Here is a 54701-nt window from a genome sequence, read left to right as displayed (position 1 = left end):
GCACCAGCAACACCTAGGGCCATCAACAGCGCGGCCATATCGTCGATCTTGTCTGCCGAACGCTTCTTGTCCGGCGCCATATTCATGTTGTCGTCACGCCTAGCGATCAGGTTCGATGCGCACCAGTTGAGGATCATGTCGCCGCCGTGGGCCAGGTTGCCCGCGATGTAGGCAAGCTCAAGCGCTTGCATGGCGGGGTGGTACGACTTCGGCCCCTGGATAAACTCGATCATGGGCAACTCGGCGGCCACTAAACGGTTAACCAGGTCACTGGCGTTCCACTTGTCGTAGGCGATAGCCTGGACATTGAAGCGTTCACAGACCGCCTTAACATCTGCCTCGATCACGGCGTAGTCAGTGACGTCGCCTTCAGTTTGTTTCAGCAGGCCCGACTCAACCCAGGACGCATACGGCACAGTGCCCCGCTCAGTGCGGAACGCCACCGCGCTCTCCGGCGCCCAACGCCAGCCGTAGGTGTAAAGCACACCGTCAACATTCCAGACCAGGCGGAACGATGTGAGGTCAGTCGTTGAAGCCAGATCGAGCCCGCCCCAGCACGGGTACGCCGCCAGCCACTCAAGGTCGACCTCACCAGAGCACAGTTGCCACTTGTTGAGATCAACCCAGCCGTCGGCAGTGGAGGCCGGCCGGTTCAGCCGCTTGATTCGAAACTCGGCCATCTTGGATGGCATTTGCTTCGCTTCTACCGCCTCCTTGCGGATGGCTGCCATCAGGTGCGGGTTCACATCCATCAGCGGGTTGGCTTTGATCCAACAGCTTTCGTCGAACTCTTCATCTGCCTTGATGCCGAGGTTCTTGTCCTCGTCATCGACCGCGTAGAAAACCACCAGGTAATGGTCAGCGGTGTGGCCGAACAGGCCGGACAACAGCTTTTTCGCGAACATCCTGATTTCGGCCCACGGCCCAGGGTTCGTGTATCCCTCCGTGGTCGTGAACAACCACAGCGGGTTGCCTCGGGCGCCGGCGGCGGATTGCAGTACGTTGAGCAGGTCCGCTGTTTTGTGCGCGTGGATCTCGTCGAGACCGACATGCGAAGGGTTGAGACCGTCCTGGGTCGAGGCCTTGGCGTGAATCGGCTTGAAGCTTGCCCCGGTCTCTATCCGACTGACTGACTTGGCCCAAACCTCTAGCCCGAAATGCTCCCGAAGGTCGGCGTTCTTCTCGACCATGCGCTTGGCAGCATTGAAGATGATCGCGGCCTGGCCAAAGGTAGTGGCGGCGCTGACGATCTGGGCGCCCTCTTCCGGCTCGCAGCACTCGCAGTACAGAAGGATCGCCGACGACAATGTGCTCTTGGCGTTCTTCCGGGCTACAGCGAACAGCGCCGAGGTGAACCGGCGCGGATGGAACATCCCATCACCACCCCAGCCCTCCGTGTAAACCGCCTCGCGCTTGCGAAATCCGAACAGCTGAACAACAAAGAAGATGTGCGACGGGTGCATCACGATCGTCGGCTTTTCCCACTTGCCTTCGACGTGGTGCAGCTTCTCGATGAAGTCGCACGGGTCATTGGCGTGCCATGGGTCGAAGATGAACGGGCAGTCTTTTTTTCGGGCGCGCTTGAGATCATCAAGGAACCGTTGTGCCGCCTGCCGAATCAGCTTGCCGTGCTTCTTTCTCTTCTTGTCGGCCACCGCTGCCCTGGCGTAGTCGGTCGCGATCCTGACGAAATCACGCATTCCCACTCCAGACTGGACAGCCAGATCATTCGATTATTTAGCACCCTGCTTGCGGCCATTGCCGGAGAACGCGTTGCCTTTGTTGTCGCCATCACCGGAGGATTTGACCTTGCCCTGAGCGACTGGCGTCAGGCCGAAGTCGTTCTGCAGGTTGCGCAATGTCCCGGACATACTTGCGGTCGGCGCTTCTCCGGCGGCGTATAGCTGCACGATTTTCCCGTGCAGGGCACACATGTGAGCCAACGGACTGAGCGCGGCATCGGTTAATAATTTGTTGGCCATCAGGATCGGCACCAGCCGATTCCACTCTTTTATGGCGTGCGCGTTTGGCATCCAATCGGGAACGGCGGGCGCCTCATCAACAAGAGGCAGTTCAACCTCGACCGGTACGTCACGATCTTTCCGCGAGGTGCCGGCGACGGCCTTGAGCTGTGCGGGCTTTCGCGGGTTTGCCATGGTGAATACTCAATAAATACGGCCTATCGGCGGTGTGTGCGTGTGCTGAAAAACGGTTTTCCCCAACTGACTGCGCGATAAAACGTCTCGGGCGCGGTCTAGAAGCGAAAAGCCCCAGACTATTGACCCACCCCCACCCATTGAGCCTGACTATCTGCACTATTTCGGTGCATTCAAATGAGATTTCCTCTCATTTGAGACATTTTGCCCAGGGCACGGGTGATGCCCAAGCAGCCGATCAGGCCCGCCTAGCATTACCGAAACCCCCGTCTTCCTTGGCTGTCTTGGCTGAGTGGCAGGGGTGACACAGGCCCTGCCAGTTGGTCCGATCCCAGAACAGCAACATGTCGCCGCGGTGCGGAACGATGTGGTCAACGTCAGTGGCCACCGTCACGCGGCCCAGCTGCTCGCAGTGCACACACAGCGGATGCTTGGCCAGGTATCCCTTGCTCGACTGCTGCCAGCGATAGGTGTAGCCGCGCTCGTTGCTGCTGCCCCGCTGTTGCTCTGGCGTCGTGTGCTTGGGTGTGGATGGGGAGACCGGCTTGTGTCGCTGTGGCCTGACCGGCATATCGCTTACTCGGTGGTTGGCTCGCTCTTGGCGGGCTGGTTGGTGGGTGACTCAGCAGCTGGCGTCGCGGGTACCAGGCCTGCACGCTCTGCTGCGATCCTCAGCCACTTGACCGCCCTGGCGCGGCGGGCTACACATCCTGAGCAAGCCATCAATAGAGCTCGATCTTGAGGCCATGGCGCACGACCCAATCAATGAAGCCGGGCGGGATGTCATCTCGCCCTGTGAGCCACCACCAAACCACCGTGCAGTTGAGCAGCGGCATCACCCACCAGCTGAGCGTGGTCTTCAGTTTGAATTCAATACTGGCCATCATTCCACCTTCTCGACGGTTACCACGCCAGTAAGGCGACGGGTGTAAACCTCGTCTGATCCAGGCCGCTTCAGCCGAAGCGGGAGGGGGCAGTAGATGGCAATACCCTTGCCTGTGTCGCACCACCTCACATGCGATACCTCGTACCCGTTGACGTACACACGCCGGCGGCCTCGGCCATCATTGAAGTGGTGGAAGTTTTCTGTTCCAGGCATCACCAACCTCCCGCCATCTTGGCGCCAACCGCTACACCAGCGAAGAAGACCAGCACCACCAGCATCGAGCCAGTGGTTGGGATGATCGATGAAGGCAGTGGGCTGCGCATCGGTGGTGGTGCAGGCGGCTTCAGTCGCTCGCACATGCCGCACAATGGCGTGGGCTGGTCAGTGATCATCGATGCATCACATCCAGTGCACCGCGTGCAGATGGTCGGCCTCACGGGTTGCGACTCGGCAGCTTGAAATCGGTGACACGGTCAGCTATCGACCGGATCTTCTCCACACCCAGGAAGCCGACCCAGCCACCAACGAAGGTGGCCATACTCTGGGGCAGTCCGAAGAACTCAAGGCCGCTGATGATGGTCAGGGTCAGGCCACCGCACAGCACACCTTCCACCAGCATCTGGCGGCGCGAGCCACCACCGTAGGTGATGCGCAACACAGCCATGGCGAAGGACAGCCCGGCCGGGTAAAGGATCGGCGCATGCTGGCTCAGCCACGCAAGCATCAATGCCCAGGTGTCTGGCTTATCTGGCATGTTCGGCATCTCAAGTTCCTCCCTTTCGGGGAGTGAATAGATCCGGCTCCAGCAGCACTCCCAGCTCGGAGCAATGGGTGTGGTGGAGCCGAAAACGAAAAAGCCCCGGCATATGCCAGGGCTTTGATTGTTTGGAACAGTCTCGCTATTTAGCCGAGCTGATTAGCCGGCTCTACGGTGTATCGCCGGTATTCTGTTTGATCCGGACTGAGAAGTACCGACCCTTTATGATCCTCTAAGGACTCCCGATGAAAGTCAGCCCACTCCATTTCTCTGGCTGCTTCCCGAGCGCTAGATTCGTTGCTGAACCAGCCAACAACATCACGCGAGCCATGAGCAAACTCGTCGTCACGAAATAGAATAAATATTGTATTCATGGAATGCCTCAAATCAAAAAGCCCAACTCTAGGGTCGGGCTTTGCTCGCGGAAAAACCGCAAAGTAACTGAAATCTATATACAGGGACCGGGCCTGTCAAGCAGCCTGGCGACGAATATCTAAAGCCCCGTCAATCCAGGCAATGCCCGCCTTCCAAAGACCGCGCGTCTTCTCCTCGCCGAAGCCCATTTTCTTGCCGACTTCCATCAACGAGCTGTCGCGGGTGGTGTAGTACTTCATCAGCACCTGGCCGCATTCCGGGTACCGCTTTAGCAGGCGACCCATCAGCCCGTCGATCAGCAGCGCGTCGTCATCAGTGATCATCGGTGACAGGATAGTGTTCTCGCGTGACGCGCAGCACGACACGCCAGAGCCAAGCACAACCCAGCGGCCCCAATGCTCCAGCAGATCCTCGGCGGTGCGCTCTTTAAATGTCGGTGTGAAGGCCATGGCTCAATCCCCTGTGAAGTTGGTGGCGCCTGGGCCACGGCGGTTGTTGTGTTCGTACTGCGCGGAAGCCCCGGAAGGGGCCAACTTGCGAAATTGCGCAAGCTGATGATCTGCAGCTTGGAGGCGAATGCTCAGTTGCGTCACCAGCACCTCCATCGGCAGCGCCTCGCCGGTTTCGGCAGTGACCCAGCCGGAGGCGTTGCACTGCACGCAGGCCAGTTCGTGGAAGACGCCCTTGATCACTGCGCGACCACAGCAGGCCGGGCACTTGGCCAGGTCAAGTTGAGCGGCGCGGAAAGCTGGGCCGTGGGACTTCTTCATTTGGCCTCCTGCAGCTGACGCTCGAGCTCGAAAACATCGTTGCGTGGGGGGAAGTGTTCAATGCGGTGAAACTCACCATTCCGCATGAATACATCCAAGTAAATGTTAGGACCCATGTAGATAATCATCGTCGTGCTGACCATGGACGGATCGATTTTTGGCGCCGGCTCGACGTGGTGCAAGGTCGCGCCTTGAGCGATGATTGCCATTTTTAAACCTCGCCCTTAACAAATTGTGGTTCTGGCTCGCAGGCCCCGCCGTTCAAGGCGTCTACGAGGTTTTGCGAATCTTCATATCTAACGCCTGTCTGCGCGTGAATCGCCTTGAAGCCACGCGCATCTAACCAGTCGTGCCACTTCACCAACGCCAGGCGACGCTGCTCTTTGGCCTGGGTGTTGATATAGGTGGAAGCGATCTTGCCCAGGGAGTGGTTGAGCAGCATCTCGCCGATGTGGCCGTCGACGCCGAGGTCAGTCCAGGCGGTACGGGCCACCTTGCGCAGGTCGTGACTGGTCCAAGCGCCCTGCCCTAACCGAGTGAAGACAGCGCTCGCCTGGTTGTCGCTCAATGGCTTGCCACGGCGGGACGGGAACAGGAACGCACCCTCATATCCCAGGGCAATCTGGCACTCGCGGTAACGGCGCAGCAGTGCACACACCTGATCGGTCAACGGCACACGCAGTTCGGTTTTGGTCTTGGTGTGTTCCGCCGGCAGAAACCATTCACGCTCAGGCAGAGCAATGTCAGCCCACCGCGCTTGGCGGGTCTCCCCGATCCGCGTGCCGTGGCAAAGCATCATCAAGGCCAGCATGGCGTCACAGGGCGCGCTATCGAAACGCTCGGCTAACAGCATCACCAGTTCAGGCACCTGCACGTCGCGCAGACGGGCGGCCTTAGGCTGGATGCGCGCGGTAGTGAAGTGGCTGAACTTGAGCTCGGCCATCGCATTGAACGAGATCAGGTCCAACTTGCGAGCCTGGCGGAAGGCCATGGCGACCAGACGAAACAACTGCTGCACGTAGGACAGCGACAGTTCTTCCTGCGCCGGCCACATCAGCAGCTTGTCGAGGGTCTGGGCATTCAGGTCACCGATCAACAACTGATCCAGGCGCGGCTTGAGCTGGCAACTGATCGCCGACTTGATCGCCTTCCGGCGCTTGTCGGACAGCGCTCGCGACTTGGCCATGCGCTCGCCGAACCAGTCGAGCAGCTCGCCTACGGTCACCCATCCGGAAACACTGGCCGCGCCTTCGGCAGCGACACGCAGGCGCACCGCCGGCAATGCAGCGATCACCTGCTTGGTGTTCAGGTCGGGAAAGCCGCCGATGCGGTGCCATTGGCGCTTGTTGAGCAGGTACCAGGAACCGCGCGCGCGATTCATGGCGAAACGGAAGTGCAGTGCCGGGTGGCTGGCGTCACGCAGATCGCGCACGTGCTCAAGCTTCGCATTGCGGGCAATCTCGGCATCGGTCAGCTTCACCGTCAGGGTTTTGATTTGGGTGCTCAAACGCTCACCTTCCCTTCTTTGATCAAAATGGCCTGAGTGCGCATTACGCCCTCAGCGAGATACAACCGGACCTCTTTACGGGTGAGCTGTACTGGCGCCCTGAGTCGACCATCGGCGATGTCGTGGCAGTAACCGCAAGCCCAGGCACCCTGGAAGTCGTTGGGCTTCATGCCCATGCCGCAGGTGCCGGCCAATCGGTAGTGCGCCAGAACCGTGGTGGTGGATTCGCAGCCACAACCCGGGAACCGGACCTGACAGTTGCGATCGCGCGCGGCATTTGTGAGCTTGCTCATTGGGCACCGCCAACGCGGCGGGCACGCAGATCGGCCAAGGCCTTTTTCCCCACCTCAGGCGTTATCTTCGGCTCAAGAGCCAGTTCTGCCACTGGTACCGGCGCCAATTGCTCGCCCTGCCAGATGCGCCGGCACTGGATCAAGTACTGCTTTTCGAAGCTAGCCATACCGATTTCGCGGGACAGCAAAGGCAGGCCGTGAAAGCCCGCGGCCGCCGTCGCGTGATACACAGCGGGGTGGTACCACTTCGAGCAGCTACGCATTGCGGGATGACAATTGCGGAGCGCCTGGGCGTAGGCAGATTCAACGCTGGGCAGGCCCAGGCCCTCGGGAGCAAAGCACCAACTGACGAACACGCCAGGGGCAGGCACGAAAGCCGATTTGCTTGCGCTAACCACGCGCATCCCGTGGTCGATCTGTTCCATCTTGGTGATACCCGAGCGCATGAACTCACCCAGCCACTCCAACTTTGAAGCGTTCATGACCGCTTCGGTCGGCCAGGACTGACGCCATGCGCCGCACGCGCCCCGAAGACGCAGAAACAGGTCATCGATCACTGCCTGGGTTGAAGGATCAACAGCTACCACGACCGGAGATTGCTCAGGGCCCTGATAGGTTGGATCAGTTCGGCGACGAGCGACCAGATCACCTACGGCGACAGGCTTGTTTGATCGATTCACAGGCGTACTCCTTTCGCGGCCCAGTCATCACCGGGCGAGCCTTCCTCGCTGCTTGGCGTGCCGGCGGCCTGGGCGCGCTCTCGCTTGATCCACCCGGCCAGCTTGAAACACCAGCCAGCGGCAGTATCCAGAACGGATGTTTTGGCAACGAAGAAACCCTTGAAGCCGGACAGCAGTTCAGCGGTTAGGGCGTCAGCTGGTAGCCCTGCGATCTTCAGCTGGGTCTGCAGCGCCTCTACCGATGGCTCGAATTCAGCAAACATCGCGAAGCGTTGGCGATCGTCCTGATGGTCCAGGGCCTGGCGATCCTGCTCAGCGATCAAGTCCGAAAGCTCGCGCTGCTGCTCTTCGGTTCCTTGATGGTTAAGTGATGGATTGGGTGCAGCTGCTGCACCCCGTTCTGCTCCAGGCTGCACCCCGTTCTGTTGTGAGTTGCACCCCGTTGTGTCATCTGCACCCCGTTTTGCACGGGGTGCAGGATTTGCACCCCGAGATATCTGAAGGTCGTAAACGACTGGGCGGCGGTCATGCCGATCGATGTGCACAGCGGCGATAGCCTGATTGCCCTTCTGGATCAACCCGAACTTCTCCAGATCGTCCAGCTTGTAGCGGACGGTACGCTCGGACAGACCAGTGTCCTGGGCCAGGGTAGAGGCAGACGGAAAAGCCCCCGCACCGTTCGAACCGGCATAGTTGGCCAGGCACAGAAGCACGTGGCGCGCGCTTGAGTCTTTGAGGGTTTGCACGGGCAGAGAGAGCGCCCAGGACATTGCTTGAACGCTCACAGCGAGTTTCCTTGGAGTTGTTCGGCGAGAGTGGTGATGCCTTTGCGGGTGACCATGACCTGCTCAACCACCTTGAGGTTTTCCTCGGCGCCCTTCCCTACCGTGACCAGCTTGTGCTCGAGAAGGCCAGAGGTCAGTCGAGGCTGGTAGGCCGACCATGCGGCGAAGGAAGTGCGACGGTAGATCCAGCGGTTGTCGCTGAGCCACTTGAAAAGCTTCAGTGGGCCAATACCGAGTTGCTTGGCGGCCGAGGTGATGCAAATTGAGCCGTCGGTAGCGGACAGGCGCTCCAATGCTTGAACCTTGGGAGCCTGCTGCTGGATGACTTGGTGCAGCGAAGCGTTCTGCTTGGCCTGATCGGCGGCGAGCTGGAGAGCTTCGGCGAAGTTGGAAGGCATCGATATGGTGTATCGCGACACCTTTTCGAGTTCCATTAAACGTGTCACGACACGATGGCGAAGCGGGACGCTGTATCCAGTGAGGACGGTCATTACCAGGTCGGGCGCGAGCATGTACTCGGTCTGCTTACGACCGGCGCCGTCCAAATAGATGCATCCAAATCTGGATACATCGACATTCATCTGGCCCAGGTCACGCTTGATATCGCGAACGACATGGTGATGATGCTTGCCGGTGAGATCAGCGATCTCCCGACTCGACATGCTGACCGTATTGCTTGGAGCGACGAGTGTGTTCATAATGGCCCCACAAGTTTTATTGCTGTTGAAAGAGCCGCCCTGCCAGGCGGTTTTTTTATGCCTGCCATTTGGTGTTTCAGTCTTTCCTGCGAAACGCTTGAATCGTGCCGCTCATGGCTCTTGGCCTGGTCCTTCTAGTTAACTCCTGCTGAATTCCGTGCTTCGCCAACTCAGCCGGGGTCATGCCCCGCTTTGCCGCCTCCGCCATCAGCAATCGCAACTCATCCGGATCAAGCAACTCGTCAAGGTCCATGCCTTTCTGTTCTTCTGGCATATGCCCTCCGGTCCCTTTGTGGTCCCTATTGGGTCCCTACGGTTTCGCTTTAGGCAGCCCGGTCGTCACGGATAGAATTGCCAACAAGATCGAGCAGCCAGGACTTCAGAACTTCGCGGGCCAGAACAGACTTCTTCGTTCCGTGGATTTGCGCGGCGTAGTCCAGAAGGCCGAGGTATTTGTCATCCAGCAGAACTTTCATCTGGTTGACGTGCTTTTCGTTTAAGCGATCTTCATCTGCCATTGGTGAGGCTCCTTGGTTGTTCGAAAGGGTTAAGCGGCGGAAAGTGAGTGGCTGGTGAAATCGGCGATCTGGCCCCACGGAAACGATGGGCAAAGGTCGGTACGATTCACGGCCCCCTGAGTCAGCGCTTCGATTTGAACGGCGCGCTTAGCGGGAACCGGGCGCTCGCCCGAGCACCATTGGTTTACGGTGGGGGCAGTGACCTGCAGCAGGCGCGCCATTTCCACCTGGCTGCCCAGCAAGCGACAGGCTTCTTTGGCTGCTTCTGCTGATTTCATGAGTTATCTCCCGGAGATTTGAAGTGAATATAAGGCATTACCTTATACTAGACAAGCCATTGCCTAACCGACTCTATGAAAGGCTAAATTAGGCAATGCTTACCGGCCCAGAATTAGGCGCTGCCATTGAGGCAGCGCGGATCGCCAAAGGCGTATCCAAAAAACAGCTCGCTGACGACTTCTCCGTGAAGCCTCCGTCGGTACAGGGGTGGGTGAAAAACGGCAGGATCGACAAGTCCAAATTGATGGATGTGATCGCCTATTTTTCAGACGTAGTCGGGCCCGAGCACTGGGGTTTGCGCCAGGGCTTTTCCTACTCGAATGCTTATGAAGAAGAGCGGACCGCTTTCAATGTCGCGGAAAACTCACCTGAATCATCTGCTGCGGACAAGGTTCGTCAGATGCTGGCAGGCAAGATCCTAGGTGATGATCGCTTGCGGAGGATTTTGGCGATCACCGAAGGAAATGAGCCGGAAGGAACTGTAAGCGTCTTAGTGAATGACGCGTACCGACCTGGCAAGGTCGGCGATGAGGTCTGGATTGCTCACTACGACGTGCGCGGCGCGCTGGGTGATGGTGAGGTCGCACACGACTTTCCGGAGCTGCTCCAAGACATCCGAATCAGCCCTTCCCACCTGCGTTCGATGGGTATCGAGTTCAAGGAGCATTACAGCCTGAAGGTCATCACCGGATGGGGTCAGTCGATGACGCCGACCATAAAGCATGGGGACCCGTGCCTGGTTGACATCAGTATCAAGGAGTTCATTGGAGACGGGGTCTACTACTTCTCGTACGGCGGCTTCCAGTACATCAAGCGCTTGCAGATGAAGGGTAAGGACAAATTCAAGATGATCTCAGACAATCGAAAGCACAAGTCTGAGGACATTCTTATAGACGACACATATATTCAAGCCCGAGTCTTGTTTGTTTGGAATGGTAATTTGGTTTAGTCGCAAGTCCATAATCAATAGGGAAATAGAATTATGCTGAAGCTGCCACCTCTGTCTATCAAATCTTTCGGTCAAACGTCAGGCGGATTGCGCACTGCAACTTCGGTTTCGGCTATTTGCCCCTTTTGTTTAGAGAAAGTCATCTTCTCGCTTGGTAGCCACGTGGAGGATAAAAAGAGGGGGTGGGTTAGTACTAGCGCATCATGCCCAGGATGCAGTCGGGTTGTGCACTTCCTAACGACGATGTCTGTGAACGATGTAAATGGAAACGCGCCAAATGAGTCTCATCAATATTTCATGTTCCCGGGCGAATCTTCGGGCTACGATTACCCGTCGCTTCCTGACACGGTACCAGCCTCCCTTCAAAGGTCCCTTACATCAACTATTGATTCTCTTAATGCTAAGAATTTCCCAGCTACAGCGGTTGGAGCTAGGAGAACGCTCGAAGGTATTTTCAAATACCTAGTAGATACTGAAAGCAGAGCAAAATCCCTATATCAACTCATTGATCAAGTAAAAAACAACAACGATCTTGCTGCTCCGCTCGAAACGCTTTCACACGCGATAAGATCAGGCGGCAATCTAGGAGCCCATTTTGATGATGAAAATGAACCTACTGAGGAAATGGCAGGAAAAATGGTAGAGCTCCTAGACTACCTAATTTCTTATCTGTACGTTCTCCCGTCCAAGATAACCGAGTTAGAGAAGTCGCTCGGCAAAGAAAAACCTTAACCGAAGCCCAGTAAGCCCGCCGATAGCGGGCTTTTTTCTGAGCGTTAAAAAGGCGCTGGCTCTTCTGAATCGAACGCGTCGGACGCCTGAGTGGGCTTATCGTCATCCGCCGATGGCGCCCACTTTAACGTAATTGACGCATCTTCGTGATTGTGCGACATCTCAATCCCGTCAGTCTCTGAGAGAGCACTGACAATCTCGTTCCATTCCTTCTCCCCGTCCGTATCCAGCCGATGAATTCTTACCTCCCTCCTCTCCTGGGCGATCGGGTGGTTGATCATCGATGAGACGCGCAGCCCCAGGCGCGCCATGCCGCTCATTTCTTGCCGTGCTGCCGGTACCGCCTGCTTCTTCGCCATGAAATCCCCCGATTAAATGCTGTATATCCATACAGCTTAGGCAAAGCTTATATCAGGCCCGATCAGAATGTCACCACCAAAAACGGAACAACCCTCAGGAAAAATCCCTCAAAATAATTAGGCATTACCTATTTACAAAAGATTAGGCATTAGCTTACTGTTGAGCTCATAGAGTCACCCAACAGGGGCTCGCCAGGGCCTCACAGCCCACTGCTCTTTAACAGCCAGCGCAACAAACAACAGACCGCATTGCCTCTACCGGCGACCGGCGAGCAGACAGGCCCGAAAGCCTGCCAACGACAGGGAAAACCCTGTACGGCTGCCCGATGGTGAAACGCCAGAACCGAGTGAAAGACCCGGCAAGCAATGCGCACCGCCCCTTCCGGCGGCAATGGGATGGACAGCATCACTGAAGCACCTTCTTACGAGGGTGCTTTGGGATGCACTGGCGGTTATGATCAGGCCATGGAAAAAGAACTGGTAAGTAAAAACTGGAAAGGACACCTGGGGCTCGGGCTTGCACCAAAAGAGATCCTGTACCTTTTGTATACAGCTGAAGGTCTTACCGCGAAGGAAATAGCAAGGGTTGCCGGAGTGGCTCCTTGCACAGTTTCAAAACGGCTTAGCTGTGCAATGTTCAAGCTTAAGGTAACGCGGCAAACCGCAATGGTTGCCGAAGCAATAAAGCTGCAGATAATCACCCCAATTTAACAACAAATCACCGCAGCCCTTACTCACGGATGCCTCTTCCGAGGTGCTCTGCTGCGCTGATTTTATTACCCCGGCACGGAGGATTGGCAGCCATGCAAACGCACAGATTCCCGCACGGCCCCAAAGGGCTCTGCTGGCTTGTCACGTACGGAGGCGTTTGTGACAGAACGAAAAGCCCGGTTTCGACTGGGCTTTTTTACGCCTCGCCTTTACCCGTCAGCACCCTCCCCTGCGCCCACCGGCACACCCAGGCGGTCAGGTTGCTGACGAATAAACGCAACCACAACCAAGGAGTCGACATGAACTCAGCCATCCAACAAAGCCAAGCCGTTCTGCAGGCCCTGCGCGCCCGTGTTCAGATTTCCACTTCGGAGATGTACGTGATGATCGGTCGCGAAGAACCTGTGAAGGTGCCGCGCTTCAACGTGGTGCCGCTCGGCAAGAACTTGTTTGATGTGGTCGAGCGCTCCAGCGGTGTATCCCGCGGCGCGCGCACCGGCCACGACGGCGCCTGCCAGTACGCCGATCAGCTCGAGCGCAACGCCGACTTCTTCGATTCCGCCAAGGCAACATCGCGCCGTTTCGGGCGCCGGATGATGCGCTGGACGGTTGGCTTCGCTGTCATGCTCGCGGTGTTCGCCTACTACGGTGCGCAGCAATGATCGGCGTGCCAATGCCCAACCCGAAAGACGCGGTGATTGCTGATCTAAACCGCCAAATGGACGCCTTCTTCGGCGCAGGTAAGGGTGTGCAAGAGATCGCCCAAGGCGTCACGGGCGTGAAGGACGGCACCTACGGTGGTGGGCACAGCAGCAGGCTGCGCGCCGAACGCGACAGGATTGCACCAGGGCTAAAGCAACTGGCAGAGCGCGGCATATCAATCAATAAGGCCGCTGCATCGATCGGCATTGACCACAAGCGCGCCCGGCTCATTGCCAGGGAGAACGGCTTCAAGTTCGCCGACACCCCATGAAGCGCATCAGCAACCAGGTGCGGCAACGCCGGCGGCAGGCATGGCTTGATTTGCCAGCACATGAAATCGAAGAGGTAGGCCATGGCCAAGGACAACGCGCAGATCCAGCGGGACAAGCGCGCGAAAGAGAAGGCGCTGCTCGACAGGATCGGCGCCGAGAAGCGAACGCTGATTGTCTCGAAAGCACTCGATGATGCACTTCAGTTGCTGGGCGAGCGTCACGACTTTGAGGAATGGCAGGAAACGGTATCGACGCCCCTGATCAACCTGGCAGCAGCGCCCGCCGAAGAATCTGCCCGCCTCACCATCATGTCGCGACCTGCTTTCGCAGTTACCGCAACACAGTCGCGACAGCTTGAGGAATTCAGCAAGACCGGTATCGAAACAGCATAACCCACCATACCCGCCGCATTGTATATGCGATGAAGTAATCGCGAGCCCCTAACCTCGGCGACGGCCTGCAACCATAAATGCACGTATCCACAGGCATGCCACACCGATTACAAATGGTGACCAAACGATAAAGGCAGCTTTTTCCGTATCGAATATGTCTTCCAAGTCCAAGTTATTGGAAAAGCCAACCACCAGGATCAGAAGACCCAAAACCAGCGCAAGCCAGCCAGCTATTCGCAGGGTGTTTTCTACCAATTCAGTTTGCGCTTCGTTCATAGATGCCCTTATCCGGCTCCATGCCGGTCATCCGTAATACCCCAACCCAAACCAAATTGCCACCACCGGACTCCGGAGGTCGGCGCTTACCCGGAGTAACCCCATGACCAAGCAAGCACAGCAAACAGTACTCGCCGCAGAACTCCCTGAGCGCGGCCAACCTCTGGCCGGCGGCGTGTTCGTCACCCGCTACTGGCTCAACGGCTTAGAGCGCGCCCTGATCCTGCTGCCTGACGAGCTCAGCGGCCCATGGGGCGAGTACGGCGTCGAGATCAAAGGCGCAGGCAGTTACAGCGACGGCGAAGCCAACACCCGCGCTATGGCCGAGGCTGGCAGTGTGATCGCCATCAAGGCTCTGGAGCTGGATGGCTTTATCCCGTCTTGCCTGGAAGCCCAGCTGCTGATGGCGGCCAAGGCCGATGGTTTGGTGGAGCTCCGCGAGGACCGCTGGCACTGGCTGAGTTCGCAGCGCTCCGCCAACTTCGCCTACTACATGGACTTTGAAGATGGCTGGCTCGACTACTACGGCAAGTACCTCGAGCGGCTCGCGCGCCCTGTCCGCAGCCTCCCTATTCAGTAATTCATTCCTTCAATCGTTTTTCGCAGGTGATTCCCGGGAGCGCCAGGACGGCGCTCAGACCAGAAGCTCGTCGGGAAGCGCCGGCTACCTGCAACTTATCTCGCTCACAGGAGCATCTCATGCGCGCAAGTGAACTGACCACGTACACCCGTGGTGATCTGACTATCAGCAGCCCAGACGAAGGGGTGGTGCTGAACTTGGCAACCCTGGCCATCGCAGCAGCGCCGGCTATTGCGGCAAGCGGCATCCCCGCTGTCGGCGAGTACTGGCCCGGCGAAGGCGGCATCAACGGCGGTCTGTTCCCCGGCGGCGACAAACCCTACTACCTGATCGTGCCGACGGGCGCAGATGCCGAGGCCAGTCTCGAGTGGGGCGGCTACGGCCATGAGCTCGACGACGCCAAATCCTCATGGGATGGCCAGGCCAACACCGCTTACCTGGCAAGCAGCAACCGGGAGCACGACCACCCGGCCGCCCAGTTCTGCGCCAACTTCGAGCGTGACGGTCACAAGGACTTCTACTTGATGGCGCGCCGCGAGGCGTCCTTCCTCGAAATTACCGTGCCGGAAGTCTTTACCCAGTCTTATCACTGGACGAGCTCGCAGCGCTCCGCCGACCGCGCCTACCGCGTGGTCTTTGGAGCTGGCTGGCTCGACCACTACGGCAAGCTCAGCGAGCGGCTCGCGCGCCCTGTCCGCAGAAAGTTTATTTGATCATTCAATTCTTCATTCAAGGGTGCGATAGCACCCTCGCTTTTCAGGAGGCCAGGGATGGCACTGCATACGGATTTGGAAATCCACAAGGTGGCCGAGGAGTTGCTCGGCCTTTCGCTTGACCTGGTGCGCAATATCCCGCGCGACCTGAAACAGGTTGTCGGCGCAAAGATCCGGGACGAATGCTTGCAGGTCCTGGTGCTGATCGGCCGGGCCAACATGACCCGGGACAAACTGCCCCAGATCAACCTGCTGCTGGAAAGCATCTGGATGCTCAACTACTTGCTGCGAGCCCTCACCAATCGAGGGTTGATCAGCAAGGGGCAGCACGCCAAAGCAATGAAGATGACGGCCTCTGTAGGTCGCCAGGCAAACGCCTGGAAGAAGTCCGCAACCGCGCCCGCTGCTTGAGGGTCAAGGCCCTCTTGCCTGTGCGCCAAATCTGGTCGAGCCGCTGACCTCTGGGTCACCGCCATGCGCACAACAGATACCGCCGGTCTAAAGCGTCCGCGTAGGTCTCGCGCAGTTTCCAAGCTGATCGGCAATGCCTTCGGTTTGGCGATGTAGATAGCTCGACAGGTCGCAGCGCTCCGCCAACAACGCCTACAACATGGACTTTGAAGATGGCTGGCTCAACAACAACGACAAGAACAACGAGCGGCTCGCGCGCCCTGTCCGCAGATTTAAGTGTTGCTCCGTTCCAGTTCGAGGATCTCGTCCAGGCTTACTACGACTGCCGACGCAACAAGCGGAACTCCGCAAGTGCCCGGCTGTTCGAGAAGGACATGGAGATCAACTTGCTGGAGCTGCACGACGACCTGATTGCCGGCACTTACCGGCCAGGCCGATCTATTTGTTTCGTGGTCACCCGACCGAAAGCCCGCGAAGTTTGGGCGGCAGCCTTTCGGGACCGCGTCGTCCACCACCTCATGTACAACCATGTGGCACCGCGCTTCTACGCCAGCTTCATAGCGGACAGTTGCGCATGCATTCCAGGGCGCGGCACGCTGTACGCCGCCAAGCGCCTCGAATCGAAGATTCGCAGCGCCAGTGAGAACTGGTCGAAACCGGTCTTCTACCTGAAGTGCGACCTGGCAAACTTCTTCGTTGCCATCGACAAGGCTGTGCTGCGAAAGCAGCTGGAGGGCAGGATCACCGAACCCTGGTGGCTGGCCCTGGCTACGCAGATCCTCATGCACGACCCGCGTGAGGATTACGAGACCCGCAGCCCGGCCCACCTGTTCAATCGGGTGCCGCAGCACAAGCGCCTGGTGGCGCAGCCCGCTCACCTCGGCCTGCCGATCGGCAACCTGTCGTCGCAGTTCTTCGCCAACGTCTACCTCGATGCCCTGGACCAGTTCGCAAAGCACCAGCTGCGGGCCAAGCACTACATCCGGTATGTCGATGACTTCGTGTTCCTGCATGAGTCGCCGCAGCAGCTCAACCAGTGGCTGGCAGAAGTAGAAGCGTTCTTGCCCTGGCTCGGCGCCAAGCTCAACCCCACGAAGACGATCCTGCAGCCCGCGGATCGCGGCGTCGACTTCGTTGGCCACGTCATCAAGCCGTGGCGGCGAACCACCCGCAAGCGATCACTGGCCCAGGCACTCAAGCGAACCGCTGCTGCACCTGCCGAGGATCTGCGTGAGACAGCCAACAGCTACTTCGGCCTGCTCCGCCAGTCCAGCAACAGCCACACGGACCGGGCAGCACTTGCGCGTGTCGTGCTGAAGCGCGGCAACAGCGTCAATGCAGCGCTGACCAAGACCTTCCAGAAGAAATAACTCCCCCACTCCACCGCCCGGGCATGGCCCGGCAAGGACTCACCATGCCTACAGAAAACAAATTCTTCGCCGCCGGCGTAACCCTCCAGGCATCCCGCGCCAACCGCGTGTACGTGGCCGGGCCAATGACCGGAATAGCTGACTTCAACTACCCGGCCTTCAACGCCGTGGCCGACCAGCTGCGTGGCCTGGGCTACGAAGTCGAGAACCCCGCCGACCACGGCATCGTCGAGGGCGCCCAGTGGGCCGACTACATGGCCTACGACCTGACCCGCCTGGGCCTCTGCGGCGTGATCGCCTTGCTGCCGGACTGGGAGAAGTCGCAAGGCGCCCGCCTGGAAGTCCTGATCGCCGAACGCCTCGGCATGACGGTTGTGAATGCCCATGATCTTGTAACTAGGGAGGCCGTATGAGCCCGTACAGAGAAATGAAATTAATGGCCCAAGCCTCAGAAAGTAATCGGCTCGAGACCCAGGCAAAGCTTGATCGGGTAACCGCCGAGCGTGACGCCCTGCAACAGCGCCTGACCGCAGCGGATGAGCGGAATGACTTGGCAATTGACCTGCTCCGGCGCGCGCGCGCAGTTATTGAGGGTGGAGGCTGGGCGGACCTCGAAAGGGATATCGCCAAGTTTTTAAAGCCAGCAGATGGAAGCAAGCCATCCACCTGCACCTGGACTGAAGGCGGATTTTCCTGGCACACCGGCTGCGGTAAAGAATGGCAGTTCACCGATGGCGGATTGCCGGCTGAGAACGGCATGCACTTCTGCCACTCCTGCGGGAAAGCGCTGGTTGTCGAGTCAGCACAAACCGCATAGGAGTACATCTGTACTCTTGCGCAAAACCTGTAACCCCTCCCCCTTCAAAGTCAGCCGCTATAGCGGCAAGGACGAAGTCATGACCACTGAAAACCAAAGCCCTGAGTTCGAACTGAGCGGTGGCCAACCCGCACGCCCCGTTCTGCGCTGCTACAGCGTCGGCGATCAAGACTGGGTAGCTGCAACCAGCGAAGACGAAGCCCGGCGCTTGCTGGCTGAGATAAACGGCGATGACCCTGCCGACTACGCAGACTGGGACGTCGAGTTGACCAGCGAAACCATGCTTGATCGGCAGTGGACGGACGAGGATCCGCCGCACGCTGAATGTGGATGCCTTCGCGACTGGTTGGCCGAAGCAACTGAGCCCACCTACCTGATGGGTACGGAGTGAGCTCATGACCCTGATCAAAGAACGCCCCATCCTGTTCTCGGCGCCGATGGTGCGCGCCATCCTGGAAGGCCGGAAGACGGTCACTCGGCTGCCAGTCAAAGGCGCAGCCTCGAAGTGGTTGATTGATTTCACCCCCGAATTCGTGGCCGACAGAGCCAATGACCTTTGCCCGCATGGCCAGCCCGGCGATCGGCTGTGGGTGCGCGAGACTTTCATCGATCTGCGCGGCACCGGCGTTGAGCATCGACCAGACCCGGGCGGCCCACTCCAGCGATACGCCTACGCTGCCGACTGCCGACCTGGGTCACACAGCGACGAGGCAAGGAAAGACTTCGGCCTGAAATACAAACCCAGCATCCACATGCCTCGCGCCGCGTGCCGCATCCTGCTTGAGATCACCGATGTCCGCGTCGAGCGGCTGCAGGATATCAGCACCGAACAGATAATCGCCGAAGGACTCAGCACCGCCCTACGCGAGCACGATGCCGAGGTCGATCTGCGGCGCCAGTGGCGCGATCTATGGGAATCCACCGGTGGCGACTGGGAAGCCAACCAGTGGGTCTGGGTGGTCGAGTTCAAGCGGGTGACGCCATGATCGTCATCGGCCTATTTCCCGACCTCCTATTCATGGCCTGGAATATCCATAAGGGGCCGAGGCCATGAGCGACGAACTGAAACCGTGCCCCGAGTGCGCGAGCGACAACCTGGAGCTGGATAGCAGCTGCAGCGCAGGGCTCAGCTGGGTCATCTGCCGCGACTGCGACTTCACCCTGCAAAAGAAGGTGCCCGAGGAAAACATCTGGCGGCACTGGAACAAACTGAAGAAAACGCAGAAGCCCTAACCCCAATCCCCCTACATGCCTGCCGGTGAGCGGCGGGCGAGGTATTCCTATGCCCGAATTAACGTACGAACAAAAACTGGTCGATTACGCGACAGCGCCGAAAGCCACTGCGGGAATCATCAGCCAGATCGAAAACGGCAACTTCGTCAATCACTGGTGCGGAAAGCTGCGCGGGAAGTTTGTGCAAATCGGCCCGACCTGGAAGTCATCCACAAAGCAGCAGGCCACGGAGTCCGCTCGGCAGTTCCGAGCGCAGTGCCTGGCGGAAGCGAAGGCCAAAGGCCTGCTCCCCTCCTAACCCACCTTCTGCCGCCCAGCGCGGCGCGGAGCATCATCATGGCAAAAGTCCTGGCCCAGATTACGGTCAAGCTGCCGCGCCTCATGGAGGCCGGCGAGTACAGGAAGTTGCGGTACGTCGGCGGAAAGCCGAGCCTGCAGCAATTGAAAAAATGGATTGAGGAAGGCGAAGTGATCGGAGAGGTAAAAGGCGGGATGTATTTCGTCGATGTGCAGGCAGCAATCATGGGTTCGAGTGACCCGCTGCTGGCCAAGATGCTGGAGCTCGGCTGATGGCTGCCCGGCCCCGCACGCTGCAAAACAGAAAGCTACCGCCAAACCTTTACCCGAACGGAAAGTACTGGCGGTACCGCAACCCGGTCACCGGCGTGATGACCAGCATCAACCGCCCCTTGGAGGAGGCAATCAAGCTGGCCCGGGCAGCAAACCTCAAGTTTGCCGAGCTCGTCGTCGATGACGGCTCGCTTCTGGCGGTGCTGACCGGCGACCGCTTGCCTATCGTGAGCAACCTGCTAACGCGATTCGAAGAGGAGTGGCTGCCGGACCGGTCCTATGCCGCACGCACCCTGGAGGAGATCAAGTTCAAGCTTGAGCGGTACCGGCAAGATCTGGGCGACCGGCTGATAGGTCAGCTGGACGTGCTGGCCATGGCCGAGTACCTCGACAACTTCAGCAACAATGCCTACACGAAGCACCGCGGGCTGTGGGTGCAGATCTTCGCCTTTGCGGTAGCCAAGGGTCTGGCAGAGCGTAACAACGCCGAGCTGACCCTGGTGAAGAAAGAAGCCGAGAAAAAGCGGCAGCGCCACACGCTCGACGGTTTGAAGTTGATCATTGAGGCGGTGACCACGCCGCCCTGGCTGAAGCGGGCAATCCGCCTGGCCTTGGCCAGCCTTCAGCGCCGGGACGACATCGTCACCTGGTTGAAGTCCGCCGCGGACATGGAGAAGAACACGCTCACCGTCTCGCCTGGGAAAACCCAGGGCTACGAAAACCCTGTGCACCTAAAAATCACCATGGGCACCGCGCTGCGGGAGGTGGTCGGGGAATGCCTGCGCTCGCCGCTCGCGTCACCCTACCTGATCCACTACAAGCCCAAGGCCCGCCGGCGGGAACAGATCGACGCCAAAGACCACTGGACATCGGTGACGCCTGACTACCTGACCAAGGAGTTCAGTAAGGCCAGGGACGCAGCGCATGCCTACGACCATGTGCCGGCCGGTGAGCGACCCACTTTTCACGAGATCCGCGCATTGGGTGCCTGGCTGTATGAGCAGCAGAAATTCCCACAGGAATACATCCAGGCGCTCATGGGACACGCGGACGAGAAGATGACGAAGCACTATCAGGAGGGGCACGACGAAAAGAAGATCGAGTACCTGGAGGTGGGCGCCGAATTGGCGTTCTGAGGTGGGAGTTTTGCAAAAGTTTTGCAAAAGTTTTGCAAATCGCAGACAACAAAAAAGGGCCCACCTTTCGGTGAGCCCTTCTAGACCGCCCAGCAGAGCGGATTTTGTTTGGTAGGCGCGATTGGACTCGAACCAACGACCCCCACCATGTCAAGGTGGTGCTCTAACCAACTGAGCTACGTGCCTGCTGTGAGGCGGCATTCTACGGAATTCCGAAGGGGTGTCAACATCTTTTTTGCAGCTAACCCTATGAATATGCGAATTTTTTACTGGAGCCGGGTACGTCCGGGATTTTCGGGTGGCTGGCAGGCAAATTTCAACTCAGGTAGGATCGGCGCACTCGTAAAAAATATAAAACAGAGGTTCCAGGATGGCGAACACCCCCTACCCCCAGTCGTATTACGCCGCGTCCGCGAATGCGGTTCCGCCACGCCCGGTGCTGCAAGGTGAAGTCGAAACCGATGTGTGCGTGATTGGCGCCGGTTATACCGGCTTGTCCAGCGCGCTGTTTCTGCTGGAGAACGGTTTTCGCGTGACGGTGCTGGAAGCCGTCAAGGTCGGCTTTGGCGCCTCGGGCCGTAATGGCGGGCAGATCGTCAACAGCTATAGCCGCGACATCGACGTGATCGAGCGCAGCGTCGGCCCCAAGCAGGCGCAACTGCTGGGGCAGATGGCGTTTGAGGGCGGCAGGATCATTCGTGAGCGCGTGGCCAAGTACCAGATCCAGTGCGACTTGAAGGACGGCGGCGTGTTCGCTGCACTCAACAGCAAGCACATGGGCCACCTGGAGTCGCAGCAGCGCCTGTGGGAGCGCTACGGCCATACGCAGCTTGAGTTACTGGATGAGCGCCGTATCCGCGAAGTGGTGGCCTGTGACAACTATGTCGGCGGCCTGCTGGACATGAGCGGCGGCCACATTCACCCGCTCAACCTGGCGCTGGGCGAAGCAGCAGCCGTGGAGTCGCTGGGCGGCATGATTTACGAGCAGTCGGCGGCGGTGCGCATCGAGCGCGGCGCCAACCCGGTGGTACACACCGCCGAGGGCAAGGTCAGGGCCAAGTTCATCATCGTGGCGGGCAATGCCTACCTGGGCAACCTGGTGCCGGAGCTGGCGGCCAAGTCGATGCCTTGTGGCACACAGGTCATCACTACTGCACCGTTGGGTGATGAGCTAGCTAAAACCTTGCTTCCGCAAGATTACTGCGTCGAGGACTGCAACTACTTGCTGGACTACTACCGCCTCACCAGCGACAAACGCCTGATTTTCGGCGGCGGCGTGGTGTATGGCGCGCGCGACCCGGCCAACATCGAAGCGATCATCCGCCCGAAGATGCTCAAGGCCTTCCCGCAGCTCAAGGATGTGAAGATCGACTACGCCTGGACCGGCAATTTCCTGCTGACCCTGTCGCGCCTGCCACAGGTGGGTCGCTTGGGCGACAACATCTATTACTCCCAGGGCTGCAGTGGCCACGGCGTGACGTACACGCACCTGGCGGGCAAGGTGCTGGCAGAAGCGTTGAGAGGCCAGGCAGAGCGTTTTGACGCGTTTGCGGACCTGCCGCACTACCCGTTCCCGGGTGGGCAACTGTTGCGCACACCGTTTGCGGCGCTGGGGGCGTGGTATTACGGGCTGCGGGATAAGTTGGGGTTCTGAGGCAATCCAACTGTGGGAGCGGGCTTGCTCGCTCTCACATAAAGCCAAATCGCAGACACAAAAAACCCCGGTCTTTCGACCAGGGTCTTTGCTATCGGATCAAAGCAGCTTAACGCTTGCTTTGCGCTCCAAGGCGTTCAGTGGGCCTTGAAGCAGATATGGCGCAGCGGACGGGACTCGAACCCGCGACCCCCGGCGTGACAGGCCGGTATTCTAACCGACTGAACTACCGCTGCGTATCGCTTGACCAGTTGAGACTAAACCCTCAACCGTCTTTAAACATCTGACTGATCAGCCTAAGCGTTTCAATCTCAAACCCGACAAGCCGGATCTGGAAAATATGGCGCAGCGGACGGGACTCGAACCCGCGACCCCCGGCGTGACAGGCCGGTATTCTAACCGACTGAACTACCGCTGCGCGTCGGTGCAACCTTTAACGTTGCGTCTTGCCCTAAGGCAAAACTCTCAAGAAGTGGTGGGTGATGACGGGATCGAACCGCCGACCCTCTGCTTGTAAGGCAGATGCTCTCCCAGCTGAGCTAATCACCCTTTGCTTCGTTGAGGCCGCGAAATTTACGCAGGTAGCGGACCTAAGTCAATAGCCTGCTTGAAGTTTTTCTGAAAAAGACAAAATTGCTTCAAAGACGTCTACCCGCCCTACTCGCTGTAAATCATCTTCTTGCTCATGCCGCCGTCGACCACAAACTCTTGCCCGGTGACAAACCCGGCCTGACGCGACAGCAGCCACGCCACCATCGCCGCCACGTCCTCTACCGTGCCCACCCTGCCCGCCGGATGCTGGGCATGATCGGCGTCAGTCAAGGGCTCGGCACGCCGCGCCGCAGGATCACGCGCATCGATCCAGCCAGGGCTGACGGCATTGACCCGGACCTCCGGCCCAAGACTCATGGCCAGCGCGTGAGTCAGGGCCAGCAGCCCGCCCTTGCTCGCCGCGTACGCCTCGGTGTCGGGCTCCGATTGACGCGCGCGGGTCGAGGCCAGGTTGACGATCGCACCGCCATGGGCACGCAGGTACGGCGCACAGTGCTTGGCCAGCAACATCGGCCCACTGAGGTTCACCGCCAGCACGCGGTTCCAGTACGCCAGGTCGAGGCTTTCGAGGGTGATATTGCGCGGGTCGGCTACCGCGGCGTTGCACACCAATGCGTCCAGGCGACCAAACTGGCCCAGCACTTCGGCAACGCCCTGGGCGACCTGCTTCTCGTCTGCCACGTCCATGGTGATAAACCAAGCGTTGTCACCCAACACCTTGGAGACCTTGGAGCCGCGCTCGCGGTCCAGGTCGGTCAACACCACCTGCCAGCCTTCGCTGATCAGCCATGCCGCGATCCCGAGGCCAATGCCTCGGGCGGCGCCCGTCACCAGCGCAACACGGCCGTTACCGGCCGCTGCTGTTTCCATGGACCACTCGATCACAAGGCAGCCAGCCCGCGAGCCAGGTCAGCTTGCAGGTCGGCTACGTCTTCCAGGCCCACCGCAATGCGGATCAGGCTGTCACGGATGCCGGCCGCTTCACGTTCCTGTGGCGCCAGGCGCCCGTGGGAGGTGGTGCTCGGGTGGGTGATGGTGGTTTTGCTGTCACCCAGGTTGGCCGTGATGGAGATCAGGCGCGTCGCATCGATAAAGCGCCAGGCGCCGTCTTTGCCGCCTTTTACCTCAAAGCTCACCACCGCGCCGAAACCACGCTGCTGGCGCTGGGCCAATGCGTGTTGCGGGTGGCTCTTGAGACCGGCGTAATGGACTTTCTCGATACCGTCCTGTTGCTCCAACCACTCGGCCAAGGCCTGGGCATTCGCGCAATGGGCCTTCATCCGCAGGCTGAGGGTTTCCAGACCTTTGAGGAAGATCCACGCGTTGAACGGACTCAGGGTTGGGCCGGCGGTGCGCAAGAAGCCCACCACCTCCTTCATCTGCTCGCTGCGGCCGGCGACTACGCCGCCCATGCAACGGCCCTGGCCGTCGATGAACTTGGTGGCCGAGTGCACAACGATATCCGCGCCCAGCTTCAGCGGCTGTTGCAGTGCTGGCGTGCAGAAGCAGTTGTCGACCACCAGCATCGCGCCCTTGGCGTGGGCCACTTCGGACAACGCGGCGATATCCACCAACTCGGCGAGCGGGTTGGACGGCGACTCGACGAACAGCAACTTGGTGTTGGTCTTGATTGCCGCATCCCAGCCGGACAGGTCGGCCAGGGGCACATAGTCCACTTCGATACCGAAGCGCTTGAAGTACTTCTCGAACAGGCTGATGGTGGAGCCGAACACACTGCGCGACACCAGCACATGGTCGCCAGCGCTGCACAGGCTCATCACCACCGCCAGGATCGCCGCCATGCCGGTCGCCGTGGCCACCGCTTGCTCAGCGCCTTCCAGGGCCGCGATACGCTCTTCGAACGCACGCACGGTCGGGTTGGTGTAACGCGAATAGACGTTGCCCGGCACCTCACCGGCAAAGCGCGCGGCCGCGTCAGCGGCGGTACGGAATACATAGCTGGAGGTGAAGAACATCGGATCACCGTGCTCACCTTCCGGGGTGCGGTGCTGACCGGCGCGCACAGCCAGGGTATCGAAAGCTACGCCATCGAGGTCGCTGTCCAACCGACCGGCATCCCATTCCTGACTCATGCTGCGACTCCTTACTCAATACTCTGTTTAAGATACAAAACCGGCCCCTCAGGGCCGGTGTCTACTCAGTTGTTGTACAGATCGATGATCGCGCTGACCGCCTGGGTCTTGATCTTCGACGAATCGTTACGCGCCTGCTCGATCTTGTTCAAGTAGGCCTCGTCGACATCACCGGTCACGTACTTGCCGTCGAACACGGCGCAGTCAAACTCGGCGATCTTGATCTTGCCACCACCGACCGCTTCGATCAGGTCCGGCAGGTCCTGATAGATCAGCCAGTCGGCACCGATCAGGTCGGCCACGTCCTGGGTCGAACGGTTGTGAGCGATCAGCTCGTGGGCGCTTGGCATGTCGATACCGTACACGTTCGGGTAACGCACAGCAGGTGCGGCGGAACAGAAGTACACGTTCTTCGCGCCGGCTTCGCGGGCCATCTGGATGATCTGCTTGCAGGTGGTGCCGCGCACGATGGAGTCATCCACCAGCATCACGTTCTTGCCGCGGAACTCCAGCTCAATGGCGTTGAGCTTCTGGCGTACAGACTTCTTGCGCGCCGCCTGGCCAGGCATGATGAAGGTACGGCCGATGTAACGGTTCTTGACGAAGCCTTCGCGGAACTTGACGCCCAAGTGGTTGGCCAACTCCAGCGCAGCGGTACGGCTGGTGTCCGGGATCGGGATTACCACGTCGATATCGTGCTCAGGACGCTCGCGCAGGATCTTCTCGGCCAGCTTCTCGCCCATGCGCAGGCGCGCCTTGTACACCGAAACACCGTCGATGATCGAGTCCGGACGCGCCAGGTAGACGTGTTCGAAGATGCATGGCGTGAGTTTCGGCGCAATCGCGCACTGACGGGTGTGCAGCTTGCCGTCTTCGGTGATGTACACCGCTTCACCCGGTGCGAGGTCGCGGATCAGGGTAAAGCCCAGCACGTCCAGGGACACGCTTTCGGAGGCGATCATGTACTCGACGCCTTCGTCGGTGTGACGCTGGCCGAACACGATCGGGCGGATGCCGTGCGGGTCACGGAAACCGACGATGCCGTAACCCGTGATCATTGCCACCACGGCGTAACCGCCGACGCAACGGTTGTGCACGTCGGTCACGGCGGCAAACACGTCTTCTTCGGTCGGCTGCAGCTTGCCGCGCTGGGCCAGCTCGTGGGCGAACACGTTGAGCAGCACTTCCGAGTCGGAATTGGTGTTGACGTGGCGCAGGTCAGATTCGTAAATCTCCTTGGCCAGCTGTTCAACGTTGGTCAGGTTACCGTTGTGCGCCAGGGTGATGCCATAAGGCGAGTTGACGTAAAACGGTTGAGCTTCGGCCGAGGTCGAGCTACCGGCAGTCGGGTAACGCACATGGCCAATGCCCATGTGCCCGACGAGGCGCTGCATGTGACGCTGATGGAACACGTCACGCACCAGGCCATTGTCCTTGCGCAGGAATAACCGGCCGTCGTGGCTGGTCACAATACCGGCAGCGTCCTGGCCGCGGTGCTGGAGGACGGTTAGCGCGTCATACAGCGCCTGATTGACGTTCGACTTACCGACGATACCGACGATGCCACACATGCGACGCAACCCCTACTTAATGAATCTTGACTGAACACTGCTTACTGAGGCGTTTTGGCCGGCAAGAGGTGTTCCTTGAACGGAAGATCAGCGGGTACGCTGATTCCGCTGGCCAGCCACTGACTGCTCCACCCCAATATGAGGTTCTTGGACCAGTCTGCAACCAATAGAAATTTTGGCACGAGTACCGACTCTTGCCACCATGCATCCTGCTGTACCGGCCCCAGGCTCAACAGCCCGACCGCCACAACCACCAGCAAGCCGCCACGTGCGGCGCCGAAGGCCATGCCGAGGAATCGATCGGTCCCGGAGAGGCCGGTAACACGTATCAACTCGCCAATAAGATAATTGACCATTGCCCCCACCAACAGCGTGGCGATGAACATGATGGCGCAGCCCGCGATGACGCGAGCCGAAGGTGTTTCGATGTACCCGGCCAGGTAAACCGACAGTGAACCACCGAACATCCAGGCTACGACTCCTGCGATGATCCAGGTCAGCAACGACAGTGCTTCTTTTACGAAGCCGCGGCTTAGACTGATCAAAGCGGAGATGGCGACGATTGCAACGATCGCCCAGTCAACCCAGGTAAATGGCACAGTGCAGCCTACGGACGGATAAGGCGGCGCATTTTAGCAGAGCGCTGGGCTGTCGGTAAGCTGTGATTGTGGGTGCTTTGCAAATCAATGGGTTGTGGCAACCAAACCCCATTTATAACCACCACAAAACCAATGTGGGAGTCGGGCTTGTGTGGGAGTTCCCACACAAGCCCGACTCCCACACAAGCCAGCTCCAACACTTGGAGCGCATTACCAATCAGAAATCAGCCACGCTCCGGCTGGAACCGCACCACAAACCCATTCAGGTTCTGCTGGCGCCCCAGCAGGTCACGCAAGCGATCCGCCTCGGCGCGCTCGATCAGCGGCCCGATAAATACGCGATTCTTGCCGTCAGCACTGCGGATATAAGCGTTATAACCCTGGGCACGCAGCTTTTTCTGCAAGGCATCGGCACTTTCGCGATTGGCCAGGCTGGCAAGCTGGATCGACCAACTGATCGGCAGGCCATTCGGGTCGATACGGCTTTGACCCACATCCGGCTTGCCCGGCGCGGCAGGTTGCGGCGCTACCGGCTTGGGCGCAGGGGCTGGCGCTGCAGGCTTGGCAGCCGCCACCGGGGCCGCTGGAGCGGGCGCTGGCTTGACCACCGGCACACTTTGCTGCACCGGCGCTGCCGGTGCCTGCTGCGCAGCCACTTCGTCATCGCTCGGCACAGGCTCTTCAGGCAGCGCCTGCGGTTCAGGCACCACCACCGGCTCTACCTGAACCTGCGGCATCGTTGGCGCTTGTGGCGCCGACGGCGCCTCGACCACTACCTGGCGCTGCTCGTCCTGGCGCGAAAACAGCATCGGCAGAAAAATCACCGCCAATGCCACCAACACCAGAGCTCCGACCATTCGCTGCTTGTATGCGCTATCCAGTAATGCCATGTGCAGCTTCCTCCGTGGAGCGCCGGGCCAACCACTCTAGCGCCTCGGCAACACAATAAAATGATCCGAACAACAGAATCTCGTCCTCGGCCGTCGCCACCGCGCATTGCGCTTCAAGCGCGGCGGTGACGCTTGCATACGACGCCACCGGCGCGCCAAGGTTCTGCAAGGCCACTTGCAGTTCGGCTGCCGGGCGACTGCGCGGCGTGTCCAGCGGCGCTACTGCCCAAGCCTGGACATTGCCCAGTAACGGCGCAACCACACCGTCCAGGTCCTTGTCAGCCAACAACCCGAACACCGCCAGGCGCCGACCGGCAGGCGGTGTGCGCGACAGGCGCTGCGCCAGGTATTCGGCGGCATGGGGGTTATGCCCCACGTCCAGCAACAGGTTAAGGCGCTTACCGTGCCACTCGAAGGTGCGGCGATCCAGGCGTCCCACCACACGGGTAGCCAGCAACGTGGAAGCAATTTGCTCGGGATTCCACGGCAGATCCATCAACAGGTAGGCTTGCAGCGCCAGCGCGGCGTTTTCCATCGGCAGGTTCAGCAGCGGCAAATCCCGCAGCTCCACCACCTGGGCGCGCGCATCACGCCCACGCCACTGCCAATGCTGGTCGCCAATCTCGAGATTGAATTCGCGGCCGCGCAGGTAAAACGGGCAATCCAGCTCGCGCACTTTGTCCAGCAACGGCTGCGGCGGGTCCAGGTCACCACACAGCGCCGGCTTGCCCTGGCGGAAGATCCCGGCCTTTTCATAAGAGACGGACTCGCGGGTGTTGCCCAGATAGTCCGCATGGTCAACGCCGATACTGGTCACCAGCGCAATATCGGCATCCACCACGTTGACGGTGTCCAGACGCCCGCCGAGCCCGACTTCCAGCACGACCACATCCAACTGCGCACGCTCGAACAGCCAGAACGCTGCCAAGGTGCCCATTTCGAAGTAAGTGAGGGAAATTTCGCCGCGCCCGACATCCAGCGCGGCGAAGGCTTCGCAGAGCTGCGCGTCAGTGGCCTCGACGCCATTGAGCTGCACCCGCTCGTTATAACGCAGCAGGTGCGGAGAATTGTAGACGCCAACTTTAAGCCCTTGGGCTTGCAGCAGCGCCGCGACAAAGGCACAGGTAGAGCCTTTGCCGTTGGTGCCGGTCACCGTGATCACACGCGGCGCCGGCCGGCCCAACCCAAGGCGGGCCGCTACCTGTTGCGAGCGCTCCAGGCCCATGTCGATGGCTGACGGATGCAACTGCTCAAGGTAGGCGAGCCATTCGCCCAGGGTACGTTGGGTCATAGGTTTGCTGGCACCGGTGGCACGACAATCGGTTCGATTTTAGGCGCGACGTACACAGGCGTCGGCAGGCCCATCATTTGCGCCAGCAGGTTACCCAGGCGTGGACGCAGCTCACCGCGCGGGATGATCAGGTCGATGGCACCGTGCTCCAGCAGGAACTCGCTACGCTGGAAGCCTTCCGGCAGTTTTTCACGCACGGTCTGCTCGATCACGCGTGGGCCGGCAAAGCCGATCAGCGCTTTGGGTTCGCCGACGATCACGTCACCCAGCATTGCCAGGCTGGCGGAAACGCCGCCGTAGACGGGGTCGGTCAGTACCGAGATGAACGGGATGCCTTCTTCACGCAGACGCGCCAGTACCGCAGAGGTCTTGGCCATTTGCATCAGGGAGATCAGCGCTTCCTGCATACGCGCACCACCGGAGGCGGCGAAGCAGATCATCGGGCAACGGTTTTCCAGCGCATAGTTGGCAGCACGCACAAAACGCTCACCGACGATGGCACCCATGGAGCCGCCCATAAAGGAGAACTCGAACGCGGACACTACCACCGGCATGCCCAGCAGCTTGCCGCTGACCGAAATCAGCGCGTCTTTTTCGCCGGTCTGCTTCTGCGCAGCGGTCAGGCGGTCCTTGTACTTCTTGCCGTCGCGGAACTTGAGACGGTCAACCGGCTCCAGGTCTGCGCCCAGCTCGTTACGGCCGTCGGCGTCCAGGAAGATGTCGATGCGTGCGCGGGCGCCGATACGCATGTGATGGTTGCACTTGGGGCAAACGTCCAGGGTCTTTTCCAGCTCCGGGCGGTACAGCACCGCGTCGCAGGATGGGCACTTGTGCCACAGACCTTCAGGAACCGAGCTTTTTTTCACCTCGGAACGCATGATCGAAGGGATCAGTTTGTCTACTAACCAGTTGCTCATGCTTTCTTTCTCCAGTACCGGTGGCTTGAACACAGCCCCGCGTATGCCCTTGAGCTAAATTCATATGTGGCGATGACACAGACTGGACGGGGTCAGACGTTCGACCGGCCATTTCCCGCCTGTATCCTCAGCCTTCCAGACAACCTGCCAACGCAGGGTTGCCACTTCATTTCCGGGCCTCCCGCAGGCGGCGCCGGTGCTGTTTTACACAGTGGTAGTTATGGACGGCGGCAGACTGCCAGCCGTCACATCGCGCCACTGCTGTTGCGCACGGCTTGCATGAATGCGCGAATCTTGTGGGAATCCTTGATGCCCTTGGCCTGCTCCACTCCGCCGCTGACGTCCACGGCATAAGGCCGGACCTGCTCGATGGCCGCCGCGACATTCGCGGGGTTAAGCCCACCGGCGAGGATAATCGGCTTGCTCAAGCCTTCGGGAATCAGCGTCCAGTCGAACGCCTCACCCGTGCCACCGGGCACGCCTTCTACATAGGTATCCAACAGAACGCCGCGAGCGCCAGTATAGGCGGCGCATGCAGCAGCGATGTCATCCCCGGCCTTGACGCGTAGCGCCTTGATATACGGGCGCTGGTAGCTGTCGCACTCATCGGGGCTTTCGTCGCCATGAAATTGCAGCATATCCAGCGGCACGGCATCCAGGGTTTCGTTGAGTTCACAACGGCTGGCGTTGACGAACAGCCCCACGGTGGTCACGAATGGCGGCAGCGCAGCGATGATTGCCCGCGCCTGCAACACATTCACCGCCCGCGGGCTCTTGGCATAGAACACGAAACCGATGGCATCCGCCCCCGCTTCGACTGCCGCCAGCGCGTCTTCTATGCGGGTAATCCCGCAAATCTTGCTGCGAACGGCTGGCATGGCGTAGAAACCTCAGGGGTTGGGCCGAGAAAGTCCCGGATGGTAACAAAAGCGCTTGCAGGCGTCAGCCGTCAAGTTCGCTGAAACCTGTGAGGAAATGTGGACCGATAAAGCGTTGCGGCAATTCAAACTCGTCGCGGTACTCCACATCCACCAGGTACAGGCCGAACGGGTGTGCCGTGACGCCGCCGGTGCGGCGAACGCGACTTTCCAGCACCTCCCGCGCCCACTCCACCGGCCGCTCGCCAGTGCCAATGGTCATCAGCACGCCCGCGATGTTACGCACCATATGGTGCAGGAAGGCCCCGGCGCGGATATCCAGCACGATCATCTTGCCGTGACGGGTCACGCGCAGGTGATGGACTTCCTTGATTGGCGACTTGGCCTGGCATTGCCCCGCACGGAAGGCGCTGAAATCATGCACGCCAACCAGATGCTGGGCGGCCTCGGCCATGCGTTCGGCATCCAGCGGGCGGTGGTTCCAGGTAATTTCCTGGTTCAGGTGCGCCGGGCGAATCTGATCGTTGTAGATCACATAGCGGTAGCGCCGGGCGATAGCCTTGAAGCGCGCATGAAAGTGCGCAGGCATGACCTTGGCCCAGGTCACGCTGACGTCATGGGGCAAATTGATATTAGCGCCCATCACCCAGGCTTTCAGCGTGCGCTCGGCCTGGGTGTCAAAGTGCACCACCTGGCCACAGGCATGCACACCGGCATCGGTACGCCCGGCACACATCAGCGACACCGGCGAATCCGCCACCTTCGACAACGCGTTTTCGAGAGTTTCCTGCACGGTCAGCACACCTGAAGCCTGGCGCTGCCAGCCGCGATATCGCGAGCCTTTGTATTCCACGCCCAAGGCGATGCGGTTAAAGCCTGCGGCCGCCATTTCGGCGGCCGCGTTATCTATATTTGCCAAGAACTGAGAGCCCGATGAGTTGCGCGAAGGCGTGCATTATAAAGGCGCTGGAGGTATGAGGGGCGCTTTTGTTGTGTGGGAGCTGGCTTGCCTGCGATGGCATCGACCTGGTTTCAACAGTACACCGAGGTGCCTGCATCGCAGGCAAGCCAGCTCCCACACAAGCCCGCTCCCACAAGGGTTTTGTATCAATTGTTAGATTTTGCCGAGCATTTCCTTGGCTTCACCGCGCTGTTCTTCACTGCCCTCGGTCAGCACTTCACTCAGAATGTCCCTTGCGCCGTCCGAATCGCCCATGTCGATGTAGGCCTGGGCCAAGTCCAGCTTGGTGGCGACTTCATCGGCGCCGGAAAGGAAGTCGAACTCTGGATCATCAGCACCCAACGCCGCATCTTCGGCAGTGAACGAAGGCTCGATCGGCGGATGCTCAAGACTCTGGGACAGGCGATCGAGTTCTGCGTTGACGTCATCGAGCTCCGAGGCGAATGCATCGGGCTTGGCAGCGGCCGGGGCTTGTGGCTCATCGGCCAGGGACAGGTCGAAATCTTCCGGCAGGTCAAAATCGTCCAGCGCAGTGGGTGCCAAGGTCGGCGGCTCGACAGCCGGCAGGTCCTTCATTTGATCTTCCAGACCCGACAGGAAGTCATCATCGGCCTGCGAAGACGGCGCCTCGAGCTGCAAATCCAGATCGAAATCCGACAGATCATCCGGGCTGGCCTTGGCTTCAGTCTGCTGTTGCAGCAGCGACTCAAAGCTCGGTTCGTCTTTCGGGCTGACTACGGCAGGTGACGCCGCTTCCAGGTCATCCAGGCTGAGGTCGAAATCGGTGTCGAAGGCGTCAGGTTCCGGGGCAGGCGCCGCGGGCTTGTCTTCGAGCAAATCCTTGACGTATTGAGCATCCAGGGCTGCCGCCGCCACCGCAGCACTGACACCCGCCGCCAACACGGCCATGGCCGGGAAGCGGTTTTTCAGCTGCTCGACTTGGGCATGGTTTTCACCATTGGCCACAAGTTGACGCTCCTGGGTGACGAAACCGTCCTTGTTGCCTTGCAGGCCATAGACTTCCATCAACTTCAGGCGCAGGTCGCTGCGCTTGGGTTCGCGCTTGATCGCCTGCTCCAGCACATCGGCGGCCTGGTTCAGGTGGCCACGGTCGATATGGGATTGCGCTTGCGCCAGTGCATCACTGGAGTTTTCCGGGGCGACGGCAACCGCCAAAGGTGCCAGTACGGAGGCAACCGAGGGCACCACCACCGGTTCAACCACGGCTGCCGGCGCTGGCGCGGCGGCCAATTTAACGTTCGGCGCTGCCACTTCGAGGCCTTCGAAGCTGTCCGCTGGCAGGTCATGATCCACATTGGGCGTAAAGGCTGGCTCCTCGGCCAGGGCCCGCGCCATGCGCAGGTGCTTTTCCTCTTCGAGGCGCGCATTGCGATGGCGCGCCCACAGCAGCAGAAGCAACAACACCAGCAAGCCAGCCGCGCCGCCGATTACACTGAGGACGACCGGGTTGGTCAGCAGCTCGTTGAACTTGCCTTCGCTGGTGGCAGGCGCCGCTTCTGGCTTGATCGGCTCAGGCGCTGGTGCTGCGGCAACGGGCGCAGCCTCAGCCGGTGCTGGCGTGGCCGCAGGTTCAGCCGCCAATTGAGCGGGCATCGCCGCTGTCGCCTGTGCCGCCGGCTCAGGGTTGCCGGCCTGCAACCTGGCGAGTTGATCGTTTTTCAGTTGAATCAGTTTTTGCAGCTTGTCCAGCTGGCTTTGCAGGTCCGCCGCGCGGCTTTTCAGCTCTTCATTGTCGCGACGGGTAGTGTCCAACTGCTCCTGGGTCATCGCCAGTTTGTCGCTCACCGCACGATTATCACCGGCCTTGCCCTTCGCGCCTTTTTTGGCCGACTCCGCCGACACCAGGCTCAAATTGTCCTTTGCGGTGGTGCTCGACGGTGCATTACCGGCCTGGGAGCGCTTGGTCGCGTCCAGCTGTTGCTTGCCCGCCACTGGGTTACTGGCCGTACGACGGCCTTCGCGCCAGGCCGCATTTTGCGCGGTCACTTCGGCAATCGCCTCGGGCTGCGGCAAGCTGGTGGCTTGCTGGCGGTCCGGCAGGCGCAGGACCTGGCCGGTTTTCAGGCGGTTGATGTTGCCGTCGACAAAGGCGTCGGGGTTAAGCGCCTGGATGGCCAGCATGGTTTGCTGCACCGATGCACCGTTGCGGTTCTTTTCGGCAATTTCCCACAATGTGTCGTGAGAGGTGGTGGTGTGCTGGGCGGATTTGCTGGCGGTCGGCGCCGTGCTGGCTCGCGCAGTACTGGTCGGTGCGCTCAAGCGCGGTGCGGGCGCGCTGGCGGCTGGCGCTGTCGTCGGCTGCTCGAACTTGGCCGGGTCGAGCAACACACTGTAGTCGCGCATCAAGCGGCCATTGGGCCACTGCACCTGCAATAGGAAACGTACGTAGGAATCTGGCAGCGGCTTACTGGAGGTGACACGCACCACACTACGGCCGCTGGGGTTGACCACCGGGGTAAACGTCAGGTCATTGAGAAACGCCTGGCGGTCCACGCCTGCATCGACAAATGCCTGGTCGGAAGCCAGGCTCGGGGTGATCTCGGAGGCCGTGAGGCCGCCCACGTCGAGCAATTCGATTTCCACCGACAACGGCTGGTTCAGCTTCGACTTGAGGGTCATCTCCCCAAGTTGCAGCGCCTGCGCCATACCGGAGGACAGCGCCGAGGCGGCCGCTATTGCTAACACCAGTTTGCGAACTTGAACCATAGCCTCATCCTTTGTCTGAACACTCCCCGGCCTGCGAGAAGGTTGGTAACCGCTGCCATAAGGCATGGCGAGCCGATAGGTTACCGACGCGCTTCTTTACCGCTTGGGACCAAGCATAGCGCCTGGCTAGAATCAATCTACAAATTGCCGCCAAGTATCTTTTACACAAGGCCTTTTATCAACAACTGCGCCAGCTGTACGGCGTTGAGTGCCGCGCCCTTGCGTACGTTATCTGACGTCAGCCACAGATTTAGTTCCGCCGGGTCGTCCACACCCGCACGCACACGGCCGACGTAGACTACGTCCTGGCCGACCGCATCGCCCACAGCCGTGGGGTAATCGCCCTCTTCGACCAGCTCAATGCCCGGCGCTGCCTCCAATGCACGGTTCACCGCTGCCAGGTCGACCGGCGCGCCCAATTGCAGCGACACCGTCAGGCTATCGCCAAAAAACACCGGGGCTTGAACACAGGTTGCAGAAATCTTCAGCAATGGAGTTTCCAGCACGGCGCGCAGCTCGTATACGAGACGTTTCTCCAAAGCTGTATGACCTTTCGCATCTGGCATACCGACTTGCGCCAGTAAGTTGAAGGCCATTTGCCGATCAAAGAACTTGGGCTCCAGCGGGCGCACGTTCAGCAGTTCGGCGGTCTGACGCGCCAACTCGCTGACAGCTTCACGGCCCTGGGCGGATACCGCCAGGTTAGCGGTGACGCTGACACGCTGGATCTCCAACAATTCACGCAGCGGCGCCAGCACCACGGCCAAGTTGGTCGCCGATGGGCTTGGGCTGCTCAGTTGGAAGGGCTTTTTTAAACTGTCCAGGACATGGGCATTGGCTTCCGGCACCACGTGAGGTGCCTGTTCAGCGGGCAAGGCGCCAGACAGGTCGATCACCGCACAGCCAGCAGCGGTGGCGCGCGGGGCGAAGCTCAAGGTAACGGCCGGGCCGGCCGCAAAGAAGGCGAGCTGCGCTTTTTTGAAATCGAACTCGTCGACTTCCTTGACCCGCACGTTCTTGCCGCGAAACGGCACGGACGCGCCGGCCGAATTGCTGCCGGCCAGCAGATAGAGAGTGCCCACCGGAAAATCCAGTTCTTCGAGAATCTGCACCAGGGTTTCACCGACAGTGCCGGTGGCGCCGATCACGGCGATTTCAAAGGTCTGGGTCATGGGGGCTGCCTCGGGCATTGCGGGGGGAGCGGCACTTTACCGGGTGGCTGGGGGTGAGGCAATTAAGCTGGCCTTTGTGGTGAGGCTGATGGCCTCATCGCAGGCAAGCCAGCTCCCACACTTGAATGTGTTCACAAAACACAATGTGGGAGCTGGCTTGCCTGCGATGGCTCATTCAAGGGCAACAAAAAACCCGCGCCTGTCACCAGAGCGCGGGTTTCTCTTACGGCCTCAAGCGATCAACGCTCGAGCAAGATCCGCAGCATGCGACGCAGCGGCTCAGCCGCGCCCCACAGCAGTTGGTCGCCCACTGTGAATGCACCGAGGAACTGGCTGCCCATGTTCAGCTTGCGCAGACGGCCCACCGGTACATTGAGGGTGCCGGTGACCTTGGTCGGGCTCAGCTCCTGCATGCTGATATCGCGGTTGTTCGGCACCAGCTTGACCCATGGGTTGTGCTGGCTGATCAGCCCTTCGATATCGGCGATCGGCACGTCTTTGTTCAGCTTGATGGTCAGCGCCTGGCTATGGCAGCGCATGGCGCCGATGCGCACGCAGATGCCGTCGACCGGGATAGGGTTCTTGAAGCGACCCAAAATCTTGTTGGTCTCAGCCTGGGCCTTCCACTCTTCGCGGCTCTGGCCGTTCGGCAGTTCCTTGTCGATCCACGGGATCAGGCTGCCGGCCAATGGCACACCGAAGTTTTCGGTCGGGTAAGCGTCGCTGCGCATGGCTTCGGCCACACGGCGGTCGATGTCGAGGATCGCACTGGCAGGGTCGGCCAGTTGATCGGCGACAGCGGCGTGGGTCGCGCCCATCTGCTTGATCAGTTCGCGCATGTTCTGCGCGCCGGCGCCGGACGCCGCCTGATAAGTCATGGCGCTCATCCACTCAACCAGGCCGGCTTCGAACAAGCCGCCCAGGCCCATCAGCATCAGGCTGACGGTGCAGTTGCCGCCGACGTAGTTCTTGGTGCCGGCATCCAACTGCTGGTCGATGACCTTGCGGTTCACCGGGTCGAGGATGATCACCGCGTCGTCCTGCATGCGCAGGCTCGAGGCGGCGTCGATCCAGTAGCCCTGCCAGCCGGCTTCGCGCAGCTTGGGGAAGACTTCGCTGGTGTAGTCGCCACCCTGGCAGGTCAGGATCACGTCGAGGGTTTTCAGCTCTTCAATGCTGTAGGCGTCCTTGAGCGGGGCGATATCCTTGCCCACGGACGGCCCTTGGCCACCTACGTTCGAAGTGGTGAAAAACACCGGCTCAATAAGATCGAAATCCTGCTCTTCCAGCATCCGCTGCATGAGCACGGAACCGACCATACCGCGCCAACCGATCAGACCTACACGTTTCATCGCAACTACACCTTGTTAAAAAGTGGGCCGCCTTGCAGCAACAACTGCAAGCGGGCCCGAGAGATTACAGATTCCGCAGCGCGGCGACTACTGCGTCGCCCATTTCTTGCGTGCCGATTTTGCTGCAACCCTGTGACCAAATGTCACCGGTGCGCAAACCTTGATCCAGCACCAGGCTGACCGCCTTCTCGATGGCATCCGCCGCTTCGCTCAGGTTAAAGCTGTAACGCAGCATCATCGAGACCGACAAAATGGTCGCCAGCGGGTTGGCAATGCCTTGCCCGGCGATGTCCGGCGCCGAACCGTGGCACGGCTCGTACATGCCTTTGTTATTGGTGTCCAGGGACGCCGACGGCAGCATGCCGATGGAGCCGGTGAGCATCGAGGCCTGGTCCGACAGGATGTCGCCGAACAGGTTGTCAGTAACGATCACGTCAAACTGCTTGGGCGCACGCACCAGCTGCATGGCGGCATTGTCGACGTACATGTGGCTCAGCTCGACATCCGGGTAGTCCTTGGCCACTTCCTCGACGATTTCGCGCCACAGTTGGCTGGAGGCCAGTACGTTGGCTTTATCTACCGAGCAGACCTTTTTGCCGCGCACGCGGGCCATGTCGAAACCGACACGGGCGATACGGCGGATTTCGCTCTCGCTGTACGGCAGGGTGTCGTAGGCCTGGCGCTCGCCATTTTCCAACTCACGCACGCCGCGTGGCGAGCCGAAATAGATACCGCCGGTCAGTTCACGCACGATCAGGATGTCCAGGCCCGCCACCACTTCCGGCTTGAGGCTCGACGCGTCAGCCAGTTGCGGGTAGAGGATGGCCGGGCGCAGGTTGCCGAACAGGCCCAGTTGCGCGCGGATTTTCAGCAGGCCGCGTTCCGGGCGGATGTCACGCTCGATCTTGTCCCATTTCGGGCCACCCACGGCGCCGAGCAGCACGGCATCGGCCGCACGGGCGCGGTCCAGGGTTTCGTCGGCCAGCGGCACGCCGTGCTTGTCGATGGCCGCGCCGCCGATCACGTCGTGGCTCAGCTCAAAGCCCAGGTTGTACTTGCTGTTGGCGAGTTCCAGGACCTTGACCGCTTCGGCCATGATTTCCGGACCAATGCCGTCGCCAGGGAGAATTAGAATCTGCTTGCTCATGCGTTCCTCATTTCATCAAGCGACCCGCCCGTGGGCAGGTCGGGAAAAATCAATCAGCGTTCAGCGAAAACCACCAGCACGTCGGTGCTGAAGGTGCCGTCGGCTTGAATCTCGTAGTAATCGCGCACTTCCTGGCCCATCGCCTGCTGCAGCGCAAGGATCGCGGCGCGCAATACCTCTGGCGTGCGCATGCGCTCGACCCACGAGGTGTATTCCAGGCGCAGGCGCTGACGGCTGCTGGTGCGCACATGCAAGCCGGATTCGCTGAGCTGTTGCATCCATTCGGCGGCGCAGTAATCGCGCACGTGGCTGGTGTCGCGCAGCACTTCAACGGTTTGCAGGTAAGTGTCCAACAGCGGGCTGCCCGGTGACAAGACATCGACGAAGGCTGCCACGCCACCCGGCTTGAGCACACGGCGCACTTCACGCAGGGCCAGGCCGAGGTCGCTCCAGTGGTGGGCCGAGTAGCGGCTGAACACGAAGTCGAACTCGCCGTCGGCGAATGGCAGGCGTTCGGCAGCGCCGTGTACGGTGCGGATGTTGGCCAGGTTGCGGTCTTTGGCGGCAGACGCAACCACGTCGAGCATTTGTTGGGACAAGTCGTAGGCCACTACTTCGTTGACCAGCGGCGCCACATGGAAGCTGACATGACCGGCACCGCAGCCCAAATCCAGCAGTCGTGCAGCGCCTTGCCCGGCCAGTTCGGCCTGGAGCAGCGCGAATTCGGTGCCTTGGGCGTGCACGGCACTGCTCAGGTAGGCTGAGGCTTGCTCGCCGAATTGTTTTTGGACGACTTGGGTGTGGGCGGTGTTGGTCATGGTGGCTTTCCTTGGGTTTTGGGGTGTTGGTACGGGCGCTATCGCAGGCAAGCCAGCTCCCACAGTGGAGTGCATTCCAAGGTGGGAGTCGGGCTTGCCCGCGATGGGGCCGGCACGGTTACCGCAAATCAGGCATCGCGAAACAACCAGGGCTGGCTCGCCCGGTGTTTGGCTTCAAACGCGGCAATCGCATCGCCGTCCTGCAAAGTCAGGCCGATATCGTCCAGCCCATTGATCAGGCAGTGTTTGCGGAACGCGTCCACCTCGAAGTGATACACCTTGCCGTCCGGGCGGGTCACGGTTTGCGCGGCCAGGTCAACGGTCAGTTGGTAGCCCACATCGGCTTCCACCTGCTTGAACAACTCATCCACTTCGGTATCGCTCAAGATGATCGGCAGCAAGCCGTTCTTGAAGCTGTTGTTGAAGAAGATGTCGGCGTAGCTCGGCGCGATGATGCTGCGAAAGCCATATTCTTCCAACGCCCACGGTGCATGTTCACGGCTGGAGCCGCAGCCGAAGTTTTCCCGCGCCAGCAGCACGCTGGCGCCTTGATAGCGCTCGGCGTTGAGCACGAAGTCTTTGTTCAGCGGGCGCTTGGAGTTGTCCTGGTAGGCGTAGCCCACGTCCAGGTAGCGCCACTCGTCGAACAGGTTAGGGCCGAAACCGGTGCGCTTGATCGACTTCAAAAACTGCTTGGGGATGATCTGGTCGGTGTCGACGTTGGCGCGATCCAAAGGGGCGACAAGGCCGGTGTGTTGGGTAAAAGCTCTCATCGGGTATTCCTCAGATCAATTCGCGAACGTCGATGAAACGACCGTTGACGGCAGCCGCAGCGGCCATGGCCGGGCTGACCAGGTGAGTACGGCCACCGGCGCCCTGACGCCCTTCGAAGTTACGGTTGGAAGTGGACGCGCAATGCTCGCCCGACTCCAAACGGTCCGGGTTCATCGCCAGGCACATCGAGCAGCCCGGCTCACGCCATTCAAAACCGGCTTCGAGGAAAATCTTGTCCAGGCCTTCGGCTTCAGCCTGGGCTTTGACCAGGCCTGAACCCGGCACCACGATGGCTTGCTTGATGGTCGAGGCGACTTTACGGCCCTTGGCAATCACCGCCGCAGCGCGCAGGTCTTCGATCCGCGAGTTGGTGCAGGAGCCGATAAACACGCGGTCCAACTGGATGTCGGTGATCGCCTGGTTGGCTTTCAAACCCATGTACTTCAGGGCGCGCTCGATGGAGCCACGCTTGACCAAGTCAGCTTCTTTAGCCGGGTCCGGCACGTTCTGGTCAACCGCCAGGACCATTTCCGGCGAGGTGCCCCAACTGACTTGCGGCTTGATCTGGGCAGCGTCGAGTTCGACCACGGTGTCGAACACCGCGTCGGCGTCGGACACCAGGTCTTTCCAGGCTTCCACCGCGGCATCCCAATCGGCGCCCGCCGGTGCAAATGGGCGACCTTTGACGTATTCAACGGTTTTTTCATCCGCCGCCACCATGCCCACGCGGGCACCGGCTTCGATGGACATGTTGCAGATGGTCATGCGGCCTTCGATGGACAAGTCGCGAATCGCGCTGCCGGCGAACTCGATGGCGTGGCCGTTACCGCCGGCGGTGCCAATCTTGCCGATCACGGCCAGCACGATGTCTTTGGCGGTCACGCCGAAAGGCAAGGTGCCTTCGACTTTGACCAACATATTCTTCATCTTTTTAGCGACCAGGCACTGGGTGGCGAACACATGTTCCACCTCCGAGGTGCCGATGCCATGGGCCAAGGCGCCGAATGCACCGTGGGTGGAGGTGTGGGAGTCACCACAGACCACGGTCATGCCCGGCAAGGTGGCACCCTGCTCCGGGCCGATCACGTGGACGATGCCTTGACGCACGTCATTCATCTTGAATTCGGTGATGCCATATTCGTCGCAGTAGTCGTCGAGGGTCTGCACCTGCAAACGGGACACAGTGTCGACGATGGCGTCGATCCCGCCTTTACGCTCTGGGGTGGTCGGTACGTTGTGGTCCGGGGTGGCGATGATCGAGTCGACGCGCCAAGGCTTGCGCCCGGCCAGTCGCAGGCCTTCGAACGCTTGCGGCGAGGTCACTTCATGGATGATGTGACGGTCGATATAGATCAGCGACGAGCCATCGTCGCGCCGTTTCACTTCATGGGAATCCCAAAGCTTGTCGTAAAGCGTTTTGCCGGCCATCTGTCGGTCCTCATCACAGGTACATCTATACGCCGGGCTTTTCAATAACCCTTTGGCTTGTGAGGCTGATGGTATGGCGCTACATTAAATAACTCAAATTCATATTTTTTATGCTTTGGATTACCAACTGGAATACCACCATGGACCTGGCCAACCTCAACGCCTTTATCGCCATCGCCGAGACCGGCAGCTTCTCCGGCGCCGGTGAACGCCTGCACCTGACCCAGCCGGCCATCAGCAAACGTATCGCCGGGCTGGAGCAACAATTAAAGGTGCGGCTGTTCGATCGCCTGGGCCGCGAAGTCGGCCTGACCGAAGCCGGGCGTGCCCTGCTGCCACGCGCTTATCAGATTCTGAATGTGCTGGACGATACGCGTCGGGCGCTGACCAATCTGACCGGCGAAGTCAGCGGTCGGCTCACATTGGCCACCAGCCATCACATCGGGCTGCACCGCCTGCCGCCGATTCTGCGCACCTTCACGCGGCAATATCCCAATGTGGCACTGGATATTCAGTTCCTTGATTCGGAAGTGGCCTACGAAGAAATCCTGCATGGCCGCGCCGAAGTGGCGGTCATCACCCTGGCGCCCGACCCGCATAACCTGGTGCGTGCCACGCCGGTATGGGATGACCCGCTGGATTTTGTGGTGGCGCCGGAACACAGCTTGACCGGCAACGGCATCGTCAACCTGGTCGACATTGCCAAACACCCGGCGGTCTTTCCCGGCGGCAACACCTTTACCCACCATATCGTCAGCCGGCTGTTCGAGGCCCAAGGCCTCACGCCCAACATTGCGATGAGCACCAACTACCTGGAAACCATCAAGATGATGGTCTCCATCGGCCTGGCCTGGAGCGTGTTACCGCGCACCATGCTCGATGATCAAGTGGCAAGTATCGCTTTGCCGGGCATACAGCTCAGTCGCCAGCTAGGCTATATCGTGCACACCGAAAGGACGCTGTCGAACGCTGCGCGGGCTTTCATGAGCCTATTGGATGCACAGGTCGATCTGCCAGGGATACCGGCATGAAGCTGTGCGGCCCATAGAGTCTGAATAAACCCGCGCCGAACGCCCATTGAGCCAAGGCCCTTTGATAATGCGCAACCCCGTCGATTCCGTACCGCCCCTGCCGCGCATTTACGCCTTGGACCCTCAAGAGGCGGAACAAAGCTGGGAAAGTGCTCCGCAATTGCTGGCCGCCCTCAATGCTGCCCGCCTTGGCGCGTGGTGCTGGGAAATCGACACCGGCAGGATCAGTTGGTCGCGCGGCACCCAGGCGCTGTTCGGCTACGACCCTCGGCAACCCTTGCCCAAAGACCTGGACTACCTCGACCTGCTGGCGCCCCAGGACCGCGCCCGGGTGGTGCGCGCGTTTCATGCGGTGCTGGCCGGCGAGCCGTTCGAGCAGGCCATGCACCACCACATTCAATGGCCGGATGGCAGCCATCACTGGCTGGAAATCAACGGCAGCCTGGCGCCGGACAAAACCGGCCGGCGCCGCATGATCGGCGTGATCCGCGAGACCACTCGCCAGCGCGAGCGCGAACATGCCCTCATGCACTCCGAAAAACGCTTCGCCACGCTGTTTCACCTGTGCCCCAACATGGTGTTGCTCACCCGCCAATCTGACGGCCGCATCAGCGAAGCCAACCAGTACTTCGAGATTCACTTTGGCTGGCCCGTCGCCGAGGCCATTGGCCGCACCACCCTGGAACTGGGCCTGTGGCGCCACCCCGAGCAACGCGCGCTGCTGGTCAAGGCCACTCAGCGCAAGGGCGAGCCGATCACCATGGACGTGCAGTTCTGCGCCAGCAACGGCCAGATCCACGATGGCACGCTCAGTGCGCAAAAGGTCGAGCTTGAAGGCGAGGCTTACCTGATCAGCACCTTTCTTGACACCACCGACCGCAAGAACGCCGAACAGGCCCTCAAGGACAGCCAGGAGCGCCTCGACCTGGCCCTGGATTCAGCGCAACTGGGCACTTGGGACTGGCACATCCCCACCGGCATGCTCTACGGCTCGGCCCGCGCCGCGCAGTTGCACGGCCTGCCGCCCGAACCTTTCCACGAAGCCTTCGATGCGTTTTTTGAAGGCATGTCCGATGCCGACCGCGAGGGCATGCGCAACGCCTACCGCAGCTTGCGCGAAGGCCCGGACGGCAACTACCAGTTGACCTACCGGGTGGAAATGGAAGATGGCAGCCCGCGCTACCTGGAAAGCCGTGCGCGCCTGTATCGCGATGACGCCGGCAAGCCGCTGCGTATGGCCGGCACCTTGCTCGATATCACCGACCAGGTCGAACGCGAACAACGCCTGACCGCCTCCGAAGAAAAATTCGCCAGCCTGTTCCAGGCCAGCCCCGACCCGATCTGCGTGACGTGCCTGGACAGCGGCGTGTTTATCGAGATCAACCCGGCCTTTACCCAGACGTTTGGCTGGACCGCCGCTGAAGTGATCGGCAACAGCGCCGAGCAGATCGGCCTGTGGGACGATTCGAGCCAGCGCCTGCAACGCATTGAACAGGTGATTCGCGAACAGTCGTTGAGCAATGTGGCCCTGGTGGTGCATCACCAGAACGGCCACAGCCTGACCTGCGTGATTTCCAGCCGGTTGATCAAGGTCGGCGATCAGCCGTGCATCGTCACCACACTGCGCGATATCACCCAGCAACAACGTTCGGAAGCCGCGCTCAAGGCCAGTGAAGAGAAGTTCGCCAAGGCTTTTCACTCCAGCCCCGACGCGATTTCGATCACCGAACGCGACACCGGCCGTTATGTCGAGGTCAACGACGGCTTCTGCCGCCTGACCGGCTACCGCGCCGAAGAGGCCATCGGCCTGACGCTCTACCAGATCGGCATCTGGGCCGATGAGAACCAGCGCGCGGCGTTGTTGGCCGAACTGCAGATCAAGGGCCGTATTCATCACCTGGAAATGCTCTGGCACAACAAGCGCGGTGAAGTGTTGGCGGTGGAGGTGTCGGTGGAGCCGATCACCCTGAATGAAACCCCATGCCTGCTGCTGACCGCACGGGATGTGAGCCTGTTGAAAAACGCCCAGGCGCAGATTCGCCACCTGGCCTATCACGACCCACTGACCAACCTGCCTAATCGTGCGCTGCTGATGGACCGTCTCAGCCAGCAGATCGCCCTGCTCAAACGCCATAACCTGCGCGGCGCGTTACTGTTCCTCGACCTTGATCACTTCAAGCACATCAATGATTCCCTCGGCCACCCGGTGGGTGACACCGTGCTGAAAATCGTCACTGCGCGGCTGGAAGCCAGCGTGCGCCTGGAAGACACCGTGGCGCGCCTGGGCGGTGATGAATTCGTGGTGTTGCTCAGTGGCCTGGACGGCACACGTGCAGAGGTCAGCGGCCAAGTGCAAGTATTGGCCGACACGTTGCGCGAACTGCTGTCGGAACCGATGTTCCTGGATGGCCACCGTCTGCAGGTCACACCGAGCATCGGCGTGGCGCTTATACCCGATCATGGCTCCACACCAGCCGACCTGCTCAAGCGCGCCGACATTGCGCTGTATCGCGCCAAGGACTCGGGGCGTAACACCACGCAGATGTTCCACAACAGCATGCAGAAAACCGCCAGTGAGCGTCTGCGCATGGAGACAGACCTGCGCCTGGCACTGTCACGCGGGGAGTTCAGCGTGCATTACCAACCCCAAGTGGATGCACGCGGCAACAAAATTGTCGGCGCCGAGGCCCTGGTGCGCTGGCAACACCCGCAATTGGGCGCGCAGTCCCCCTCCGAATTTATCAAGGTATTGGAAGACAGCGGCCTGATCCTGGAGGTCGGCACCTGGATTCTCGATGAAGCCTGCGGCGCCTTTGCGCAGCTGATTGCCGAAGGCCTGGTAGACCCGCTGGATTTCAGCCTGTGCGTGAATATCAGCCCCCGGCAGTTTCGCCAGAACGACTTCGTAGAGCGGGTAGAACGCAGCCTCAAACAGCATCACCTGCCCTGTAGCCTGTTGAAGCTGGAAATCACCGAAGGCATCGTCATCCAGAACCTGGACGACACCGTGGCGAAGATGCGCCGCCTGAAAAAACTCGGCGTGAGCTTTGCCATGGATGACTTCGGCACCGGCTATTCGTCGCTGACCTACCTCAAGCGCCTGCCGGTGGATGCGCTGAAGATCGACCAGTCCTTTGTGCGCGACGCCACCCATGACCCCAACGACGCGGAAATCATCCGCGCCATCGTGGCCATGGCGCGCAGCCTCAATTTGGACGTGATTGCCGAGGGTGTGGAAACGCCGGAACAACTGGCGTTCCTGCAAAAGCTGGGGTGCCATTTGTTCCAGGGGTATTTGCACAGTCGGCCGCTGCCGATTGAGGGGTTCAGGCAACTGATGGTGCAGAATCGCCGTGCGGTTTAAACCAGCTTTAATGCGTGCGCATCTTTCATCCACTCCGAACCGGCCAATTTCATTTTTGAGCCATAAAAATCGATAAGCCCATCAAAAACACCTACGGAGTGGTCATGATTGGCAAGGGTTCCCGGAACGCCACTGGCCAACTCTTGCGCGCTGCTATTGTAGGTAAAGGCAAACAACCCAAGGCGCCGAAGCGCTTCGCCAGGGGTTTCTTTATCATTGAGCGAGTCCATGGCCGCCGCAAAACTTTTGCCGGCCACAAAATCATGATTCTCCACTTGCGCCCGCTTGGCACTCACGGCGTACAAGAAAATCGCATCGTTCAAAAGGCCTGTATTCTCGCCGTGAAAATTTGAGCCTTTGCGCGCTTGTTTCAACTCATCATGGGTCAGGTGCACCGTGCATGAATCGCGCATGGTCACGGTATAGCCCTGGGCTGTCTCGGTGATGCGCGAGTAGATGCCTTGAGGGTTTTGACCATACTTCATCATGGCGGCCTTGATCGCCGAGACGGTGACACAATTGAGTTCAGAACCTTGATAGAACCCACCCCAGATATTCTCGGGTTTGGCCCCCACCGGCATGTCCGAGAGCGTCCAGCGCTGGCTGCCAGGGTTTGATGCCGGCGGATGCAACGTCTGCCTGTCGAGCCTATAGCCGTACTCCTTGACCACCGGCGTTTGTTGGCCGTAACGGTGTTTTATCCCATCCAGCACCAGCGCACCGGAAAAGTCATCCACCACGGCAACTGTGCCCTTCTCCTGCATTTTTTGCGGATCGATAATGCGCATGAACCCAATCATGCCCATCCCCTTCAAGATCCGATAGCTCGTGTCCCAGCGCAGCGTCTGCGATAACGCGGCCTCAAAACTTTGAAGGTCATCCGATGGCGTACTGATCATTTGCCTGCGCTTTATATACGCCGCCAACATAAAATTGGCGCTGCTCACCATGCTTTTATCCTGTCCGACAAAACGCGAGACCTGCGCTGTGCGCGTCAATTGCGCATTCGACAGGTGAACCTCAAACCCGTCTTTCATCGTAATGTCATAGCCATCCCCAGACGGCGTGACCCTCTCAAATACATCGGTTGGGCGTTGGCCAAACTCCATCATCATCATTTTGATCACGGCAGCGTGATGGCTGACGTCAAAATGTTCACCAAAACTGCGCTCAACGGCATCAAACCCACTCAAGATATCGGTGGGCTTAGCGCCGTTCTTTCGCTCAGGCAGATCAACTGGCGCAGTGACGCTCAAGGTTGGTTTAACTTCAGTCGCAGCCCTGACGGGAGGCTTGGGTGTGTACGCGGGCGTATCGACAGCAGCGTGCTGATCCTTGACCAGCACGTAAAGGTGAGTGCGATCAATCGGCCTTTGGCGGCCATAATCATGCGCCACGCCGTTGTACACCAGGCAAGCGCCAAACGTGTGGGTCTCCATGACCCCGATGCCGCCGTTGGCGTTCACGTGTTGCGCAGGGATCTGGCGCAACAGATCCGACATGCCCAACCCCTTGAGTAGATTAAATGGGGTCTCACCGCGCAAGCTGTCTGATAGCACCGTTTCAAAGCGCTGATGTGCCCCTGTGTGGGGACTGGACTGTTGTTTACGTTTTACAAACACAGACAATGCAAAGTTCGCATCACTGATCGCCGCCGTGTCATTGCCAACAAACTTTGAGTGGGCGGCTGTTTGCCGTAATTCAAGGTCAGAGACTTGCACTGTGTTGCCATCTCTAAGCGTGACCTCATACCCCTGCCCGGCACGCTTGACCTGCGCAAACAAGTCCGCAGGGCGTTGACCAAACGTGACCATCATCATTTTTATAACCGCAGCGTGAGCACTGGCATCGTAGTCCTCACCAAAGCGTCTTTGTGGGGCATTGAATGCGTTGGCAACATCCAGCAATTTCACGCCTGCTGAGTGTGCGACCGAACCTGTAAAAGGCTGGGAATGTGCGCGTGTTGAAAGCGTAGAGAGGTTTAGCTTGGCAATATCCACACAGATGACTCCTGCAGTCAGTCAATCAATACACTTTAAAAAGAGGGATTAAAATAATGCGTTGCGATAACTTGAAAGTTACCGCCAACGCTGATCCTTTATTGCCCGATCATTGGGCGCCGAGCGAGGCCAGGCGTTGACAGCAGGGCGTGTGCTTGAGTGCCACAGCCTCCCCTTGTCGAGGCACAGCCCCTGGCCGCCCCCAGGCCTCTTCAAGGCCATTGATGACCGCCACCGAGTGATCCCGCCGATTACTCACGCCCAGGCGACCTTCGGCAAGCTCACGCACGCTGACTTTTTTCATGTAGTGAATTAGCCCCAACCGCAGGAAGCCCTCGCCAGGTCTTTCCTCATCCTCGCCATCATTCAAACTTTCGACACCCGCTTCAAAGCTCTCACCCGCCGTTGTGTCGTTGTTCTCCTCGTGTGCACGCTTGGCACTGACGGCAAACAAAAAGTGCGCATCCTTGAGCATGCCCTTATCGGCGCCGATGAACTGCGAAGCGCGCGTGGCGACTGCCAACTCTCGGTCGGTCAATATGAGCGTGTAATTGTCGCGCATCGTTACCCGATAACCACCGTCCAGCCGCCTGACTTCGCGGTAGATGTCTGTCGGGCTTTGACCGAATTTGTGCATGGCAGCCTTGATCGTCGCTACCGTGGCACAGTTACCGCCTGGCCCCTGACGGAATCCACTCCAAATATTCAAAGGCTTTGCGCCATTACGCTTATTGGACAGGCCCGGGATATACCCTCTATGCCCTCCCGCAGACGCGTTAGGCGCCACGGGCTCCGAGACCACTGGCGCCGCCGACACGGCCCGCCTCACCACCTGGGGATTCACTTGGGGTTGCGAGGGCACATCGGGAATGACCTTAGCCTTCTGCTGCGAGGGACCACTGGCCAACCTCGCCAAGAATGCGGCAACCCTGTCCACCAGGCTGTCAGCCCTTTGGTGCCCAGGCCTAACACCGAGCACCGCCACCGAGCTCGACCGCGAATCGGCATGTCTTGGCGCGTAAAAGGACGCGCGCTCATTGGGAACGTCATGCAAATCCATGCCTGGCAGCTGACGCACACTTGGGTAAGCAATGTTATCAATTCGGTAATACACCATGGCTTGCTCCAGGTTTTCTAACGTTTCCCCGAACCCTGGAGCCGGGGAAACGCGACGTTACAGGCGAAGTTAGAACACCCTGCCGGGTGTCAGTTACTCAGCCAGGAGCGGTTGGAAAAGCCTTGGTTCCAGCGATCATTCTCATTTTCAGCAGGGCCTGGGCTGGTTACGCCGAGCTTGGTCCGGGTGCTTACCTGCGAGGTCGTTTCGCGCGAGCCAGAGGTATCAGACTCAGCTACTTCATCACGGTGGGTGTGCACAGTAAGGTCATCGGAAGCGTGCTCAGCGTCCTTGCCATCAGTCTTGGCTGACTCGACATGGCGCTCCTTACCCTCAATAACGTGCTCAGCGCCCTTGCCATCAGTCTTGGCTGACTCGACATGGCGCTCCTTACCCTCAATAACGTGCTTAGCGTCCTTGCCATCCGTCTTGGCTGACTCGACATGGCGCTCCTTACCCTCAATAACGCGCTTAGCGTCCTGGCTATCAGTCTTGGCTGACTCGACATGACTCTCCTTACCCTCAATAACGTGCTTAGCGTCCTGGCTATCAGTCTTGGCTGACTCGACATTACTCTCCTTACCCTCAATAACGTGTTCACCGTCCTTGGCCCCCGTGATGAGCGACCTTACATGCCCCTCCACGCTCTCAGTAGGTACTTGCCTTTCAGGCGGCAAAGGCACGTGAGTCCTGGACGTCACACCGGCGATGACACGCGAGTCCTTGTCGGCTTCAATCGACGTGTCAGGGCAGTGGCAGTGGTTGACATTAACCTCCACTTTGATATGTGGGTTTGATTCACTTGTCACATTAATGCCGGGCTCACGTGCCTGAGGTAAAACACTTAGCCTGGGTGCATGCGGTTCTGTTTGATGCGAATCCTCACTCGACTTCTTCTTCAGTTGATTCGCGACATCCGATATAACCTTGGACAACACACCGACTGGCAGCCTTTCTTTGGTTTGAGCGCCTGCAACGGGTACTTCTTTTGGCTGCGAGCCTTCTTCCGACATGCTTTCCACCTGAGTTTCTACAGGCCCAGTGTTCTCAAGCAACTGGCCTGTTTGCAATGTCGCTTTGGATTGAGTGCCTGCAGCGGCTGCGTCCTTTTGCTGCGAGCGTTCCTCCAGCTTGCTTTTCAATTGAACCTCGGAAGAGGAGCCCTTCACCTGTGGTTGAGTGTGCGCAGTCGCGACGATCTGAACGCCTGGGTCCTGCTTGACGAGGACCGCGCTATCGGTGTGAGGCAATCGATTAGGGATTTCAGCTTTGCCCGAAAACATCTCACGCATGGCACTGATAAGTTGATCAAACATATCAAACAGCTTCGTGAACACGCCGGCATTATTCAACCCGTCGCGCTGCAGCGTTGCGGAAAATTCAGTTTTGGGGGTGGATGGAGTATGCCCGAAACCAGCCCCGGACATGCTAAGCGTCGTGCCGACATCGGGACCTTTTGACGGTGTCGAGTCAAGGGGCAACGCATCATTTTTGAACAAGGGCGAGTTATTGATCGAAAAAGACATTAACAATTTCCTAATTAAGCGCAGCCTTGGCAATTAAACACCCAGAACAGCGACAGTTGTTTTAAGTGCTGCAAGCAACCGCGTTGCTTCACAGTCCACACTTTTGTGGAGCACGAGATTATTGAGTTCCAGAAATCGAGCTTCATATAAGGAAACCAAATCAATCTTTGGGACTTTTCCCCGTTGTTACTCACGAAAAACCGAGGCATCGCTCGCCCCTGCTCGCATGACCACAGACACACGAGTTTATAAACTGCCAAGCTGCAATTAATCGACATAGTTAACAGACCAACAAAACAACAACGCATGATATTCCGCACTCAGCGAAACACCTTTCGCAACACCTGGTGCTCGGTAAAAAAAGCAACTAACTTTTCAGAATGATTCTGTAGTAACTTCTGAACGCCGGTAGACAGCGCCTGTTACTTTCCAATATTCAAAAAAGCCTCAAACGACAAAAAAACGCCATCTCTCAAGCTTGGTGAGCCTCCCCGGCAATACCTTTAAATGCAAAAATGCTCCGTATCTTTCAATACGGAGCATTTTTGCAACAAAGGCGGCTGTGATCACGTCACGACGCTGGGTCGGGATGCTTCATACCCAACATGCGGCTGACCTGCTCCAGCCCGGTTTCACGGCGCAGCGCGGTGAACAACTCGACCGCCTCGGGATAATTGCGCGTGAGCATCGCCAGCCACTGCTTCAAACGGCCAGGTGCCTGCTTTTCGGTGAGTTGCGCCACCGATTGGCGCCAGAACTCATGGAGCATGGGCTGCAGCTGCGCCCAGGTCATTTCCACCACGTCTTCACCCGCCTTCGCCGCTACGATCTGCCGCGCCAGGTCTGGGCGGGCCACCAGGCCACGGCCGAGCATGATGTCTTCGGCGCCGCTGACTTCGCGGCAACGCTTCCAGTCTTCGACGCTCCAGATATCGCCATTGGCAAACACTGGCACCTTGACCACGTCCTGCACCCGCGGGATCCACTCCCAATGGGCCGGCGGTTTGTAGCCATCGGTCTTGGTACGGGCATGCACCACGATGTGCGCCGCGCCGCCTTCAGCCAGGGCCGTGGCACACACCAACGCGCCGTCAGGGCTGTCGAAGCCCAGGCGCATTTTCGCAGTGACCGGGATATGCGCCGGCACGGCGCGACGCACGTGCTCGACGATCTGGTTAAGCAGCTCCGGCTCCTTGAGCAATACCGCACCGCCACGGGATTTGTTGACGGTCTTGGCCGGGCAGCCGAAGTTCAGGTCGATCACCTCGGAACCCAGTTCGCACGCCAGCGCTGCGTTTTCCGCCAGGCACACCGGGTCCGAGCCCAGCAACTGCACGCGCAACGGCACGCCCGCTGCGGTGTGGGCACCGTGCAGCAGTTCGGGGGCGAGCTTGTGGAAATAGGCCGGGGTGAGCAGGCGGTCGTTGACGCGAATAAACTCGGTCACGCACCAATCAATACCGCCCACGCGGGTCAACACGTCCCGCAGGATGTTGTCGACCAACCCCTCCATGGGCGCCAAAGCAATTTGCATGGGAAACACTCGAGAAAAATCGTGGCGCAGTTTACTGGGTTTCCAGCTGGAACCGTTAACCCCCGGTCAGTGCCGGGCCATAACCATCGAGAAACTCGGCAGGCATGCGCTTGGGCTTGCCGCTGGACAGCTCGATGCAGACAAAGGTCGTTTGCGCACGCAGCAGGGTCACGCCATCACTGGGGCGAACCAATTGAAAACGCCGGGTCATCTTCAGGCGTTGGTCCCAATCGACGATCCACGTAGCCAGTTGCAACTCGTCACCTTCATAGCCCGCTGCGAGGTAGTCGATCTCATGACGCACCACAGCCATGGCGCGGTCCAGCCGCCGATACTCAGTGAGGTCCAGCCCCAGGCGCTGGGAGTGGCGCCACGCACAACGCTCCAGCCAGGACACGTACACCGCATTATTGGCGTGCCCAAGACCGTCGATATCTTCAGCGGCGACCTGCAGGTCGATGATAAACGGCGCTGCCAGATCCCAGCCCATGCCTTGCTCCAGTCGATGAAAGTCACCGACCAGTGTATCAGGCGGTTTGCCGCTCCTGTAAACGACGGCCGGCCAACAGGGCCAGCACAGCCTCGATCACCCGTGGATCAGCCAGCACCCGCTGGTGGCCGCCCTGCTCCAGGCGCAGCAGACGGCTGTCGAACCAAGCCTCATGGATGGCTTGCGCGGCTTTGACCGGGACAAAGGTGTCGTCTTCAGCGTGTACGATCAACCCCGGAAGGTTCATCTGGTAGTGGGCCACATCCAGGTGCTTGAGCGGCATGCCGAAGGTCAGTTCGACCTCCTGAATAAACGCCGAGCGCGCACGCGGCGGCAAGCCGACCATGTGGGTAAAACCGCGCAGCACATCCAGGAAGCGCGAGGGCGCGGCAATACTCACCAGCGCCTCGGTACGCAGCCCCAGTTGCACCGCCAGCATCGCACTGGCGCCGCCCATGGAATGCCCGACCACCGCGTGCAGCGGCGGCAATTCAGCGGCGGCTTCGAGCATGGCGCGCGCAAACAGCAACACATGCGCCTCACGCCCCGGCGAGCGACCATGGGCAGGCCCATCCAGGGCAATCACCGAATAACCGTTAGCCACCAGCGCAGTGATCAGGCTGGCGAACTGCGTAGGGCGCCCTTCCCAACCGTGCATCAGCAATACCGCAGGCCCTTGGCCCCAGCGCAACGCCGACAAGCCGAAACGCAAGGTGATGCGCTCCGATTGCGCCAGTAGCGGCAGCTCCCAATCACGTGGCGGCAGGGTGCGCGGCGTCATGAAGGTACGGCGCAATTTGCTGGCCACTGTGTGCGGCGCCAAACGGCCAACGGTGCCATGGAAACCACGAATCCAGGTGAATGCGCCCATCATGCGACTCCTTCTTAACGCACCGCCGATTTAGCGGCACGCAACACGCGGTCGGACAACTCACCCGGGCCAAGCGCACGGGCCAGCGCCAGACCGCCGATCATCAAGGCCATGTCGGCCAAAGCCTTGTCGGTGTCTTCGGGGCTTGCTGCCAATTGGGCGGCCATCAACTCGGTGTGCTCGTTGAGCGCCAGGCGAAACTCATCCGGCAGGCGGCTCATCTCGCCCACAGTGGCCGGGATCGGGCAAGCGTGATCGGTGGAGTCGCGGTGCTTGCGCGACAGGTAAAACGCCGCCACCAGGCTTCTGCGTTCCTCCCCCGTCAGTTGCGCGTCCATGTCGTCGATCGACGCACGACGCCGAGCCAGCAACTGGGTGAAGGCCTCCAGCATCAGCGCGTCTTTGCTTTCAAAGTGTGCGTAGAAACCGCCGACCGTCAGCCCGGCGGCGCCCATGACTTCGCCGACACTGGGCTCCGCCGGGCCGCGCTGAATCAGCGCCGCGCTGGCAGCCTGCAAAATGCGTTCGCGGGTTTGCGCTTTTTTATCGCTCATCAAAGCCTCCGTTTCTCATGGGTTAAATATTATTACCATAATAATATTTAGCAAGCGACAGGCATGACCGCTGGTCAGGACAGAATAAAGGGTATTGAGGAGAAGATTGGCCAAACGCCAGACAAACAAAAGGGCCATTCAATAATTGAATGACCCTTAAAAATCCCGCAGAGCGGGTAATCGTGGCGTCCCCTAGGGGACTCGAACCCCTGTTACCGCCGTGAAAGGGCGGTGTCCTAGGCCACTAGACGAAGGGGACAAAACCTTCTGTACAACCGATCAGAGCTGAGTTCTGATCAATTCAAGGACGGTGTGGCCAGACCTTGAACCTGTAAATTGGTGGAGCTAAACGGGATCGAACCGTTGACCTCTTGCATGCCATGCAAGCGCTCTCCCAGCTGAGCTATAGCCCCGGATTTTTCGTCTCGCGACGCAGCAGACCTTTCGAGCTGCTTGTTGAAAC

The 54701-nt window shown here is 59.6% G+C and carries 62 protein-coding genes, 6 tRNA genes and 1 pseudogene (1 of these 69 only partly in view); 22 read left to right on the top strand and 47 right to left on the bottom strand.

Translation table 11 applies throughout. From position 1 onward, the window contains the following. From K0H48_RS19710 to K0H48_RS19695, 4 genes and pseudogenes are all read right to left on the bottom strand, one after another. A protein-coding gene (locus K0H48_RS19710; RefSeq protein WP_219268780.1) for a terminase large subunit crosses the window boundary here: on the bottom strand, positions 1-1700 show its 5' portion. Its footprint begins 55 nt before the window's first position; the window shows 1700 of its 1755 coding nt (coding positions 1-1700); its start codon is at positions 1698-1700; its stop codon lies off the left edge, out of view. A gap of 33 nt (positions 1701-1733) precedes the next feature. Further along, entirely contained in the window at positions 1734-2156 is a 423-nt protein-coding gene (locus K0H48_RS19705) for a hypothetical protein (protein WP_219268779.1), read from the bottom strand. 238 nt (positions 2157-2394) lie between these two features. After that, positions 2395-2664 (bottom strand): annotated as a pseudogene (locus K0H48_RS19700) (HNH endonuclease); the annotation flags it as partial. Between the two features lie 214 nt (positions 2665-2878). Continuing rightward, complete coding sequence (locus K0H48_RS19695; RefSeq protein WP_219268777.1) at positions 2879-3040, bottom strand: hypothetical protein; 162 nt, start codon at positions 3038-3040, stop codon at positions 2879-2881. 131 nt (positions 3041-3171) lie between these two features. On the opposite strand from K0H48_RS19695, the gene K0H48_RS19690 reads away from it, so the two are divergent. Then, a complete protein-coding gene (locus K0H48_RS19690; RefSeq protein WP_219268776.1) occupies positions 3172-3501 on the top strand; it encodes a hypothetical protein in 330 nt (109 codons plus the stop codon). Here the strand turns inward: K0H48_RS19690 and K0H48_RS19685 are convergent. The 12 genes from K0H48_RS19685 to K0H48_RS19630 form a co-directional block, all read right to left on the bottom strand. Beyond that, positions 3476-3805 (bottom strand): phage holin, lambda family, encoded by a 330-nt coding sequence (locus K0H48_RS19685; RefSeq protein ID WP_212551437.1) that lies wholly within the window; start codon positions 3803-3805, stop codon positions 3476-3478. The two genes, K0H48_RS19690 and K0H48_RS19685, sit on opposite strands and share 26 nt — an antisense overlap. 464 nt (positions 3806-4269) lie before the next feature. Continuing rightward, positions 4270-4623 (bottom strand): antiterminator Q family protein, encoded by a 354-nt coding sequence (locus tag K0H48_RS19680; protein WP_219268775.1) that lies wholly within the window; start codon positions 4621-4623, stop codon positions 4270-4272. Between the two features lie 3 nt (positions 4624-4626). After that, positions 4627-4944: a hypothetical protein gene (locus tag K0H48_RS19675; protein ID WP_219268774.1), complete on the bottom strand. Its 318-nt coding sequence runs from the start codon at positions 4942-4944 to the stop codon at positions 4627-4629. Then, positions 4941-5153: a hypothetical protein gene (locus tag K0H48_RS19670; protein ID WP_219268773.1), complete on the bottom strand. Its 213-nt coding sequence runs from the start codon at positions 5151-5153 to the stop codon at positions 4941-4943. Before K0H48_RS19670 ends, K0H48_RS19675 begins: the two co-directional genes overlap by 4 nt. 2 nt (positions 5154-5155) lie before the next feature. Continuing rightward, complete coding sequence (locus K0H48_RS19665; protein WP_219268772.1) at positions 5156-6451, bottom strand: site-specific integrase; 1296 nt, start codon at positions 6449-6451, stop codon at positions 5156-5158. Continuing rightward, a complete protein-coding gene (locus K0H48_RS19660; RefSeq protein ID WP_219268771.1) occupies positions 6448-6744 on the bottom strand; it encodes a DUF1364 domain-containing protein in 297 nt (98 codons plus the stop codon). Before K0H48_RS19660 ends, K0H48_RS19665 begins: the two co-directional genes overlap by 4 nt. After that, entirely contained in the window at positions 6741-7424 is a 684-nt protein-coding gene (locus K0H48_RS19655) for a replication protein P (protein WP_219268770.1), read from the bottom strand. The genes K0H48_RS19660 and K0H48_RS19655 overlap by 4 nt, the downstream gene beginning before the upstream one ends. After that, positions 7421-8194 (bottom strand): helix-turn-helix domain-containing protein, encoded by a 774-nt coding sequence (locus tag K0H48_RS19650; RefSeq protein WP_219268915.1) that lies wholly within the window; start codon positions 8192-8194, stop codon positions 7421-7423. The genes K0H48_RS19655 and K0H48_RS19650 overlap by 4 nt, the downstream gene beginning before the upstream one ends. An 11-nt stretch (positions 8195-8205) precedes the next feature. Beyond that, entirely contained in the window at positions 8206-8907 is a 702-nt protein-coding gene (locus K0H48_RS19645) for a phage regulatory protein/antirepressor Ant (protein WP_257627039.1), read from the bottom strand. 76 nt (positions 8908-8983) lie between these two features. After that, the gene (locus K0H48_RS19640; RefSeq protein ID WP_219268925.1) at positions 8984-9181 is read right to left on the bottom strand and encodes a hypothetical protein; all 198 of its coding nucleotides are present in this window, start codon (positions 9179-9181) and stop codon (positions 8984-8986) included. A 49-nt stretch (positions 9182-9230) separates the two neighbouring features. After that, entirely contained in the window at positions 9231-9425 is a 195-nt protein-coding gene (locus K0H48_RS19635; protein WP_094952267.1) for a hypothetical protein, read from the bottom strand. Between the two features lie 29 nt (positions 9426-9454). After that, complete coding sequence (locus K0H48_RS19630) at positions 9455-9703, bottom strand: Cro/CI family transcriptional regulator (RefSeq protein WP_219268769.1); 249 nt, start codon at positions 9701-9703, stop codon at positions 9455-9457. Between the two features lie 95 nt (positions 9704-9798). On the opposite strand from K0H48_RS19630, the gene K0H48_RS19625 reads away from it, so the two are divergent. Together K0H48_RS19625 and K0H48_RS30985 are read left to right on the top strand one after the other, a co-directional pair. Then, entirely contained in the window at positions 9799-10653 is an 855-nt protein-coding gene (locus K0H48_RS19625) for a S24 family peptidase (protein ID WP_219268768.1), read from the top strand. A gap of 249 nt (positions 10654-10902) precedes the next feature. Next, positions 10903-11385 (top strand): DUF4145 domain-containing protein, encoded by a 483-nt coding sequence (locus K0H48_RS30985; RefSeq protein ID WP_219268767.1) that lies wholly within the window; start codon positions 10903-10905, stop codon positions 11383-11385. Positions 11386-11429: 44 nt separating this feature from the next. On the opposite strand, the gene K0H48_RS19615 is transcribed toward K0H48_RS30985, so the two are convergent. Continuing rightward, positions 11430-11744: a DUF1654 domain-containing protein gene (locus tag K0H48_RS19615; RefSeq protein ID WP_219268766.1), complete on the bottom strand. Its 315-nt coding sequence runs from the start codon at positions 11742-11744 to the stop codon at positions 11430-11432. Between the two features lie 366 nt (positions 11745-12110). On the opposite strand from K0H48_RS19615, the gene K0H48_RS19610 reads away from it, so the two are divergent. From K0H48_RS19610 to K0H48_RS19595, 4 genes are all read left to right on the top strand, one after another. Then, complete coding sequence (locus tag K0H48_RS19610) at positions 12111-12455, top strand: helix-turn-helix domain-containing protein (RefSeq protein WP_257627038.1); 345 nt, start codon at positions 12111-12113, stop codon at positions 12453-12455. A gap of 299 nt (positions 12456-12754) precedes the next feature. Next, positions 12755-13117 (top strand): hypothetical protein, encoded by a 363-nt coding sequence (locus K0H48_RS19605; protein ID WP_219268765.1) that lies wholly within the window; start codon positions 12755-12757, stop codon positions 13115-13117. After that, on the top strand, positions 13114-13428 hold the full coding sequence (locus tag K0H48_RS19600; RefSeq protein WP_219268764.1) for a hypothetical protein: 315 nt from the start codon (positions 13114-13116) through the stop codon (positions 13426-13428). The genes K0H48_RS19605 and K0H48_RS19600 overlap by 4 nt, the downstream gene beginning before the upstream one ends. 81 nt (positions 13429-13509) lie before the next feature. After that, the gene (locus K0H48_RS19595) at positions 13510-13821 is read left to right on the top strand and encodes a hypothetical protein (protein ID WP_219268763.1); all 312 of its coding nucleotides are present in this window, start codon (positions 13510-13512) and stop codon (positions 13819-13821) included. Positions 13822-13869: 48 nt separating this feature from the next. Here the strand turns inward: K0H48_RS19595 and K0H48_RS19590 are convergent, their stop codons facing one another. After that, positions 13870-14097 (bottom strand): hypothetical protein, encoded by a 228-nt coding sequence (locus K0H48_RS19590; RefSeq protein WP_219268762.1) that lies wholly within the window; start codon positions 14095-14097, stop codon positions 13870-13872. Positions 14098-14200: 103 nt separating this feature from the next. Here K0H48_RS19590 and K0H48_RS19585 point away from each other — a divergent pair, with 103 nt between their 5' ends. The 12 genes from K0H48_RS19585 to K0H48_RS19530 all read left to right on the top strand — a co-directional run bounded on the left by K0H48_RS19585 (position 14201) and on the right by K0H48_RS19530 (position 20927). After that, the gene (locus tag K0H48_RS19585; RefSeq protein WP_219268761.1) at positions 14201-14677 is read left to right on the top strand and encodes a hypothetical protein; all 477 of its coding nucleotides are present in this window, start codon (positions 14201-14203) and stop codon (positions 14675-14677) included. A gap of 119 nt (positions 14678-14796) precedes the next feature. Further along, positions 14797-15390: a DUF1566 domain-containing protein gene (locus tag K0H48_RS19580; protein ID WP_219268760.1), complete on the top strand. Its 594-nt coding sequence runs from the start codon at positions 14797-14799 to the stop codon at positions 15388-15390. Between the two features lie 57 nt (positions 15391-15447). Next, positions 15448-15801 carry a four helix bundle protein gene (locus K0H48_RS19575; protein WP_054917220.1) on the top strand — a complete coding sequence of 118 codons (354 nt, stop codon included), beginning with the start codon at positions 15448-15450 and terminating at the stop codon, positions 15799-15801. 212 nt (positions 15802-16013) lie between these two features. Then, a complete protein-coding gene (locus tag K0H48_RS19570; protein ID WP_257627037.1) occupies positions 16014-17171 on the top strand; it encodes an RNA-directed DNA polymerase in 1158 nt (385 codons plus the stop codon). 44 nt (positions 17172-17215) lie between these two features. Further along, positions 17216-17584, top strand: a complete 369-nt coding sequence (locus K0H48_RS19565; protein ID WP_219268759.1) for a DUF4406 domain-containing protein — start codon at positions 17216-17218, stop codon at positions 17582-17584. Next, complete coding sequence (locus K0H48_RS19560; protein WP_219268758.1) at positions 17581-17988, top strand: hypothetical protein; 408 nt, start codon at positions 17581-17583, stop codon at positions 17986-17988. Before K0H48_RS19565 ends, K0H48_RS19560 begins: the two co-directional genes overlap by 4 nt. Before the next feature lie 79 nt (positions 17989-18067). Continuing rightward, positions 18068-18379, top strand: coding sequence for a hypothetical protein (locus K0H48_RS19555; protein WP_219268757.1), 312 nt, complete (start codon positions 18068-18070; stop codon positions 18377-18379). Between the two features lie 4 nt (positions 18380-18383). Then, positions 18384-18974, top strand: coding sequence for a hypothetical protein (locus tag K0H48_RS19550; RefSeq protein ID WP_219268756.1), 591 nt, complete (start codon positions 18384-18386; stop codon positions 18972-18974). A gap of 64 nt (positions 18975-19038) precedes the next feature. After that, positions 19039-19221: a hypothetical protein gene (locus K0H48_RS19545; RefSeq protein WP_065948844.1), complete on the top strand. Its 183-nt coding sequence runs from the start codon at positions 19039-19041 to the stop codon at positions 19219-19221. Between the two features lie 49 nt (positions 19222-19270). Continuing rightward, positions 19271-19519: a hypothetical protein gene (locus tag K0H48_RS19540; protein WP_219268755.1), complete on the top strand. Its 249-nt coding sequence runs from the start codon at positions 19271-19273 to the stop codon at positions 19517-19519. A 38-nt stretch (positions 19520-19557) separates the two neighbouring features. Continuing rightward, positions 19558-19791, top strand: a complete 234-nt coding sequence (locus tag K0H48_RS19535; RefSeq protein ID WP_219268754.1) for a hypothetical protein — start codon at positions 19558-19560, stop codon at positions 19789-19791. Then, a complete protein-coding gene (locus K0H48_RS19530) occupies positions 19791-20927 on the top strand; it encodes a tyrosine-type recombinase/integrase (RefSeq protein ID WP_219268753.1) in 1137 nt (378 codons plus the stop codon). Before K0H48_RS19535 ends, K0H48_RS19530 begins: the two co-directional genes overlap by 1 nt. Positions 20928-21036: 109 nt before the next feature. On the opposite strand, the gene K0H48_RS19525 is transcribed toward K0H48_RS19530, so the two are convergent. Then, a tRNA-Val gene (locus tag K0H48_RS19525) sits at positions 21037-21113 on the bottom strand. A 184-nt stretch (positions 21114-21297) separates the two neighbouring features. Here K0H48_RS19525 and K0H48_RS19520 point away from each other — a divergent pair. Then, positions 21298-22581: an FAD-binding oxidoreductase gene (locus K0H48_RS19520; RefSeq protein WP_219268752.1), complete on the top strand. Its 1284-nt coding sequence runs from the start codon at positions 21298-21300 to the stop codon at positions 22579-22581. Positions 22582-22740: 159 nt separating this feature from the next. Here K0H48_RS19520 and K0H48_RS19515 read toward each other — a convergent pair. The 19 genes from K0H48_RS19515 to leuC form a co-directional block, all read right to left on the bottom strand. Next, positions 22741-22817, bottom strand: a tRNA-Asp gene (locus tag K0H48_RS19515). A gap of 105 nt (positions 22818-22922) precedes the next feature. Beyond that, a tRNA-Asp gene (locus K0H48_RS19510) sits at positions 22923-22999 on the bottom strand. Positions 23000-23054: 55 nt separating this feature from the next. Further along, positions 23055-23130 (bottom strand) — tRNA-Val (locus K0H48_RS19505). Between the two features lie 108 nt (positions 23131-23238). Then, a complete protein-coding gene (locus K0H48_RS19500) occupies positions 23239-24003 on the bottom strand; it encodes an SDR family oxidoreductase (RefSeq protein ID WP_065911790.1) in 765 nt (254 codons plus the stop codon). Between the two features lie 11 nt (positions 24004-24014). After that, on the bottom strand, positions 24015-25226 hold the full coding sequence (locus K0H48_RS19495; protein WP_219268751.1) for an O-succinylhomoserine sulfhydrylase: 1212 nt from the start codon (positions 25224-25226) through the stop codon (positions 24015-24017). A gap of 65 nt (positions 25227-25291) precedes the next feature. Further along, on the bottom strand, positions 25292-26797 hold the full coding sequence (purF, locus tag K0H48_RS19490; protein ID WP_017138746.1) for an amidophosphoribosyltransferase: 1506 nt from the start codon (positions 26795-26797) through the stop codon (positions 25292-25294). A 41-nt stretch (positions 26798-26838) separates the two neighbouring features. Continuing rightward, entirely contained in the window at positions 26839-27396 is a 558-nt protein-coding gene (locus tag K0H48_RS19485; RefSeq protein ID WP_138814682.1) for a CvpA family protein, read from the bottom strand. A 224-nt stretch (positions 27397-27620) separates the two neighbouring features. Next, positions 27621-28286: an SPOR domain-containing protein gene (locus K0H48_RS19480; protein ID WP_219268750.1), complete on the bottom strand. Its 666-nt coding sequence runs from the start codon at positions 28284-28286 to the stop codon at positions 27621-27623. Further along, positions 28270-29577 (bottom strand): bifunctional tetrahydrofolate synthase/dihydrofolate synthase, encoded by a 1308-nt coding sequence (folC, locus tag K0H48_RS19475; RefSeq protein ID WP_219268749.1) that lies wholly within the window; start codon positions 29575-29577, stop codon positions 28270-28272. Before folC ends, K0H48_RS19480 begins: the two co-directional genes overlap by 17 nt. Further along, the gene (gene accD / locus K0H48_RS19470; protein ID WP_003234319.1) at positions 29574-30494 is read right to left on the bottom strand and encodes an acetyl-CoA carboxylase, carboxyltransferase subunit beta; all 921 of its coding nucleotides are present in this window, start codon (positions 30492-30494) and stop codon (positions 29574-29576) included. Before accD ends, folC begins: the two co-directional genes overlap by 4 nt. Positions 30495-30739: 245 nt before the next feature. Beyond that, entirely contained in the window at positions 30740-31372 is a 633-nt protein-coding gene (locus K0H48_RS19465; protein ID WP_219268748.1) for a phosphoribosylanthranilate isomerase, read from the bottom strand. Positions 31373-31436: 64 nt separating this feature from the next. Continuing rightward, positions 31437-32261, bottom strand: a complete 825-nt coding sequence (gene truA / locus K0H48_RS19460; protein ID WP_026013815.1) for a tRNA pseudouridine(38-40) synthase TruA — start codon at positions 32259-32261, stop codon at positions 31437-31439. A 225-nt stretch (positions 32262-32486) separates the two neighbouring features. Then, the gene (locus K0H48_RS19455) at positions 32487-35060 is read right to left on the bottom strand and encodes a FimV/HubP family polar landmark protein (protein WP_219268747.1); all 2574 of its coding nucleotides are present in this window, start codon (positions 35058-35060) and stop codon (positions 32487-32489) included. Positions 35061-35221: 161 nt separating this feature from the next. Continuing rightward, positions 35222-36232, bottom strand: coding sequence for an aspartate-semialdehyde dehydrogenase (locus K0H48_RS19450; protein WP_219268746.1), 1011 nt, complete (start codon positions 36230-36232; stop codon positions 35222-35224). 239 nt (positions 36233-36471) lie between these two features. Further along, entirely contained in the window at positions 36472-37584 is a 1113-nt protein-coding gene (gene asd / locus K0H48_RS19445) for an aspartate-semialdehyde dehydrogenase (protein ID WP_005789767.1), read from the bottom strand. 64 nt (positions 37585-37648) lie between these two features. Beyond that, positions 37649-38731 (bottom strand): 3-isopropylmalate dehydrogenase, encoded by a 1083-nt coding sequence (leuB, locus tag K0H48_RS19440; RefSeq protein ID WP_056861237.1) that lies wholly within the window; start codon positions 38729-38731, stop codon positions 37649-37651. 53 nt (positions 38732-38784) lie between these two features. Next, entirely contained in the window at positions 38785-39549 is a 765-nt protein-coding gene (locus tag K0H48_RS19435) for a class I SAM-dependent methyltransferase (protein WP_219268745.1), read from the bottom strand. A gap of 128 nt (positions 39550-39677) precedes the next feature. Continuing rightward, positions 39678-40322 carry a 3-isopropylmalate dehydratase small subunit gene (gene leuD, locus K0H48_RS19430; RefSeq protein WP_219268744.1) on the bottom strand — a complete coding sequence of 215 codons (645 nt, stop codon included), beginning with the start codon at positions 40320-40322 and terminating at the stop codon, positions 39678-39680. Between the two features lie 10 nt (positions 40323-40332). Next, positions 40333-41751, bottom strand: coding sequence for a 3-isopropylmalate dehydratase large subunit (gene leuC / locus K0H48_RS19425; protein ID WP_219268743.1), 1419 nt, complete (start codon positions 41749-41751; stop codon positions 40333-40335). 140 nt (positions 41752-41891) lie between these two features. On the opposite strand from leuC, the gene K0H48_RS19420 reads away from it, so the two are divergent. Together K0H48_RS19420 and K0H48_RS19415 are read left to right on the top strand one after the other, a co-directional pair. Next, positions 41892-42782: a LysR family transcriptional regulator gene (locus tag K0H48_RS19420; RefSeq protein WP_200432917.1), complete on the top strand. Its 891-nt coding sequence runs from the start codon at positions 41892-41894 to the stop codon at positions 42780-42782. 67 nt (positions 42783-42849) lie between these two features. Next, positions 42850-46146, top strand: a complete 3297-nt coding sequence (locus tag K0H48_RS19415) for an EAL domain-containing protein (protein WP_219268742.1) — start codon at positions 42850-42852, stop codon at positions 46144-46146. On the opposite strand, the gene K0H48_RS19410 is transcribed toward K0H48_RS19415, so the two are convergent. The 9 genes from K0H48_RS19410 to K0H48_RS19370 form a co-directional block, all read right to left on the bottom strand. After that, positions 46143-48146 carry a hypothetical protein gene (locus K0H48_RS19410; RefSeq protein WP_219268741.1) on the bottom strand — a complete coding sequence of 668 codons (2004 nt, stop codon included), beginning with the start codon at positions 48144-48146 and terminating at the stop codon, positions 46143-46145. The genes K0H48_RS19415 and K0H48_RS19410 overlap by 4 nt on opposite strands. A 109-nt stretch (positions 48147-48255) precedes the next feature. Further along, entirely contained in the window at positions 48256-48855 is a 600-nt protein-coding gene (locus K0H48_RS19405) for a hypothetical protein (RefSeq protein WP_307877380.1), read from the bottom strand. Positions 48856-49352: 497 nt separating this feature from the next. Further along, the gene (locus K0H48_RS19400) at positions 49353-50789 is read right to left on the bottom strand and encodes a hypothetical protein (protein ID WP_219268740.1); all 1437 of its coding nucleotides are present in this window, start codon (positions 50787-50789) and stop codon (positions 49353-49355) included. Between the two features lie 571 nt (positions 50790-51360). Then, positions 51361-52323, bottom strand: coding sequence for a tRNA-dihydrouridine synthase (locus K0H48_RS19395; protein WP_219268739.1), 963 nt, complete (start codon positions 52321-52323; stop codon positions 51361-51363). Between the two features lie 55 nt (positions 52324-52378). Continuing rightward, positions 52379-52813, bottom strand: coding sequence for a thioesterase family protein (locus tag K0H48_RS19390; protein WP_219268738.1), 435 nt, complete (start codon positions 52811-52813; stop codon positions 52379-52381). 37 nt (positions 52814-52850) lie between these two features. Next, positions 52851-53684 (bottom strand): alpha/beta hydrolase, encoded by an 834-nt coding sequence (locus K0H48_RS19385; protein WP_219268737.1) that lies wholly within the window; start codon positions 53682-53684, stop codon positions 52851-52853. Positions 53685-53698: 14 nt separating this feature from the next. Further along, complete coding sequence (locus K0H48_RS19380) at positions 53699-54238, bottom strand: TetR/AcrR family transcriptional regulator (protein ID WP_017138728.1); 540 nt, start codon at positions 54236-54238, stop codon at positions 53699-53701. Between the two features lie 183 nt (positions 54239-54421). Next, a tRNA-Glu gene (locus K0H48_RS19375) sits at positions 54422-54497 on the bottom strand. A gap of 78 nt (positions 54498-54575) precedes the next feature. Continuing rightward, positions 54576-54651 (bottom strand) — tRNA-Ala (locus K0H48_RS19370). Positions 54652-54701: the final 50 nt, after the last annotated feature.

It is taken from the genome of Pseudomonas sp. Xaverov 259, assembly GCF_019352915.1.
GTDB lineage: Bacteria > Pseudomonadota > Gammaproteobacteria > Pseudomonadales > Pseudomonadaceae > Aquipseudomonas.
Note: the sequence above shows the minus strand (reverse complement) of the source record. Positions and strands in the feature narration are given on the sequence as shown.

Coding starts and splice junctions, on each gene's coding strand:
- K0H48_RS19705 (WP_219268779.1), bottom strand. CDS start 2,156: ATGGCAAACCCGCGAAAGCCCGCACAGCTCAAGGCCGTCGCCGGCACC.
- K0H48_RS19695 (WP_219268777.1), bottom strand. CDS start 3,040: ATGGCCAGTATTGAATTCAAACTGAAGACCACGCTCAGCTGGTGGGTG.
- K0H48_RS19690 (WP_219268776.1), top strand. CDS start 3,172: ATGCGATACCTCGTACCCGTTGACGTACACACGCCGGCGGCCTCGGCC.
- K0H48_RS19685 (WP_212551437.1), bottom strand. CDS start 3,805: ATGCCGAACATGCCAGATAAGCCAGACACCTGGGCATTGATGCTTGCG.
- K0H48_RS19680 (WP_219268775.1), bottom strand. CDS start 4,623: ATGGCCTTCACACCGACATTTAAAGAGCGCACCGCCGAGGATCTGCTG.
- K0H48_RS19675 (WP_219268774.1), bottom strand. CDS start 4,944: ATGAAGAAGTCCCACGGCCCAGCTTTCCGCGCCGCTCAACTTGACCTG.
- K0H48_RS19670 (WP_219268773.1), bottom strand. CDS start 5,153: ATGGCAATCATCGCTCAAGGCGCGACCTTGCACCACGTCGAGCCGGCG.
- K0H48_RS19660 (WP_219268771.1), bottom strand. CDS start 6,744: ATGAGCAAGCTCACAAATGCCGCGCGCGATCGCAACTGTCAGGTCCGG.
- K0H48_RS19650 (WP_219268915.1), bottom strand. CDS start 8,194: ATGTCCTGGGCGCTCTCTCTGCCCGTGCAAACCCTCAAAGACTCAAGC.
- K0H48_RS19645 (WP_257627039.1), bottom strand. CDS start 8,907: ATGAACACACTCGTCGCTCCAAGCAATACGGTCAGCATGTCGAGTCGG.
- K0H48_RS19640 (WP_219268925.1), bottom strand. CDS start 9,181: ATGCCAGAAGAACAGAAAGGCATGGACCTTGACGAGTTGCTTGATCCG.
- K0H48_RS19635 (WP_094952267.1), bottom strand. CDS start 9,425: ATGGCAGATGAAGATCGCTTAAACGAAAAGCACGTCAACCAGATGAAA.
- K0H48_RS19630 (WP_219268769.1), bottom strand. CDS start 9,703: ATGAAATCAGCAGAAGCAGCCAAAGAAGCCTGTCGCTTGCTGGGCAGC.
- K0H48_RS19625 (WP_219268768.1), top strand. CDS start 9,799: ATGCTTACCGGCCCAGAATTAGGCGCTGCCATTGAGGCAGCGCGGATC.
- K0H48_RS19615 (WP_219268766.1), bottom strand. CDS start 11,744: ATGGCGAAGAAGCAGGCGGTACCGGCAGCACGGCAAGAAATGAGCGGC.
- K0H48_RS19610 (WP_257627038.1), top strand. CDS start 12,111: ATGCGCACCGCCCCTTCCGGCGGCAATGGGATGGACAGCATCACTGAA.
- K0H48_RS19605 (WP_219268765.1), top strand. CDS start 12,755: ATGAACTCAGCCATCCAACAAAGCCAAGCCGTTCTGCAGGCCCTGCGC.
- K0H48_RS19600 (WP_219268764.1), top strand. CDS start 13,114: ATGATCGGCGTGCCAATGCCCAACCCGAAAGACGCGGTGATTGCTGAT.
- K0H48_RS19595 (WP_219268763.1), top strand. CDS start 13,510: ATGGCCAAGGACAACGCGCAGATCCAGCGGGACAAGCGCGCGAAAGAG.
- K0H48_RS19590 (WP_219268762.1), bottom strand. CDS start 14,097: ATGAACGAAGCGCAAACTGAATTGGTAGAAAACACCCTGCGAATAGCT.
- K0H48_RS19585 (WP_219268761.1), top strand. CDS start 14,201: ATGACCAAGCAAGCACAGCAAACAGTACTCGCCGCAGAACTCCCTGAG.
- K0H48_RS19580 (WP_219268760.1), top strand. CDS start 14,797: ATGCGCGCAAGTGAACTGACCACGTACACCCGTGGTGATCTGACTATC.
- K0H48_RS19575 (WP_054917220.1), top strand. CDS start 15,448: ATGGCACTGCATACGGATTTGGAAATCCACAAGGTGGCCGAGGAGTTG.
- K0H48_RS19570 (WP_257627037.1), top strand. CDS start 16,014: ATGGCTGGCTCAACAACAACGACAAGAACAACGAGCGGCTCGCGCGCC.
- K0H48_RS19565 (WP_219268759.1), top strand. CDS start 17,216: ATGCCTACAGAAAACAAATTCTTCGCCGCCGGCGTAACCCTCCAGGCA.
- K0H48_RS19560 (WP_219268758.1), top strand. CDS start 17,581: ATGAGCCCGTACAGAGAAATGAAATTAATGGCCCAAGCCTCAGAAAGT.
- K0H48_RS19555 (WP_219268757.1), top strand. CDS start 18,068: ATGACCACTGAAAACCAAAGCCCTGAGTTCGAACTGAGCGGTGGCCAA.
- K0H48_RS19550 (WP_219268756.1), top strand. CDS start 18,384: ATGACCCTGATCAAAGAACGCCCCATCCTGTTCTCGGCGCCGATGGTG.
- K0H48_RS19545 (WP_065948844.1), top strand. CDS start 19,039: ATGAGCGACGAACTGAAACCGTGCCCCGAGTGCGCGAGCGACAACCTG.
- K0H48_RS19540 (WP_219268755.1), top strand. CDS start 19,271: ATGCCCGAATTAACGTACGAACAAAAACTGGTCGATTACGCGACAGCG.
- K0H48_RS19535 (WP_219268754.1), top strand. CDS start 19,558: ATGGCAAAAGTCCTGGCCCAGATTACGGTCAAGCTGCCGCGCCTCATG.
- K0H48_RS19530 (WP_219268753.1), top strand. CDS start 19,791: ATGGCTGCCCGGCCCCGCACGCTGCAAAACAGAAAGCTACCGCCAAAC.
- K0H48_RS19520 (WP_219268752.1), top strand. CDS start 21,298: ATGGCGAACACCCCCTACCCCCAGTCGTATTACGCCGCGTCCGCGAAT.
- K0H48_RS19500 (WP_065911790.1), bottom strand. CDS start 24,003: ATGGAAACAGCAGCGGCCGGTAACGGCCGTGTTGCGCTGGTGACGGGC.
- K0H48_RS19495 (WP_219268751.1), bottom strand. CDS start 25,226: ATGAGTCAGGAATGGGATGCCGGTCGGTTGGACAGCGACCTCGATGGC.
- purF (WP_017138746.1), bottom strand. CDS start 26,797: ATGTGTGGCATCGTCGGTATCGTCGGTAAGTCGAACGTCAATCAGGCG.
- K0H48_RS19480 (WP_219268750.1), bottom strand. CDS start 28,286: ATGGCATTACTGGATAGCGCATACAAGCAGCGAATGGTCGGAGCTCTG.
- folC (WP_219268749.1), bottom strand. CDS start 29,577: ATGACCCAACGTACCCTGGGCGAATGGCTCGCCTACCTTGAGCAGTTG.
- accD (WP_003234319.1), bottom strand. CDS start 30,494: ATGAGCAACTGGTTAGTAGACAAACTGATCCCTTCGATCATGCGTTCC.
- K0H48_RS19465 (WP_219268748.1), bottom strand. CDS start 31,372: ATGCCAGCCGTTCGCAGCAAGATTTGCGGGATTACCCGCATAGAAGAC.
- truA (WP_026013815.1), bottom strand. CDS start 32,261: ATGGCGGCCGCAGGCTTTAACCGCATCGCCTTGGGCGTGGAATACAAA.
- K0H48_RS19455 (WP_219268747.1), bottom strand. CDS start 35,060: ATGGTTCAAGTTCGCAAACTGGTGTTAGCAATAGCGGCCGCCTCGGCG.
- K0H48_RS19450 (WP_219268746.1), bottom strand. CDS start 36,232: ATGACCCAGACCTTTGAAATCGCCGTGATCGGCGCCACCGGCACTGTC.
- asd (WP_005789767.1), bottom strand. CDS start 37,584: ATGAAACGTGTAGGTCTGATCGGTTGGCGCGGTATGGTCGGTTCCGTG.
- leuB (WP_056861237.1), bottom strand. CDS start 38,731: ATGAGCAAGCAGATTCTAATTCTCCCTGGCGACGGCATTGGTCCGGAA.
- K0H48_RS19435 (WP_219268745.1), bottom strand. CDS start 39,549: ATGACCAACACCGCCCACACCCAAGTCGTCCAAAAACAATTCGGCGAG.
- leuD (WP_219268744.1), bottom strand. CDS start 40,322: ATGAGAGCTTTTACCCAACACACCGGCCTTGTCGCCCCTTTGGATCGC.
- leuC (WP_219268743.1), bottom strand. CDS start 41,751: ATGGCCGGCAAAACGCTTTACGACAAGCTTTGGGATTCCCATGAAGTG.
- K0H48_RS19420 (WP_200432917.1), top strand. CDS start 41,892: ATGGACCTGGCCAACCTCAACGCCTTTATCGCCATCGCCGAGACCGGC.
- K0H48_RS19415 (WP_219268742.1), top strand. CDS start 42,850: ATGCGCAACCCCGTCGATTCCGTACCGCCCCTGCCGCGCATTTACGCC.
- K0H48_RS19400 (WP_219268740.1), bottom strand. CDS start 50,789: ATGTCTTTTTCGATCAATAACTCGCCCTTGTTCAAAAATGATGCGTTG.
- K0H48_RS19395 (WP_219268739.1), bottom strand. CDS start 52,323: ATGCAAATTGCTTTGGCGCCCATGGAGGGGTTGGTCGACAACATCCTG.
- K0H48_RS19390 (WP_219268738.1), bottom strand. CDS start 52,813: ATGGGCTGGGATCTGGCAGCGCCGTTTATCATCGACCTGCAGGTCGCC.
- K0H48_RS19385 (WP_219268737.1), bottom strand. CDS start 53,684: ATGGGCGCATTCACCTGGATTCGTGGTTTCCATGGCACCGTTGGCCGT.
- K0H48_RS19380 (WP_017138728.1), bottom strand. CDS start 54,238: ATGAGCGATAAAAAAGCGCAAACCCGCGAACGCATTTTGCAGGCTGCC.